This window comes from Methylophaga muralis, from assembly GCF_001720165.1.
Lineage (GTDB): Bacteria > Pseudomonadota > Gammaproteobacteria > Nitrosococcales > Methylophagaceae > Methylophaga > Methylophaga muralis.
In genome coordinates this window covers 1-57,671 of the sequence record NZ_MCRI01000012.1, presented here as the reverse complement: position 1 = coordinate 57,671, position 57,671 = coordinate 1, and the positions used below count along the sequence as shown (strand labels likewise).

General features: G+C 45.7%; 57 protein-coding genes and 1 pseudogene (1 of these 58 running past the window's edge). 31 read left to right on the top strand and 27 right to left on the bottom strand.

Translation table 11 applies throughout. From position 1 onward, the window contains the following. The 4 genes from A9E74_RS06945 to A9E74_RS06930 form a co-directional block, all read left to right on the top strand. Positions 1 to 448, top strand: the final stretch of a protein-coding gene (locus A9E74_RS06945) for an alpha-L-glutamate ligase-like protein (protein ID WP_069295914.1). The gene continues 557 nt to the left of window position 1, outside the view; only the last 448 of its 1,005 coding nucleotides appear in the window; its start codon lies off the left edge, out of view; the stop codon is at positions 446 to 448. Positions 449 to 465: 17 nt separating this feature from the next. Next, positions 466 to 1,188, top strand: a complete 723-nt coding sequence (locus tag A9E74_RS06940) for an SIMPL domain-containing protein (protein ID WP_069295913.1) — start codon at positions 466 to 468, stop codon at positions 1,186 to 1,188. Next, positions 1,188 to 2,246, top strand: a complete 1,059-nt coding sequence (locus tag A9E74_RS06935) for a PA0069 family radical SAM protein (RefSeq protein ID WP_069295912.1) — start codon at positions 1,188 to 1,190, stop codon at positions 2,244 to 2,246. The genes A9E74_RS06940 and A9E74_RS06935 overlap by 1 nt, the downstream gene beginning before the upstream one ends. Positions 2,247 to 2,428: 182 nt before the next feature. After that, entirely contained in the window at positions 2,429 to 4,063 is a 1,635-nt protein-coding gene (locus A9E74_RS06930; protein ID WP_069295911.1) for a methyl-accepting chemotaxis protein, read from the top strand. A gap of 51 nt (positions 4,064 to 4,114) precedes the next feature. Here A9E74_RS06930 and A9E74_RS06925 read toward each other — a convergent pair whose 3' ends face one another. Further along, on the bottom strand, positions 4,115 to 5,128 hold the full coding sequence (locus tag A9E74_RS06925) for a Gfo/Idh/MocA family protein (protein WP_069295910.1): 1,014 nt from the start codon (positions 5,126 to 5,128) through the stop codon (positions 4,115 to 4,117). A 150-nt stretch (positions 5,129 to 5,278) separates the two neighbouring features. Here A9E74_RS06925 and A9E74_RS06920 point away from each other — a divergent pair, with 150 nt between their 5' ends. Continuing rightward, the gene (locus tag A9E74_RS06920; protein WP_069295909.1) at positions 5,279 to 5,791 is read left to right on the top strand and encodes a peroxiredoxin; all 513 of its coding nucleotides are present in this window, start codon (positions 5,279 to 5,281) and stop codon (positions 5,789 to 5,791) included. Between the two features lie 66 nt (positions 5,792 to 5,857). Here the strand turns inward: A9E74_RS06920 and rpiA are convergent, their stop codons facing one another. Then, positions 5,858 to 6,559: a ribose-5-phosphate isomerase RpiA gene (gene rpiA / locus A9E74_RS06915; protein ID WP_069295908.1), complete on the bottom strand. Its 702-nt coding sequence runs from the start codon at positions 6,557 to 6,559 to the stop codon at positions 5,858 to 5,860. Positions 6,560 to 6,644: 85 nt separating this feature from the next. Between rpiA and A9E74_RS06910 the strand changes: the two genes are divergently transcribed. The 21 genes and pseudogenes from A9E74_RS06910 to A9E74_RS06810 all read left to right on the top strand — a co-directional run bounded on the left by A9E74_RS06910 (position 6,645) and on the right by A9E74_RS06810 (position 24,998). Next, positions 6,645 to 7,532: a fructosamine kinase family protein gene (locus A9E74_RS06910; protein ID WP_069295907.1), complete on the top strand. Its 888-nt coding sequence runs from the start codon at positions 6,645 to 6,647 to the stop codon at positions 7,530 to 7,532. A gap of 6 nt (positions 7,533 to 7,538) precedes the next feature. Then, positions 7,539 to 8,009: a low molecular weight protein-tyrosine-phosphatase gene (locus A9E74_RS06905; protein ID WP_069295906.1), complete on the top strand. Its 471-nt coding sequence runs from the start codon at positions 7,539 to 7,541 to the stop codon at positions 8,007 to 8,009. A 68-nt stretch (positions 8,010 to 8,077) separates the two neighbouring features. Beyond that, complete coding sequence (gene nhaD / locus A9E74_RS06900) at positions 8,078 to 9,550, top strand: sodium:proton antiporter NhaD (protein ID WP_069295905.1); 1,473 nt, start codon at positions 8,078 to 8,080, stop codon at positions 9,548 to 9,550. A 75-nt stretch (positions 9,551 to 9,625) separates the two neighbouring features. Continuing rightward, positions 9,626 to 10,693, top strand: a complete 1,068-nt coding sequence (locus A9E74_RS06895; protein ID WP_069295904.1) for a 3-deoxy-7-phosphoheptulonate synthase — start codon at positions 9,626 to 9,628, stop codon at positions 10,691 to 10,693. A 210-nt stretch (positions 10,694 to 10,903) separates the two neighbouring features. Beyond that, on the top strand, positions 10,904 to 11,485 hold the full coding sequence (gene rsxA, locus A9E74_RS06890; protein ID WP_069295903.1) for an electron transport complex subunit RsxA: 582 nt from the start codon (positions 10,904 to 10,906) through the stop codon (positions 11,483 to 11,485). Between the two features lie 2 nt (positions 11,486 to 11,487). Further along, positions 11,488 to 12,048, top strand: coding sequence for an electron transport complex subunit RsxB (gene rsxB, locus A9E74_RS06885; protein WP_069295902.1), 561 nt, complete (start codon positions 11,488 to 11,490; stop codon positions 12,046 to 12,048). Further along, positions 12,045 to 13,574 carry an electron transport complex subunit RsxC gene (gene rsxC / locus A9E74_RS06880; protein WP_069295901.1) on the top strand — a complete coding sequence of 510 codons (1,530 nt, stop codon included), beginning with the start codon at positions 12,045 to 12,047 and terminating at the stop codon, positions 13,572 to 13,574. The genes rsxB and rsxC overlap by 4 nt, the downstream gene beginning before the upstream one ends. Beyond that, positions 13,574 to 14,603, top strand: a pseudogene (gene rsxD, locus A9E74_RS06875) (electron transport complex subunit RsxD). The gene rsxC and the pseudogene rsxD overlap by 1 nt, the downstream one beginning before the upstream one ends. Beyond that, positions 14,600 to 15,238, top strand: a complete 639-nt coding sequence (gene rsxG / locus A9E74_RS06870) for an electron transport complex subunit RsxG (RefSeq protein WP_069295900.1) — start codon at positions 14,600 to 14,602, stop codon at positions 15,236 to 15,238. The pseudogene rsxD and the gene rsxG overlap by 4 nt, the downstream one beginning before the upstream one ends. After that, on the top strand, positions 15,235 to 15,924 hold the full coding sequence (locus A9E74_RS06865; RefSeq protein WP_069295899.1) for an electron transport complex subunit E: 690 nt from the start codon (positions 15,235 to 15,237) through the stop codon (positions 15,922 to 15,924). Before rsxG ends, A9E74_RS06865 begins: the two co-directional genes overlap by 4 nt. 2 nt (positions 15,925 to 15,926) lie before the next feature. After that, complete coding sequence (nth, locus tag A9E74_RS06860) at positions 15,927 to 16,577, top strand: endonuclease III (RefSeq protein ID WP_069295898.1); 651 nt, start codon at positions 15,927 to 15,929, stop codon at positions 16,575 to 16,577. After that, the gene (locus tag A9E74_RS06855) at positions 16,577 to 17,011 is read left to right on the top strand and encodes a DUF1841 family protein (protein WP_069295897.1); all 435 of its coding nucleotides are present in this window, start codon (positions 16,577 to 16,579) and stop codon (positions 17,009 to 17,011) included. The genes nth and A9E74_RS06855 overlap by 1 nt, the downstream gene beginning before the upstream one ends. Positions 17,012 to 17,013: 2 nt before the next feature. Continuing rightward, positions 17,014 to 18,018, top strand: coding sequence for a zinc-binding alcohol dehydrogenase family protein (locus tag A9E74_RS06850; protein WP_069295896.1), 1,005 nt, complete (start codon positions 17,014 to 17,016; stop codon positions 18,016 to 18,018). Between the two features lie 57 nt (positions 18,019 to 18,075). After that, positions 18,076 to 18,567, top strand: a complete 492-nt coding sequence (locus A9E74_RS06845) for a c-type cytochrome (protein ID WP_069295895.1) — start codon at positions 18,076 to 18,078, stop codon at positions 18,565 to 18,567. Positions 18,568 to 18,708: 141 nt separating this feature from the next. Next, a complete protein-coding gene (locus A9E74_RS06840) occupies positions 18,709 to 21,528 on the top strand; it encodes a monovalent cation/H+ antiporter subunit A (RefSeq protein ID WP_069295894.1) in 2,820 nt (939 codons plus the stop codon). Continuing rightward, entirely contained in the window at positions 21,528 to 21,917 is a 390-nt protein-coding gene (locus A9E74_RS06835) for a Na+/H+ antiporter subunit C (RefSeq protein ID WP_069295893.1), read from the top strand. Before A9E74_RS06840 ends, A9E74_RS06835 begins: the two co-directional genes overlap by 1 nt. Then, positions 21,914 to 23,440 (top strand): monovalent cation/H+ antiporter subunit D, encoded by a 1,527-nt coding sequence (locus tag A9E74_RS06830; RefSeq protein WP_069295892.1) that lies wholly within the window; start codon positions 21,914 to 21,916, stop codon positions 23,438 to 23,440. The genes A9E74_RS06835 and A9E74_RS06830 overlap by 4 nt, the downstream gene beginning before the upstream one ends. After that, positions 23,437 to 23,934: a Na+/H+ antiporter subunit E gene (locus tag A9E74_RS06825; protein WP_084002985.1), complete on the top strand. Its 498-nt coding sequence runs from the start codon at positions 23,437 to 23,439 to the stop codon at positions 23,932 to 23,934. The genes A9E74_RS06830 and A9E74_RS06825 overlap by 4 nt, the downstream gene beginning before the upstream one ends. After that, on the top strand, positions 23,928 to 24,197 hold the full coding sequence (locus A9E74_RS06820) for a K+/H+ antiporter subunit F (protein ID WP_069295891.1): 270 nt from the start codon (positions 23,928 to 23,930) through the stop codon (positions 24,195 to 24,197). Before A9E74_RS06825 ends, A9E74_RS06820 begins: the two co-directional genes overlap by 7 nt. An 8-nt stretch (positions 24,198 to 24,205) precedes the next feature. Next, positions 24,206 to 24,523: a Na+/H+ antiporter subunit G gene (locus tag A9E74_RS06815; protein ID WP_069295890.1), complete on the top strand. Its 318-nt coding sequence runs from the start codon at positions 24,206 to 24,208 to the stop codon at positions 24,521 to 24,523. A gap of 1 nt (position 24,524) precedes the next feature. Continuing rightward, positions 24,525 to 24,998, top strand: coding sequence for a YaiI/YqxD family protein (locus A9E74_RS06810; protein WP_069295889.1), 474 nt, complete (start codon positions 24,525 to 24,527; stop codon positions 24,996 to 24,998). 39 nt (positions 24,999 to 25,037) lie between these two features. Here the strand turns inward: A9E74_RS06810 and A9E74_RS06805 are convergent, their stop codons facing one another. Next, positions 25,038 to 25,643, bottom strand: coding sequence for a 3-keto-disaccharide hydrolase (locus A9E74_RS06805; protein ID WP_069295888.1), 606 nt, complete (start codon positions 25,641 to 25,643; stop codon positions 25,038 to 25,040). A gap of 98 nt (positions 25,644 to 25,741) precedes the next feature. Here A9E74_RS06805 and A9E74_RS14030 point away from each other — a divergent pair, with 98 nt between their 5' ends. Beyond that, complete coding sequence (locus tag A9E74_RS14030; RefSeq protein ID WP_084002984.1) at positions 25,742 to 25,999, top strand: type II toxin-antitoxin system YoeB family toxin; 258 nt, start codon at positions 25,742 to 25,744, stop codon at positions 25,997 to 25,999. 46 nt (positions 26,000 to 26,045) lie between these two features. On the opposite strand, the gene A9E74_RS06800 is transcribed toward A9E74_RS14030, so the two are convergent. The 7 genes from A9E74_RS06800 to A9E74_RS06770 all read right to left on the bottom strand — a co-directional run bounded on the left by A9E74_RS06800 (position 26,046) and on the right by A9E74_RS06770 (position 32,893). Next, positions 26,046 to 26,426: a type II toxin-antitoxin system VapC family toxin gene (locus A9E74_RS06800; RefSeq protein WP_069295887.1), complete on the bottom strand. Its 381-nt coding sequence runs from the start codon at positions 26,424 to 26,426 to the stop codon at positions 26,046 to 26,048. After that, positions 26,423 to 26,629, bottom strand: a complete 207-nt coding sequence (locus A9E74_RS06795; RefSeq protein WP_069295934.1) for an AbrB/MazE/SpoVT family DNA-binding domain-containing protein — start codon at positions 26,627 to 26,629, stop codon at positions 26,423 to 26,425. Before A9E74_RS06795 ends, A9E74_RS06800 begins: the two co-directional genes overlap by 4 nt. A gap of 150 nt (positions 26,630 to 26,779) precedes the next feature. Then, positions 26,780 to 28,480 (bottom strand): methyl-accepting chemotaxis protein, encoded by a 1,701-nt coding sequence (locus tag A9E74_RS06790; protein WP_069295886.1) that lies wholly within the window; start codon positions 28,478 to 28,480, stop codon positions 26,780 to 26,782. Positions 28,481 to 28,794: 314 nt separating this feature from the next. Further along, positions 28,795 to 30,048 (bottom strand): ammonium transporter, encoded by a 1,254-nt coding sequence (locus A9E74_RS06785; RefSeq protein ID WP_069295885.1) that lies wholly within the window; start codon positions 30,046 to 30,048, stop codon positions 28,795 to 28,797. A gap of 9 nt (positions 30,049 to 30,057) precedes the next feature. Continuing rightward, positions 30,058 to 30,396: a P-II family nitrogen regulator gene (locus tag A9E74_RS06780; RefSeq protein WP_069295884.1), complete on the bottom strand. Its 339-nt coding sequence runs from the start codon at positions 30,394 to 30,396 to the stop codon at positions 30,058 to 30,060. 255 nt (positions 30,397 to 30,651) lie between these two features. Beyond that, positions 30,652 to 31,308 (bottom strand): two-component system response regulator NarL, encoded by a 657-nt coding sequence (gene narL, locus A9E74_RS06775; protein ID WP_069295883.1) that lies wholly within the window; start codon positions 31,306 to 31,308, stop codon positions 30,652 to 30,654. A 4-nt stretch (positions 31,309 to 31,312) separates the two neighbouring features. Continuing rightward, complete coding sequence (locus A9E74_RS06770; protein ID WP_084002983.1) at positions 31,313 to 32,893, bottom strand: histidine kinase; 1,581 nt, start codon at positions 32,891 to 32,893, stop codon at positions 31,313 to 31,315. A gap of 19 nt (positions 32,894 to 32,912) precedes the next feature. Here A9E74_RS06770 and A9E74_RS06765 point away from each other — a divergent pair, with 19 nt between their 5' ends. Beyond that, the gene (locus A9E74_RS06765) at positions 32,913 to 34,331 is read left to right on the top strand and encodes a PAS domain-containing protein (protein WP_069295881.1); all 1,419 of its coding nucleotides are present in this window, start codon (positions 32,913 to 32,915) and stop codon (positions 34,329 to 34,331) included. Here the strand turns inward: A9E74_RS06765 and A9E74_RS06760 are convergent, their stop codons facing one another. From A9E74_RS06760 to A9E74_RS06705, 13 genes are all read right to left on the bottom strand, one after another. Further along, positions 34,332 to 35,372, bottom strand: coding sequence for a heme-dependent oxidative N-demethylase family protein (locus A9E74_RS06760; protein WP_069295880.1), 1,041 nt, complete (start codon positions 35,370 to 35,372; stop codon positions 34,332 to 34,334). It lies immediately after the preceding gene. Positions 35,373 to 35,383: 11 nt separating this feature from the next. Next, positions 35,384 to 35,995 (bottom strand): PDR/VanB family oxidoreductase, encoded by a 612-nt coding sequence (locus A9E74_RS14715; RefSeq protein WP_425412310.1) that lies wholly within the window; start codon positions 35,993 to 35,995, stop codon positions 35,384 to 35,386. Beyond that, entirely contained in the window at positions 35,944 to 36,336 is a 393-nt protein-coding gene (locus A9E74_RS14710) for an FAD-binding oxidoreductase (RefSeq protein WP_245652088.1), read from the bottom strand. Before A9E74_RS14710 ends, A9E74_RS14715 begins: the two co-directional genes overlap by 52 nt. Continuing rightward, a complete protein-coding gene (locus tag A9E74_RS06750) occupies positions 36,333 to 36,935 on the bottom strand; it encodes a dimethylamine monooxygenase subunit DmmA family protein (RefSeq protein ID WP_069295879.1) in 603 nt (200 codons plus the stop codon). The genes A9E74_RS14710 and A9E74_RS06750 overlap by 4 nt, the downstream gene beginning before the upstream one ends. Before the next feature lie 28 nt (positions 36,936 to 36,963). Beyond that, positions 36,964 to 38,073 (bottom strand): aminomethyl transferase family protein, encoded by a 1,110-nt coding sequence (locus A9E74_RS06745; RefSeq protein ID WP_069295878.1) that lies wholly within the window; start codon positions 38,071 to 38,073, stop codon positions 36,964 to 36,966. Positions 38,074 to 38,344: 271 nt separating this feature from the next. Next, positions 38,345 to 39,676: an FMN-binding glutamate synthase family protein gene (locus tag A9E74_RS06740; protein ID WP_069295877.1), complete on the bottom strand. Its 1,332-nt coding sequence runs from the start codon at positions 39,674 to 39,676 to the stop codon at positions 38,345 to 38,347. Positions 39,677 to 39,700: 24 nt separating this feature from the next. Continuing rightward, on the bottom strand, positions 39,701 to 40,384 hold the full coding sequence (locus tag A9E74_RS06735; RefSeq protein ID WP_069295876.1) for a GltB/FmdC/FwdC-like GXGXG domain-containing protein: 684 nt from the start codon (positions 40,382 to 40,384) through the stop codon (positions 39,701 to 39,703). A 24-nt stretch (positions 40,385 to 40,408) separates the two neighbouring features. After that, positions 40,409 to 41,314 (bottom strand): class II glutamine amidotransferase, encoded by a 906-nt coding sequence (locus tag A9E74_RS06730; protein WP_069295875.1) that lies wholly within the window; start codon positions 41,312 to 41,314, stop codon positions 40,409 to 40,411. Between the two features lie 36 nt (positions 41,315 to 41,350). Then, entirely contained in the window at positions 41,351 to 42,688 is a 1,338-nt protein-coding gene (gene glnT / locus A9E74_RS06725; protein ID WP_069295874.1) for a type III glutamate--ammonia ligase, read from the bottom strand. Next, positions 42,685 to 43,380 carry a hypothetical protein gene (locus A9E74_RS06720; protein WP_069295873.1) on the bottom strand — a complete coding sequence of 232 codons (696 nt, stop codon included), beginning with the start codon at positions 43,378 to 43,380 and terminating at the stop codon, positions 42,685 to 42,687. Before A9E74_RS06720 ends, glnT begins: the two co-directional genes overlap by 4 nt. A gap of 12 nt (positions 43,381 to 43,392) precedes the next feature. Further along, on the bottom strand, positions 43,393 to 46,287 hold the full coding sequence (locus A9E74_RS06715; RefSeq protein ID WP_069295872.1) for a 2Fe-2S iron-sulfur cluster-binding protein: 2,895 nt from the start codon (positions 46,285 to 46,287) through the stop codon (positions 43,393 to 43,395). Next, entirely contained in the window at positions 46,284 to 46,550 is a 267-nt protein-coding gene (locus tag A9E74_RS06710; RefSeq protein ID WP_069295871.1) for a sarcosine oxidase subunit delta, read from the bottom strand. The genes A9E74_RS06715 and A9E74_RS06710 overlap by 4 nt, the downstream gene beginning before the upstream one ends. A 14-nt stretch (positions 46,551 to 46,564) precedes the next feature. Continuing rightward, entirely contained in the window at positions 46,565 to 47,806 is a 1,242-nt protein-coding gene (locus A9E74_RS06705) for an FAD-dependent oxidoreductase (protein ID WP_069295870.1), read from the bottom strand. Between the two features lie 235 nt (positions 47,807 to 48,041). Between A9E74_RS06705 and A9E74_RS06700 the strand changes: the two genes are divergently transcribed. Next, complete coding sequence (locus A9E74_RS06700) at positions 48,042 to 48,677, top strand: helix-turn-helix domain-containing protein (RefSeq protein WP_245652087.1); 636 nt, start codon at positions 48,042 to 48,044, stop codon at positions 48,675 to 48,677. Positions 48,678 to 48,726: 49 nt separating this feature from the next. Here A9E74_RS06700 and oadA read toward each other — a convergent pair whose 3' ends face one another. After that, positions 48,727 to 50,517 carry a sodium-extruding oxaloacetate decarboxylase subunit alpha gene (gene oadA / locus A9E74_RS06695; protein WP_069295869.1) on the bottom strand — a complete coding sequence of 597 codons (1,791 nt, stop codon included), beginning with the start codon at positions 50,515 to 50,517 and terminating at the stop codon, positions 48,727 to 48,729. Positions 50,518 to 50,539: 22 nt separating this feature from the next. Beyond that, positions 50,540 to 51,955: an acetyl-CoA carboxylase biotin carboxylase subunit gene (locus A9E74_RS06690; protein ID WP_069295868.1), complete on the bottom strand. Its 1,416-nt coding sequence runs from the start codon at positions 51,953 to 51,955 to the stop codon at positions 50,540 to 50,542. A 167-nt stretch (positions 51,956 to 52,122) separates the two neighbouring features. Between A9E74_RS06690 and A9E74_RS06685 the strand changes: the two genes are divergently transcribed. Then, complete coding sequence (locus tag A9E74_RS06685; RefSeq protein WP_069295932.1) at positions 52,123 to 53,016, top strand: LysR family transcriptional regulator; 894 nt, start codon at positions 52,123 to 52,125, stop codon at positions 53,014 to 53,016. A gap of 138 nt (positions 53,017 to 53,154) precedes the next feature. After that, positions 53,155 to 53,682, top strand: coding sequence for a cytochrome b (locus A9E74_RS06680; RefSeq protein WP_069295867.1), 528 nt, complete (start codon positions 53,155 to 53,157; stop codon positions 53,680 to 53,682). A 67-nt stretch (positions 53,683 to 53,749) separates the two neighbouring features. Here the strand turns inward: A9E74_RS06680 and A9E74_RS06675 are convergent, their stop codons facing one another. After that, a complete protein-coding gene (locus A9E74_RS06675; protein ID WP_069295866.1) occupies positions 53,750 to 56,128 on the bottom strand; it encodes a tetratricopeptide repeat protein in 2,379 nt (792 codons plus the stop codon). A 14-nt stretch (positions 56,129 to 56,142) separates the two neighbouring features. Next, positions 56,143 to 57,671: VPLPA-CTERM-specific exosortase XrtD (gene xrtD / locus A9E74_RS06670; RefSeq protein WP_342670167.1), on the bottom strand; the 1,529-nt coding region annotated here is incomplete at its 5' end.

Genomic DNA, 57,671 nt, shown 5'->3' with positions numbered 1-57,671 from the left:
CCCAGTAATGGCAATGATGCGTTTATCAACTGCCGCCTCCAATGGTAAAGCCAATCTGCATCAAGGTGCTGTTGGTGTTGGTCTGGATATCGGTGATGGACATGCGTTGCGTGCAGTACAATTTGATAAACCGATTCTGTTACATCCTGATACCGGTTTAAATATGATGTCGTTGAAAGTACCGCACTGGGAAGAAGTATTAAATCTAGCGGTATCATGTTATGAAATGTCTGGCTTAGGCTACTTAGGTACTGATATTGTTTTGGATCGTTTTAAAGGTCCGATGTTATTGGAACTGAATGCCCGTCCCGGCCTCACCATCCAGATTGCCAATGGTAAAGGCTTATTACCTCGACTGCGGCAGATTGAAGGGCTGAGTCATAAGAAAAGAATGAGCATTGAAGATCGCGTCGCTTACGCAAGAGAACATTTTACTGATCATCGTTGATTCAACAGGAGTCCGGAATGATAGCTAATCAAAGTAAATCAACTGCATTGATTTTGGGTGGGGCATTATTTCTGGGCTTAACCTTACTGGGCTTTCAGCTCGGCAAGGCGTTAATTGATTTCAAGCAGCTGGAACGCAGCGTAACGGTAAAAGGTTTATCTGAGCGTGATTATCCAGCGGATGTGGTGATTTGGCCGATTCAATTCACTGAAGCCAACAATGATCTGCCAGAGTTGTATCAAGCGATTGAAAATAATGGCAAGAAAGTTCGTGAATTTCTGCAGCAGCGTGGCATTCAGCAAGATGAGATCACTTTTAATGCTCCAGCTATTACCGATAAGTCAGCCCAGCAATATGGTGGTGGACCCAGAGCAGAATTTCGCTATACCGCTACACAAACCGTAACCGTCTATTCCCAAAATATCGAAGCAGTTCGTCAGGCAATGCCTGCTGTGGCCGAATTAGGTAAACAAGGTCTGGTGTTGACCGGTGAAAACTATATGGCACAGACCGAATATCTGTTTACCCGACTCAATGAAGTCAAACCGGAAATGATCGAAGAAGCTACTGAAAATGCCCGTGAAGTAGCCGAGAAATTTGCCCAGGATTCTGACAGTGATTTAGGCAAAATTCGCAAAGCGTCTCAAGGCCAGTTCAGCATTACCGCTCGCGACAACAATAACCCGCATATCAAACAGGTTCGAGTAGTTTCGACAGTGGAATATTATTTGTCTGATTAATGCAGCCTAAACAGCCTTCAATCAAAGGACGAGGAACAGCTCAACGGATCGATGCAAGATACAACCATCATCAACGCCAAATGGTTGATGATGGTTGGTTCCAAGAACCAGAAAACCCGCCCAAAACTACGGTGGAGATTGAACACCCGAAAACCATCATTACCCGCAATCAATCGCCTGATTTACCTTTTAGCCAATCCATAAATGCCTATCGTGGCTGCGAACATGGTTGTATTTATTGTTATGCCCGTCCATCCCATGCCTATTTAGGCCTCTCCCCCGGACTGGATTTTGAAACAAAACTAACGGCTAAACCTGACGCTGCCAAGTTGCTCAAAAAAGAGTTATCAGCAAAGAATTATAAATGCTCACCCATTTCCCTGGGTGCAAATACTGATCCTTACCAGCCAGTCGAACGCGACTTTCAAATCACCCGACAGATTCTGCAGGTTTTGAATGAAACCCGTCATCCCTGTCATATCGTGACCAAGTCGGCCATGGTGGAACGAGATATTGATATTCTGCAAAAGATGGCCTCGAATAATTTAGTGCAGGTTCATCTTTCTATAACCACACTTGATCCTGCTTTATCACGAATAATGGAACCCAGAGCCAGTGCCCCGAAACGTCGTTTGCAAACCATTGAAACATTAAGCGCTGCAGGTATTCCGGTAACGGTTTTAATTGCGCCGGTTATTCCGGTATTAACTGATTACGAGTTGGAAAATATTGTGAAAGCCGTCATCGAGGCAGGCTCATTGGACGTTAATTACATCTTGCTCAGATTACCGTTGGAAGTCAGCCCATTATTCGAAACATGGCTGCAGACTCATCGACCGGATCAGGCTCAGCATATTTTGAATCGAATTCATGATTTACGCGGCGGTAAAAATAACGATCCGCGTTTTGGTCATCGACTTCGCGGTGAAGGTATTTTTGCTGATTTACTAGCCCAACGTTTCCACAATATCTGCAAAAAATTAAACATCAAATCCACTCTTCCTGCATTACGCTGTGACTTATTTCAAACACCAAATAGTCAAATGAGCTTGTTTTAATCCCTATCTGCTGAGCCTAATCGCCCCCCCTCCTGACTAATGATAGCTAATACTCATTTCTTATAAGTTAAAGAAATTTCCTGATTTTGTTTTTTTAAACAGGCATACATAATATTGCTTTGACATAAAACTCACATGTAATACGCAATGATGCGTTTGCATTCAATAACCAGGAAATTTCAGTGACTATCAAAAACAGGCTTCAACTTGGCTTCGGCATCGTATTAAGTTTGATGGTGTTGATTGCCATAATTGGCATAAACGAAGTCAGTAAAATTGACCGGACTATGAGTAAAATCAACGAGGTTGATAGTGTCAAACAACGTGCAGCCATTAACTTTCGTGGCAGTGTCCATGACCGCGCCATTTCCATTCGAGATGTAGTGTTAAGTGAAAACAGTGCCGAGCGCCAGCAGCATCTCCAGGATATCAAACGCTTAGAACAATTCTATGCAGAATCAGCTGTAAACCTTGAAGCGATGGCCAATAATCCACAACAATTTGCCACTCAGGAAAACACACTGTTAAACAATATCAAATCGATTGAGCAACAAACTTTGGCTCACACCGCTGAGACCATTAACTTAATCAATCAAGGCAGAAACACAGAAGCCCGCGATTACCTGATGGTCAATACTTCTCCTGCTTACACACAATGGTTAGCTGCCGTAAATCAATTTATCGATTTTCAGGAAGTCACTATCAGCAATCAAGTTGATTACATTCGTCAGCAAACTGGTGGGTTTATGGCATTGATGATCACCGTGACGCTAATTGCCATCGTCATTGCCATTTTTGTGAGCTATCGGTTGATTGGTCGTTTGTATTCCACCATTGGTGGTGAGCCGGATTCCGCTGCAGAATTAATCAGTGCATTTGCATCTGGTGACTTGACTCAACAAGCTCACACCAAATTTCCTAAAAGTATTGTGGGTGCATTAAGCGCCATGTCGAACGAACTGTCACATATCATGAAGGCGATTAGTTTATCCGCAGGTCAGGTTTCGGATGCGGCCAAGGTAATGAATCAAACTTCAGCAAATAATCAAAGTTTAGTTATCGATCAGAAACAACAAACGCTTGATGGCGCTAATGCCATTAGTGAGATTTCTACTTCGGTTCAAGAAATTGCCCGCCTGACCAGTGAGGCTGCAATGCAGGCTCAAACAGCAGATAAAGAAACTATTAACGGTAATCAGGAAGTTAGCAAAACGATTGCCAGTATTGCTGAGTTGGCGGCTAAAGTTGAAGAAGCAGCACGTGTTATTGATGAATTGTCTGAAGACAGCAAAAAAATTGGTAGCGTTGTTCAGGTCATTGCTGATATTACCGAACAAACCAATCTACTGGCGTTAAATGCAGCTATTGAAGCCGCCCGTGCCGGCGAGCATGGTCGAGGTTTTGCAGTTGTTGCCGATGAGGTTCGTGGCCTGGCCAGCCGCACCAAAGAGTCAACATTAAATATTAAAGACTTAATCGAAAAAACCCAAAGCAGAACCATCATCGCGGTAAAAGTGATGGAAGAAGGTAAAAATAAAGCGCATCAATGTGTTACTCAGGCGGAGCATGCCGGTGAATCATTAGCAGTAATCAGCCGTTCAGTAACCGCGATTAATGATATGAATGCGCAAATCGCCAGTGTCGCCGAACAGCAATCGGCAGTAGCCGAAGAAATTAATAATAACTTCCGCCGGATAACTGCCGTATCAGACAAGGCTGAAGCCGGTTCCCAATCAATTTCAACCTTAAGTTTTGAACTCAATCAGTTGGCGGATGTACTGCAACAATCGATCAGTAAATTTAAAACAGCGAGTTAAAACTTAGCCTCAACATAAATTAAGCCGCTCCATTTGAGCGGCTTAATTTGTTTAAAGCTGTACGGTTTTACCTTCTTTCACTGACTGCAACGCTGCCACAATAGCTTGGCAGTTAGCCCGTGCATCTTCCAGGCTGAGTAACGGATCGGTGTTGTTCATTACACAAGCTGAAAAATGTTCAATTTCATTCACAAATTGATCGGCTGCTGGCACTTCAACCGTTTCCTGTTGCCCTGCTTCGGTCCACCAGGAAAGCTTGGCCGTTTCGTCTGCCGGTTGCCAGGTTGTATGACAGGTTATGCCACCCAAGGTGCCGATGATTTCGTAGACACTGCGTCGGGCATGTTCAAAACTCATTTCGAATTGGGCAAACCGGCCATTACCGTAGTCGAAAACACCTGTCAGGCTTAAATCCGCACCATGTTCATTTATGTTGGCAACAGCGGTAACGGCTTTAGGTTCTTCATCAAACCATAATCTGGCTGTATGTATGGCATAAGGTCCGATATCCCACATTGCTCCACCGCCATTTTCAATGGGGCGGTTAACCCGATATAGACGAGCTGGTTTCATTGGAAAGGCAAAACGGGTACTGACCGTTCTGACATCACCGATTACACCAGATTCAATAATCTCCCGTACCGCGTCATGTTGTGGGTGAAAGCGATACATAAAGCCTTCCATTACTTTTACGCCCTTCTCTTTTGCGGCTTGGGTAATGGCATCAATATCTTTAACCGTTAAGGCCATCGGTTTTTCAATGAGCAAATGTTTACCATGGGCAATGGCTTTTAATGCCCATTCAGCATGCTCTTCATTCGCCATCGGCAAATGGATTACATCAATATCTGGATGACTTAATAAAGCCTCGGGATCATCCAGAGCAAGAATATCGTTATTCTCAGGCGCCAGTTTTGCCAATGCCTCAGCTGCAGCGCCTTTTCGACGGCTGGCGACGGCAACCAGCTTTGCATTATTGGCTTCAATGATGGCAGGGATTAATTTTTCGGTGACGCGCGCTGCTCCGAGGATCCCCCAGTTCAGGATAGTTTTTTCTGCGGTCATTTTTTACTCCATTTAAATCATTATGTGCTTCATCATAACGATTTAAATGGATTGCACCAAACTTGAAAGTCCCTTTAATAATCAGTGTTTTTATCTCGAGACAGATGGCTTATCCTACTCAATAATCTTATTCATCAATGAGGACGAGTTATGACGATTGAAGTTGGACAACAGATACCTGATGGCAAATTAACCGAATGTGTGGAATTCGATCCTGAAAATGGCTGCCCGATGAACCCGTCGCCGATGGATGTGCGTGAGATGGCAAAAGGCAAAACCATTGTATTGTTCACGGTACCGGGAGCATTCACTCCGCTTTGTTCTTCGCAACATTTACCTGGTTATGTCGAACATGCAGATGCCATTAAAGCCGCTGGTGCCGATGAAATTTGGTGTTTAGCAGTCAATGATGCGTTTGTTATGGCCGCTTGGGGCCGTGAGCAAAAAGCCAATGGCAAAGTCCGTATGATGGCTGATGGCAGCGCCGAATACACCAAAGCATTAGGTTTGGATCGTGATTTAACCGGTGGTGGCATGGGCGTTCGTTCGTTCCGGGCCGCAATGATTATTACCGATGGTGAAGTGAAATATATCGGCGTGGAAGCTTCGGGTGAGTTTGCTAAATCTAAAGCCGAAACCATTCTGGAAGAATTAAAAAAATAACGGTCGCAAGTTAACCGGTTTAAACAAAGGGCAGTGTTTGACACTGCCTTTTTGTTTAATGTTTTCTCAACGCTGTAGCAGCTTCACTCCATCAGACGAGCCAATAAATACCGCTTTGACAATATCCGCAAAAATACCGTGCTCAACTACACCCGGCATAACGGTTAGCAAGGCATTAATCTGCGCAGTTTCAAGATCAGTAAATTGCATATCCAGAATTAAATTTCCAGCAGCACTATAGGCCACATTATCACCCGCGGCATTCAGCCTAAGACTGCCTTTAGCCTGCAGTTTTGCCAGTCGATTTAGCACCAGCTGCGCGGCACTTGGCATCACTTCGATAGGTATGGCGTTTTTCTCACCAATTCGTGAAACCATTTTGCTGTCATCAACCAGCACATAAAAAGCAGTGGCATGACTGGCCAGTAACTTTTCACAGACCAGATCCTGCCCTCGTCCTTTTAACAGCTGCATATCAGTGGTGACTTCATCCGCACCATCCACATACATATCCAGATGCGATAAATGCTCGATGGAAATGACCTGAAGTCCAGCCTGCTGAGCCTTAACTCGACTGATGACCGAACTGGCCACAACCTGAATCTCCAATTGCTGTTCATGCTGTCGGCGAGCCAGTTCATCGATAAACAGGTTGGCAGTTGAACCGGTACCCAAGCCGACAATCATGCCGTTGTCGACGATTTCGGCAGCTTTAATGGCCACCTGTTGTTTGGGACTTGGCGGGCTCGCTTCAGTATGTGTGGACATTGACAAACTCCTTGCATGTTTTGGCAAAATTGTCGTTTCAGCTTAGCATGGTTAAATTAGCTGCTCACCTTTCGTGGAGACAAACATGGCTCAACTCACTGAAATAATCCAGGAAATTGAACGTGTAACTGGAGTCAACTGCCAGCCACATCAACTGTCTTCGGTAGGCGGCGGTTGCATAAACACCGCCTATCAGTTGAAAACACCTGATACTCAGTTCTTTATTAAAGTAAATAGTCCGAAGCTGTCAGATATGTTTGTTGCTGAAGCCCAAGGCTTGCAAGAGATGGCAGAACTCAACGCTGTTCGCGTGCCGAAAGTCATTTGCTATGGCACCGGCGATGGACATAGTTATCTGGTATTGGAATATATTCCTCTTGGCAGCATGCGCGGCTCAGCCAATGCCAAGCTCGGCGAACAACTGGCTTTGTTACATCAACAGCCACAAGCGTATTTTGGCTGGCATATGGATAACACCATCGGCAGTACGCCGCAGATAAACGATCGTTCTGCCAACTGGGTGCAGTTCTGGCAACAACAGCGTCTTGGAAAGCAACTTGAATTCGCTGCCACAAATGGCTTTAGAGGCAGTCTGCAGAAAAATGGTGAACGGTTAATTGAACTACTGCCAGCCTTTTTCACAGATTATCAGCCACAAGCTTCTTTATTACACGGCGACTTATGGGGTGGCAATGCTGCTGCAGATGAGCATGGTAATCCGGTGATCTTTGATCCCGCCTGTTACTACGGAGATGCTGAAACCGATTTGGCCATGACTGAATTATTTGGTGGCTTTGGCAGTGACTTTCATGCCGGTTACCGGAGTATCAGAGCAGTCGATTCCGGTTATCGCACTCGCAAAACGCTCTATAACCTTTATCATATTATTAATCATCTTAATCTGTTTGGTGGCGGCTACCTCGGTCAGGCCGATGCCATGATTTCGCAACTATTGGCCGAGCTACGGAGTTAGTTAAGAATGAGTCAAATCAAAGTGTTATTCGTCTGCATGGGCAATATCTGCCGTTCACCTACCGCAGAAGGTGTGTTTATCAGTTTATTGAAAGATAAAGGCAGCAGTGACAAGTTTCTGGTTGACTCTGCCGGCACACATGCTTATCACGTTGGCGAACCACCTGATGCCCGTGCTCAACAAACCGCTAAGCAACGTGGTGTAGATTTATCTTTTATCAGAGCTCGTAAATTTCGTTACGAAGACTTTGAGCATTTTGATTACATTCTGGCGATGGATCAGGACAATCTGGATATCCTCAAACAGGCTTGTCCAATTGAATATCAACATAAGGTCAGACTATTTCTTGACTATGCCGAAGGCCGTGATGAAACCGATGTGCCGGATCCCTACTACGGTGGGCAGAATGGCTTTAACCATGTATTTGATTTAGTCACTGATGCTGCTGAAGGTTTCTATCAAAAAGTTCTAAAATAAGGGTTGTTATTCCGGCGATGAGGGGTATCATCTAACAGCTTTTTTACCCCCCATCGCAGGAAGCTATCATGCCCGTTTCAGGCTTATCCAAGTCATTGTCTGGCTGGACAATCTTTGTCTTAATGTCACTGTTTTCTCCAGCGTTATTGGCAGCAGAAAATGCAGCTATGCTTGATCTGACAGGACATTGGGTTGGCTTTGCCGCATTAGCAATATTCTTTATTGCCTATGGATTGGTCATCGCCGAAGAGCAGATCCATATGCGCAAATCCAAGCCAGTCATTGTGGCTGCGGGTTTGATTTGGGTATTGATTGCAATGATTTACGCCCAGCAAACTGATCCGGTTTTCCATGAAACAGCTGGCATCATGATTCGCCACAACCTGCTGGAATATGCCGAACTGTTTTTATTCCTGCTGGCAGCAATGACCTATATCAACACCATGGGCGAACGGGGAATCTTTGATGCGATTCGTGCCTGGCTGGTCAATAAAGGCTTTTCATTAAGAACTATTTTCTGGCTAACCGGTTTGATGGCTTTTTTCATCTCACCGGTAGCCGATAACTTAACTACCGCATTATTGATGGCCACCGTGGTCATGGCTGTTGCCGGCAATAATCATAAATTTATTGCTGTCGCCTGTATCAATATCGTTGTGGCAGCTAATGCGGGCGGTGCTTTCAGTCCATTTGGTGATATCACCACGTTAATGGTCTGGCAAAAAGGTGTGTTGGCGTTTCATGAATTTTTTGCGCTGTTTGTACCATCGCTGGTCAACTGGCTGATTCCTGCGGTTTTATTATCACTGGCAATCAAAAATGTGGCCTCAATAGCAGTTCATGAATATGCCCCGCTCAAATCGGGAGCGATGGTAGTTGTAGGATTATTTATTCTTACCATTGCCATGGCTGCCAGCAGTCACCACTTTCTGCATTTGCCTCCTGTGCTTGGCATGATGACCGGTTTAGGTCTACTGAAACTGCATGGTTATTTCCTAAAAATGCGCGATAAACGTTTAATGGATAAACGTGAAAATGATGGCCAGACCGCGTTTAATATTAACGATGATACCCAGCAGAAAATGCCGTTCAATATTTTTGAGCAATTGCAACGCGCCGAATGGGACACACTGATGTTTTTCTACGGCATCATTTTATGTGTTGGCGGCCTTGGTACCATTGGCTATCTCAGTGTGGGTTCAGAGTTTTTATATGGTCAATTAGGTGCGACCACTGCCAATATCATGGTCGGTTTGATTTCCGCAGTTGTCGATAACATTCCTGTCATGTTTGCCGTGTTATCTATGATGCCTGACATGAGTCATGGTCAATGGTTACTTGCCACTTTAACCGCCGGAGTCGGCGGTTCACTGTTGTCGATAGGGTCAGCAGCTGGCGTAGCAGTAATGGGTCAAGCCCGTGGTATATATACCTTCGTCGCGCATTTGAAATGGGTTTGGGCTATCGCGCTTGGCTATATCGCCAGTATCTGGGTACATCTATGGTTGAATGCTGATTTATTTGCTGTCGCTCTACCCTGACAGCTTGAAATAGCGTAAAAGGCCCCGACGTATTACAATTGCCGATTATTTTTTTGAACACAAATCAGGTTGAAAATGCGTTACAACACAGATGATTTACGCATCGTTGGTATTCAGGAAGTTTTGCCACCAGCGCAATTGCATGAACAATTACCGATCTCGGATGCGGCATCTGAAACCGTGTTTAACGCTCGCACTGCGTGTCAGGATATTCTGCATCACCGTGATGATCGTTTGATCGTCATTATCGGCCCCTGCTCTATTCATGATCCCAATGCGGCACGTGACTATGCCAGTCGCTTGCAGCCGTTGATTCATGAGCTGGCTGATGATCTGCATATCATTATGCGCGTCTATTTTGAAAAGCCTCGTTCCGTTGTCGGTTGGAAAGGTCTGATTAATGATCCTTACCTCGATGGCAGTTTCAAAATCAACGACGGACTGAATATCGCCAGAAAATTGCTGTTGGATCTTGCTGAAATGGGTGTTCCTGCTGCAACAGAATATCTGGATCTTATTAGCCCTCAATACATTGCCGATCTGATCTCCTGGGGCGCAATCGGTGCGCGTACAACAGAAAGTCAGGCGCATCGTGAACTGGCCTCCGGCTTGTCTTGCCCGGTTGGGTTTAAAAATGCCACTGATGGTGGACTGCAAATTGCTGTGGATGCGTGCCTGTCAGCATCAAAACCACATCACTTCATGTCCCTGACCAAAGATGGCCATTCCGCTATTTTTTCTACTACTGGCAATCCAGATTGCCATGTCATTTTACGTGGTGGTAAAAAGCCTAATTACGATAAAAGCAGTATTGATGAAGCGGCGGCAGTGATTGGCCGCAGTGGGCAATCAGTGCGAATTATGGTCGATTGCAGTCATGCCAATAGTGGCAAAGATCACTTGCAACAGGAAGTGGTCGGACGCTTATTGGCTGAACAGATCGCAGCCGGTGATAAACGCATTATCGGCTTGATGCTGGAAAGTAATCTGGTTGGCGGCAGACAAAATGTGGAAGCGGACAAAGAACTGGTTTACGGCCAAAGTATTACCGATGCCTGCATGGCTTGGGATAATAGTGAGCCATTATTGCGTGAGTTAGCCGCGGCGGTCAGACAGCGTCGCAAGAATGCCGCTGCTGCTTGATAAAAAGCAAAGGAATTTTTGACTCTTTTACCAGTCAGATTGCGAACTCGTTGCTAAGACGCTAAGTCCTTCACCATCAAGCCTTAACCTCATACTGCAACGCTACATTAAAAGCGTTATTAAGCTATAATATTCGGTTCATAATTTGTATTTGAATCAGGGTAGAGCAGTAACTTATGCTAATTCCTGAGAAAATCAGTAGGTTATTACATGGCTGACTATGCCCTAATTTTGATAAGCACCATTCTGGTGAACAACATTGTGCTGGTGAAATTCCTCGGCCTATGTCCGTTCATGGGTGTTTCGCGCAAGCTGGAAACAGCAATGGGCATGGCGCTGGCAACCACATTTGTTTTGACCTTATCATCTATCAGTAGTTATTTGATCAATGAATACCTGCTGTCTCCGCTGGGTCTTGAATTTCTGCGTACCATCAGTTTTATTTTTGTTATTGCCGTTGTCGTTCAATTCACCGAAATGGTCGTGCATAAAACCAGCCCGCTGCTGTATCAGGTTTTAGGTATTTTCCTGCCGCTTATCACCACCAACTGTGCCGTTTTAGGTGTTGCTTTGTTGAATGTTCAGGAAAAACACGGTTTTCTGGAATCAGCTTTATATGGCTTTGGTGCCGCGGTCGGCTTTTCAATTGTATTAATCATTTTCGCTGCAATGCGTGAACGACTCGCTGCAGCTGATGTGCCCGTTCCGTTCCAAGGTGCAGCCATTGGGCTAATCACTGCCGGATTAATGTCGATGGCCTTTATGGGCTTTGCCGGTTTAGTGAAGGTTTAGCCATGTTGACAGCCATCATTGCTATCACGCTGCTCGCGTTGATTCTGGGACTTGTGCTCGGGTTTGCCTCAATACGTTTTAAAGTTCAAGGTGATCCGATTGTCGATCAAATCGATAAAATCCTGCCGCAAACTCAATGTGGTCAATGTAGCTTTGCCGGTTGCCGACCTTATGCAGAAGCGATCGCTGCAGGGGAAGTTGATATCAACCGTTGCCCTCCCGGTGGTGAAGCCACCATTCAGGCACTGGCTGATTTACTTGATGTCGAACCCAAACCACTGGACGAAGAATGTGGGGTAGAAAAACCGAAAATGCTGGCTGTGATTGATGAAGCTCGCTGTATCGGTTGTACTTTGTGCATTCAAGCCTGCCCTGTAGACGCCATTCTCGGCGCTGCCAAACATATGCACACGGTTATTGCTAATGAATGCACCGGCTGCGAATTATGTGTTGAACCATGTCCAGTAGATTGTATTGATATGGTCGAAACTCAACCGAACCCGCACACTTGGCGCTGGCCGGATCCTTCACATGTTGACCTGCAAAGGAGAACCGGATCATGAGTGCGCCGTTAGGTGATTTTCCAGGTGGATTGAAACTGCCCGGTCATAAAAAACGTTCCACTCAAGGGCCGATTCGTAAAACGCCAATAAGCAAACAACTGGTGTTGCCTTTGCAACAACATATCGGTGCAGCTGCAGTGCCAATTGTTGAGGTCGGTGATAAAGTCTTAAAAGGTCAACGAATCGCACGCGCCGAAGGCCATGTTTCTGTCTGTCTGCACGCTCCAAGTTCCGGTGTCATAACTGCCATTGGTGAACATGCCATTCCACATCCATCAGGTCTTTCTGCACCGTGTATTACCATTGAAACTGATGGCGAGGATCGCTGGATTGATCGGCAACAAATAAAAGATTTCCGTCAGCATTCTGCCCATGAATTACGGCAGATTATTCGGGATGCCGGTATTGTCGGTTTAGGTGGCGCTGGTTTTCCAAGCTTTATCAAGCTCAATCCAGGTGTGCATCACAGCGTTGAAACCTTACTGATTAACGGTGCAGAGTGCGAACCATATATCAGTTGTGATGACATGCTGATGCGTGAACGTGCAGACGGTATTCTTGATGGCGTAGAGATCATGTTGTTCGCCCTGCGAGCTTCACGCTGCATCCTGGCTATTGAAGACAACAAACCTGAGGCTATAGCAGCGATGCGTTATGCCCTCTCCGGCCGATCGCATTTATCTCAAACTGAAATAGTAGTAGTGCCAACCCGTTATCCAACGGGTGGTGAAAAACAATTGATCCAGGTTGTCACCAACAAACAGGTACCAACCAATAAATTGCCGATTGATATCGGTATCGTCTGCCATAACCCCGGAACAGCCTATGCAGTAGGCCGCGCTATTTTGCATGGTGAACCGTTAATTTCACGAGTGGTCACAGTCACCGGTACAGACGTCCCTCACGCTGGCAATTTTGAAACCTTATTTGGCACGCCAATCAAAGACTTATTGGTATTCTGTGAGACCCGACGTCAACCGGACGAACCGTTTATCCAGGGTGGTCCGATGATGGGTTACAGTCTGGCTGGTGATGATTTACCGATCACTAAAACGGCCAACTGTATTCTGGTCGGTGTTGATGATGTGGCCCCGCCAGCACAACCGTTACCGTGTATTCGTTGTGGTGATTGTGCCGATGTCTGTCCTGCCAGTTTGCTGCCACAGCAGTTGTATTGGTATTCCCGCGCCAAAGATTTTGATAAAACCCGTGATTACAACCTGTTTGATTGTATCGAATGCGGTTGCTGTGATTATGTGTGCCCGAGCAAAATACCGCTGGTTTCTTATTTCCGGTTTGCCAAAACTGAAATCATGAATCAGGAACGTGAGCGTCACAAATCTGACCTTGCCAGACAACGCCATGAAAGCCGTCTCGAACGTTTAGAACGTGAAGCGCAGGAAAAAGAAGAACGTCAACGTCAACGCAAAGCCGCCTTAGCTGCAACTAAAGCAGCAAAAGCCAAAGAAGAAGATTCGACCAACACAGCAGAAGCTGCCGATTCGGTTACTGAGGAAAAAGCCTGATGCCTATTTTTCGGCTGAGCCCGCCGTTTTTAGCAGGTGCTAATCGCGTCACCTTACAGATGCTGCAAGTTCTGCTGGCATTGATTCCGGCCGTGATTGCCATGACTTTTTATTTTGGTCCGGGTGTTTTGATTAATGTCACGCTAGCCGTTTCAGTGGCACTCATCACCGAAGCTTGATGCTGAAATTACGTCATCGTCCATTAAAACCATTTCTAAGTGATGGTAGTGCAGCGGTAACCGCGGTGTTACTGGCTTTGGCGATTCCTCCGTTGTCACCATGGTGGATGACGGTGATTGGTGTGACCTTTGCCATTGTTTTTGCTAAACATTTATATGGCGGTCTGGGTTATAACCCTTTTAATCCGGCGATGATTGGCTATGTGTTGTTATTGATTTCCTTTCCATTGGAAATGACCACCTGGTTGCCTGTGCAATCTTTGGCCGAGCAACCAATGGGTTGGATGAGCGCCTTGCAATTGATTTTCACCGGTCAGTTTAATGGTTTGGGTATAGATGCCTATTCCGGTGCGACGCCGCTCGATGCGATGAAAACACAAATCGTATTACTGCAACACCCTGAATTTATCAGCAGTCAGCCTATGTTTGGTATGGCTGGTGGCCTTGGCTGGGAGTGGATCAATATCTGGTTTGCTTTGGGCGGGATTTGGCTGATTTATCGTAAGGTTATCAGCTGGCATGTGCCGGTGGCGATGATTTTAGCGCTGCTGATTATTAGCAGTATTACCACCCTGATTGATCCGACTATTTCCGGTTCACCACTGTTTCATTTATTAAGTGGTGGCACCATGCTCGGCGCATTTTTTATTGCTACCGATCCTGTGTCGGGTTCGACCACATTGAAAGGTCGAATCGTGTTTGGTGCCGGAGTTGGCATTTTGACTTATGTAATTCGTATTTGGGGTGGTTATCCAGATGGTGTGGCGTTTGCGTGATCCTGATGAATATGTTGGTGCCTCTAATTGATTATTACACCCAGCCACGTGTCTATGGTGGAGCGGCACGATGAAAGCATTATGGAATCAACCGGCGTTTCGGGTTGGGCTGATGCTGGCTTTGTTTGCCATCGTGGCAACAACTTTAGTGGCGTTTACCGAAGAAAGTACCCGGGAACAGATTAAAGAAAATGAACGTCTGGCTTTATTGGATGCCATTAATGTATTGGTGCCCAAACAGGTCTATGACAACGATATTCTGAATGACACGATTGTGTTACCCGCTACCCCGCAATTAGGCACTACAGAGCCAACAATGGTGTACCGGGCACGCAAAAATAATGAACCAGTTGCTGCGGTATTAAGTAGTGTGGCACCGGATGGTTATAGCGGCAGTATCAATATTCTGATTGCTGTCTACACCGATGGCAGTCTGGCTGGAGTACGTGTAATCAGTCACAAAGAAACCCCCGGCTTGGGTGACAAAATAGATGTGCAACGTGATGACTGGATCCTGCAATTTGCTGGATTGTCATTAGACTCACCGGATAAATCGCGGTGGAAAGTTAAAAAAGATGGTGGTGATTTTGATCAATTTACCGGCGCAACCATTACCGCTCGCGCCGTAGTGAATGCCATCAAACGTACATTGGAATTTTTTGAAGCTAATCAGGATAAGTTGTTTATCCCGGCAGAGGAAAACACATGACAATCTATCAGCAGATTATTAAAGAAGGTCTGTGGAAAAATAATCCCGCCTTAGTGCAATTATTGGGTTTGTGTCCGTTGTTGGCTGTTACCAATACCATGATTAATGGGCTGGGACTTGGCCTGGCCACCATACTGACTCTGGTCGCTTCAAACGGTATTATTTCCATGTTGCGTCATCAAATTCCGGATGAAGCACGGTTGCCGGTGTTTGTTTTAATCATTGCGTCGATTGTTACCGCGATAGAATTGTCCATGAATGCCTGGTTCCATGAGCTGTATCTGATCCTTGGTATTTTCATTCCGTTAATCGTCACCAACTGTTCGATCATCGCCCGGGCAGAAGCCTTTGCAGCACGGAATCCAGTCGCACCCTCTTTACTCGATGGACTGATGATGGGGATTGGTTTTACTGCAGTGCTGGTATTGCTTGGTGGCATGCGCGAATTATTGGGTCAGGGCACCTTGTTTAGCCAGGCACACTTAATGTTTGGTGAAGCTGCTCGCGGTTTGGAAATCACTGTTATTGATGATTATCGTGGATTTCTGATTGCCATTTTGCCGCCCGGTGCATTTATCGGTCTGGGATTAATCGTGGCGTTGAAAAACGTGATTGATGCTCGAGTCAGTCGTCGCGCCGTTAAGGTCGAAGCAACAACGCTGGCAACTCAAACCACAACGGGCTAACAATGAATCAAACGCAGCGGCAACAATTTTTTAGCAGACTGCGCGATCAAAACCCAGCGCCCACCACAGAGCTGAATTATTCAACACCGTTTGAATTGCTGATTTCGGTGATTCTGTCAGCACAAGCCACCGATGTCGGCGTCAATAAAGCCACTGATAAACTTTATCCCGTAGCCAATACGCCGCAGGCGATTCTGGATTTGGGTGTGGATGGTCTGAAAAGCTATATCAAAACCATCGGCCTGTTTAATAGCAAAGCTGAAAACGTTATCAAAACCTGCCAGCTACTGATTGATAAACATAACGGCGAAGTTCCAGAAGATCGTGAAGCATTGGAAGCTTTACCCGGTGTCGGTCGCAAAACCGCCAATGTCATTCTCAACACCGTTTTCAAACATCCAGTCATGGCGGTTGATACCCATATCTTTCGTTTGTCAAATCGAACCGGACTGGCCAAAGGCAAAAATGTCCGTGAAGTGGAAGATCGCTTGATGAAAGTTATTCCGGCAGAATTCAAACTTGATGCCCATCACTGGTTGATTCTGCATGGTCGCTATGTTTGCACAGCAAGAAAACCACATTGCGATCAATGCATTGTGACTGATTTGTGTGATGAATTTCGTCGCAATCAGCGACAACGGATAACTGCCTGATGGCCGTTTTCAGTCAGAATCGTGATGCACTACGCCAACAATATCATGATGTTTGGCAAAAAATGCAATCCGCTCAAATACTCACTGCGTTAGAACAGATGATTGCTGATGTAATAACGCTTCACCCCGAATATCACTCCCTGCTCTCCTCACCTATTCAATCAGGCCAGGAATATTTTGTAGAAAACGGTCAGACCAATCCCTATCTGCATATGGGACTGCACATTGCGGTTCACGAACAACTCTCCATCAATCGTCCAGCTGGAATCGTGCAAGCCTATCAACAGTTATCGGCTAAAACAGGCGATGCACATACCACTGAACATTTAATGGTTGATTGCCTGGCTGAACAATTGTGGCTGGCCCAACAGCAGCAACAACCGCCATCAGAAACCGCCTACCTCAGATCAGTTCAACGTTTATCGGAGAAATAATCATGCAGGCATTAAAGTTTCAGAATGCTCAGACAATGGCGCAAATAATCAGCCAACCAACACCTAAAGCATCCGGCTATGACGTATTGGTTGCCGTGGAAGCTGTAGCGGTGAATCCGGTAGACCTGAAAGTTAAATCGACAATTCAGCCCGATTCAGAAGGCAAAATCATTGGTTTTGATGCCTCTGGCACCATCGTCGAAATTGGTGATCAATGCCAAGGCTTTCAGGTTGGAGATAAAGTCTTCTACGCTGGTGATATTGGCAGAGAGGGTTGTTATGCGACGCACCAACTGGTGGATTCACGGATTATTGCCAAAGCACCTAGCAATCTGGAAATGCATCAAGCGGCCGCTTTAGCGTTAACCAGCCTTACCGCATGGGAAAGTTTGTTTGATCGACTGAAAATTGATGCGGTCAAAGATGAGAATAAAACATTATTGATTATCGGTGGTGCTGGCGGTGTCGGTTCAATGGCCATTCAACTTGTCAAACAACTCACCAAACTGAACGTTGTCGCGACCGCTTCACGCCCAGAGAGCAAACAATGGTGTGAAACCTTAGGTGCTGATGCGGTTGTCAGTCATCAAGGCTCTTTAACCAGCAACTATCAACAAGCCAATCTGTCAGCCCCGGATTATATTTTGTGTCTCAATGACAGCGACTATTACTATCCGCAAATGGTTGAATTGATTGCACCGCAGGGGATGATTGCCCTGGTGGTCAATTTTCAGCAACCTGTCGATTTGAATCTGCTAAAAAATAAAAGTGCAGGATTGGTCTGGGAATTCATGTTTACCCGCCCTCGTATGCAAACCAATGATATTCAACAGCAGGGAAACATCCTAAAACAAGTCGCTGAGATGGTTGAATTAAATCAATTACGGCCTATTGCACAACGACATTTTGACAAGCTGACCCCCCAAACACTTGAACAAGCCCATGATTTGTTAAGCCAATCTCAAACATTAGGCAAAATAACGCTTGGGCCGTTGTCTGATGCGTAGCGCGGCTGAGCATATGCCCGTATAATTAGTGCCACTATTAAGAAGACTGAGGTAAACATGCAATCATCTAATTCACCTAAGTATTTGATCGGCAGTTTAATTGTTGTCGCAGTACTGTTTCTAATTGCCAATCTGATTTTGTCTAATATGCTGGCAATTGCCGACAATGTTGTCGAACCAGAACCCATGGATGCTGAAGCAATTGCCGAAAGATTAAAACCGGTTGCCAGAGAAAATATTGGTGAAGAACAAATTGCCGAAGCGCCTGTAGCAGATGAAACCGAAGATACAGCACAAGCTGGGGATAACAGTGTCGGTAAACAAGTCGTTACCCAAGTGTGTGCGGTTTGCCACGCATCTGGCATGATGAACTCACCCAAAATTGGCAATGCTGCTGATTGGGCTCCACGTATTGAACAAGGCATGGACACAGTATATAAACATGCAATTGAAGGCTTTAATATGATGCCAGCCCGCGGCGGTAATCCGAAACTAACGGATGAAGAAGTAAAAGCTGCTGTGGATTACATGATTTCATCAGCTGACTAAAAAAAGTAATTGCATGAACACGCTAAGCCGGTATATTCCGGCTTAGCTTTTGAGATAAATACCAAGACAATATTTTAGAGTTATTAAGCCTAATGCTGAAACGATTATCGTCTAGCATCGACAGGGATCACACCAGCCGCCATGAGCTTACTCAGTTTTAATCTCCCACTTGCCGCCTTATTGCCTTTTTTTGCAGCTCCTTTTGCTGCATGGGCCACCCGCTACAATAGATTAGCCTCAGCCTGGGTAGCCGGTATAACCACCTTACTGACTCTGGCGCTGCTATTCCCTTCCATGGCATTTGTCTTTGCCGGTGAAACGATTATTCAACAATGGTCCTGGCTACCATCTATTGGTTTCAACATCGCTTTTAGACTAGACGGTCTGGCACTGTTATTTGCGCTACTAATCTTACTGATTGGTCTGCTGGTAATTATCTATGCCCGTTATTACTTGTCTGCAAAAGATTCCATGGGCCGTTTTTACGCCTACATGCTGATGTTTATGGGTTCGATGCTGGGCATTGTTTTATCGGAAAATCTGCTTCAACTGGTGGTGTTCTGGGAACTCACCTCGATCACCTCATTCCTGCTTATCAGTTACTGGCAACATCGTCAGGATGCCCGTCAAGGTGCACGTATGGCACTTGCTGTGACCGGTGGCGGCGGATTAGCGTTACTGGGTGGCGTGTTACTGCTCGGTCATATTGTGGGTAGCTATCAGTTAACGGATGTATTAGCTTCTGGTGACTTGATCAAAGGGCATGACTTATATCTGCCGACATTAGTTTTGATTTTGCTTGGTGTATTTACCAAATCAGCTCAATTTCCATTTCATTTCTGGCTGCCCCATGCAATGGCGGCCCCCACTCCGGTTTCGGCTTATCTGCATTCCGCCACCATGGTTAAAGCTGGTATCTTTTTGTTAGCACGCTTTTTCCCAGCCTTATCCGGCACTCCGGAATGGGTTTGGCTGGTCAGTTCCGCCGGTCTGATCACCCTACTGCTTGGTGCTTACGTCGCTTTATTCAAACATGATTTAAAAGGTTTATTGGCTTACTCAACGTTAAGTCATTTGGGTCTTATCACACTGCTGTTTGGTTTTAGCAGTGAGCTGGCATTGGTTGCTGCAATTTTCCATATCATCAATCACGCGACTTTTAAGGGCTCGCTATTTATGGTTGCCGGTATTATCGACCATGAGTCTGGCACCCGTGATATGCGTAAGCTTAATGGTCTGTTCAAAATGATGCCGCACACGGCTGTACTGGCAATGATTGCTGCAGCAGCCATGGCAGGTGTTCCTTTATTGAACGGTTTCTTGAGTAAAGAGATGTTTTTTGAACAGGCGATTAGTGCTTCTGGAACACCGCTTGCTATCTGGACGATTCCAGCATTGGTCACACTCGCCGCCATCTTCTCAGTCGCCTATTCACTGCGCTTTATCCATGATGTGTTTTTCAATGGCGAGCCCATTGATCTACCTAAAACACCGCATGAGCCACCACGCTTTATGAAAATCCCAGTAGATATCCTGGTAGTGCTGTGTTTATTGGTCGGGATTGCCCCGATGTATTTAATCAGCCCTATTTTGACGGTGGCTGTGGCATCAAGTCTGCAAACCGCAGCGCCTGAATTCAGTCTGGCTATCTGGCACGGTTTTAATATTCCATTATTGATGAGTTTCATTGCCTTAGTTTTAGGTGTGGCGGTTTACACCATGCGCCATCGTTTATTCGCCTGGAATGAAAAAGGTCTGCATAGCCTTGATGGCAAAGCCGTTTTTGATTGGCTACTGTGGAAAACTATCCGTTTGTCGAAAAAAGTTACCGATGCCTTCGATCAAACCACCTTACAACCAGCAGTTACGTGGGTAATTGGTGGTGCATTGGTTCTCGGTATCGTTACCTTCTTCCAGTTCAACTCACCATTGATCGGCAATCGTGTGATGATGGAGGCCGATGTCATTACGTTATTAATGTCACTGATTCTCATAGTGGCCAGTTTGCTGACGGTCATACTCCACCATAAACGACTGGTCGCATTAATCGCTATTGGGGTAGTCGGTCTGATTGTGGCTTTGGGCTTTGTGAAGTTTTCGGCACCGGATTTGGCGTTGACACAGTTATCCGTTGAAGTCGTCACCATTGTTTTGTTGTTGCTGGCCTTGTTCTTTTTGCCGCAACACACACCGCAGGAACGCAGCTATATTCGCTTTACTCGTGATGGCGTTATTTCTGTCTCCGCTGCTGTTTCAGTATTCTTTTTAGCCATGGCGGTGTTGAGCCGCGACTACTCACCTATCTCTGGCTTCTTTATTGAAAATGCCAAACCGGGTGGTGGTGGTACCAATGTGGTCAATGTCATTCTGGTCGATTTCCGTGGTTTTGATACATTGGGTGAAATTGCAGTATTGGCATTAGCCGGTTTAGGTATATTTGCCATGCTGGAAGGCTTGAAACTTTTTGCACCAACAAAAGATGTCGATGGATTGGTTTGGAGTCATGATCCACATCCGCCTATTATGCAGACCCTGACACGTTTACTGTTCCCGCTAATGTTGATGGTGGCGGTGTTTATCTTCCTGCGTGGTCATAATCTGCCGGGCGGCGGGTTTATTGCTGGTTTGATTGCTTCGGTTGCTTTGATTTCACAATACTTAGCTAATGGTATTGATTGGACCAATGAGCGTTTACGAATCGATATGCATCGGGTGATCTGGATTGGCTTATTGATTGCCACATTGACTGGCGTGGTATCGATGTTTATTGGCTATCCGTTCCTGACAACCTCATTTACTTATCTGACTTGGCCTGTTGTCGGCAAATTTGAAGTGGCCAGTGCAATAGCCTTTGATTTAGGGGTATTCCTGGTGGTGGTGGGTGCCACGGTAATGATTCTGGTAGAGCTTGGCAAACTCAGTCATGCATCGCATCACATCAAAAAAGAGGAAGTGAACTAATGGAGTGGCTAATTGCCAGTGTCATTGCCGTTATGACCGGTTGTGGCGTGTATTTAACGCTGAGAGCCAGAACTTTTCCCGTCGTATTGGGGCTGACCATGCTTGCCTATGCGGTTAATGTCTTTTTGTTTGCCATGGGCCGTTTGCAGGTTGGCTTTCCTGCAGTTATTGATCCTGCTGCTGCTGGTTACACCGACCCTCTGCCCCAAGCATTAGTGTTAACCGCAATTGTTATTGCCTTTGGTATGACAGCGTTTCTAATCGTTCTAGCATTAAAAGCGCGTAGTGAACTGGGCAATGATCATGTTGATGGCCTGCATCGCTCTGATGATGAACGCAAAGCCAAGCGACACAATAACAAAACAGATTCCGAACGGAGCGCATCATGAGTCCGTTCACCATTTTGCCCATCTTGTTGCCATTAATTGGCGGCATCTTGATGCTGATGGCGCGTCCTGCAGGCATTCAAACACAACGCATCTTAAACCTGATATTAGTGAGCTTGCTGGTCGGTGTCAGTCTGGTTAGTTTCAATCTAGCAAGCAGCGATGTACAGCAAGTAGTTTTGCTCGGTAACTGGCAAGCACCATTTGGTATTGTCATCGTGCTGGATCGCTTATCAGCGATGATGTTGCTGTTAACCTCGTTACTCGCATTGGCTGCGTTGTGGTACGCCATACGCACCGATACCGATAAACAGGGGCAACATTTCCATGTGTTGTTCCAAATGCAGCTGTTTGGTCTTAACGGCGCATTTATGACCGGTGATGTGTTCAACCTGTTTGTGTTTTTTGAAGTTCTGCTACTCGCCTCATACGGTTTATTACTCCATGGTGGCGGTCGTCTGCGTACTCGCGCCGGTCTGCATTATGTGGTGATCAATCTTGTAGGTTCGACGCTGTTCCTGTTTGCCGTCGGCACGCTTTACGGCATCCTCGGTACACTGAATATTGCGGATATGGCTATTGCAGTAAAAACCGTGTCACCAGAAGATCAAGGTATTGTCGCTACAGCAGCTGTGTTATTGCTGGTGGTATTTGGTATTAAAGCAGCAATGTTTCCTTTGTATTTGTGGTTACCCGGTGCGTACGCCTATACCTCGGCACCAGTTGCTGCGCTATTCGCCATCATGACCAAAGTTGGTCTGTATTCAATTATCCGGGTGCATGGCACCATCTTTAGCGAACAAGCAGGTGATCTGGCCTTTGTTCATGTTCAATGGGTTTTACTGCTTGGCTTAATCACTTTGGCATTGGCTGCATTAGGTGTATTAGCCGCTCGGGCATTACGCCGTCAGGTGGCGTATTTGATTTTAGCGTCAGTAGCGACCTTGATGATTGCTATTGGTGTTAACAATGAATTAGCACTGACAGCCACTTTTTACTATCTAATACATTCCACCCTGCTGGGCGCGGCAATGTTTTTAGTCGCTGATGTCATCCTCAAAGGGCGTGGCACATATGCGGATTCACTGACCAAAGCGATTCCTATTGATCGTCCGATCATTGTGGGATCAGTTTTTATGGTGCTCGCTATTGCCTTGACTGGTATGCCGCCGTTGTCAGGCTTTTTCGGTAAGGTAATGATTCTGAACTCAGCACTCAGTCATCCATGGTTCGCGGCTATTTTAGGCGTGGTATTGGTTGCCGGTTTACTGATGATCGTGGCAGTTTGCCGTTCGGGCTCATTGATGTTTTACAGCGTGAAAAAAGATAAATCGGAACAATCAACACCGTTAAATAAATCCGCATTTGTGGCAGTCATCATGTTGATGCTGGTCAGCCCGTTAATGGTGATATTTGCCAAACCATTAAATGAGATGAGTAGCCAAATCGCTGCCCAGTTATACGATCAACAGGCTTATATTGATGCCGTATTAACGACGCTTCCTCATGGAGAAAACGGCAAATGATGTTTCGGCGTATCTTTCCCCATCCGTTACTGACCCTGATTTTATGGGCGATCTGGTTATTACTGAATAACAGCATAGATCCGGGACATATCGTACTGGGTGGCGCTTTAGCAGTCTTTATTCCGTGGCTGACTTCCAGCTATTGGCCCGAGCAAATTAACATTCGTCGACCCTGGAAACTGGTGCATTATATCCTCTACGTTTTATGGGATATTTTGATTGCCAATGTCATTGTTGCAAAATTAATCCTCGGCCCACAAAAGAAACTCAATCCGGGTTTTCTGCATTATGAATTGCAATTAACCAGCCCGGTTGGCATCAGCTTGTTAGCGAATACCATTTCATTAACACCCGGCACAGTCAGCTGTGATTTGACCGAAGACCGCCGTTATTTATTGATCCATGCTTTACACATTGATGACGTGGCAGAAATCAAAGCTGAAATTTACCGCAAATTCGAGAAGCCATTGCTGGAGATCTTTGTCGTATGCTGAATCTGGCCCTATCAATTGCTTTTGTCATGGTCGCCATCGCGATCCTGCTGAGTTTTATCCGGCTGATTATCGGCCCCAGTGTGCCGGACCGAATCCTGGCGCTGGACACTTTATATATCAACACCATTGCCCTGCTGATTTTGCTGGGAATCAACCTGCAAAGTGCGCTGTATTTTGAAGCGGCATTGTTAATCGCTGTAATGGGCTTTATGGGCACGCTGGCGCTAAGCAAATATTTGCTGCGCGGCGACATAATGGAATAGAGGCAATTATGCTTGAGTGGACCTTAGCAATTTTGATTTTACTGGGCGCGTTTTTTACGCTGGTCGGTTCAATTGGCTTATTTAAACTACCCGATTTCTATATGCGTTTACACGGCCCAACTAAAGCCAGTACTTTGGGTGTAGGCGCCATTCTGGTCGCCTCCGCTATTCATTTCAGCCTTAAAACTGATGGTGTTAGCCTGCATGAAATTCTGGTCACACTGTTCTTGTTTATCACCGCGCCGGTTAGTGCACATCTGATGGCCAAAGCCGCGATTCATATTAAAGTCAAACAGGTGGATCGTACCCGCCAGTTGGAAAAATAAATTGACCGAAGTTGAACCACGCAAACCCCAAATCTGGGTCGATGCTGATGCCTGTCCGGTGGTGATAAAAGAAATTCTTTATCGTGCTGCCACTCGGAGCGAAACACATACCACCTTTATTGCTAACCACAGTTTACGACTGCCACCCTCACCATTTCTCAAGTTCCAGCAAGTGCAATCTGGTTTTGATGTGGCTGATAATGAAATAGTCGAACGCCTGCAAAAAGGTGATTTAGTGATTACGGCAGATATCCCGCTCGCTGCCGAAGCCATTGAAAAAGGTGCATTAGCATTGAATCCCAGAGGCGAACTCTATACCACCGACACCATCAGCGCTCGTCTCACCATGCGTAACTTTATGGAAACTATGCGTAGCAGCGGTGAACATATGGGCGGCCCCGCCACTTTTAATCAGCGTGACAGACAAGCGTTTGGTAATCAACTGGATAAGTGGCTACAAAAAGCTAAACGTTAAGTTGAAATTTCGCTCAAGTTATTTTCCAGCAGCGTGAAGTTACAAAGGCTTAATCGCCACCTTTCGGAACTTGATCTCACCTGCGGCGTGTTGCAAAGTAATTGGCCCTTCGGTAAATAAGCCGTTATTCAGCTCTGAAACCGTCTCGTCATTGAGAACTACAATGATGTCCCGACCCTTAGCAGTAATTTCAAAAGTGTTCCATTGACCACCGGCCTTGGGCATCGGATCTACTTCGGCGAAAAGCACAATCCCACCGGTGCCGTAGCTCTGGTCTGGGCGCTGGTCAAAAATATTGACCTCATAGCAAGACCGTAACGTAATTGCCGAAGGATCTTGGCAACGAAGAAAAACCCCGCTATTGGCATCATCACTTGACCAAAATTCAACATATAGCTGGAAATCCTTATAGCTGTTTTTGGTAACCAGGTGTGCGGCATCTTCACTCGTGAGTTTGTCAGCAACGATCACACCGTCCTCTACCCGCCAGTTGCTCTCACCTAACTGGTTCCATTCACTACCAATAGTCTTACCGTCAAACAATGAAACCCAGCCAGATTCAGCCTTTCCTGTGGCCCATACACCAGCAGTTGCAACTGAAAGACCTACAGCAAAAACCGCTGTGAGTTTCGATAGTCGTTGCATTGTGATTTTCTCCTTTAAATGGACGATATCTTAGTCGTTGGTTTGTATAAGTAAGGTTTTATGACAATGATTTTTAGAAGAGCTTCAGGCAAAAATAAATGCCCTTATGTATAACCATTCTGAATCGTCAGCATTACCAAAGTATTAACAGCGAATTGTTATTTTCGTTCTGTCTTTTAAGTGGTAAACCTGAACTGTTAAGACATAGACATAGTATTTCGGGATATTGGTCGAGGTGTATTAGCGATGAACACCGTTTAGTTTACAAATTGTCCGATGAAAGTCTGTTAATAGCTCAATTATGGTATCAGTCGAGTAATAATTTCGCTTTAGCGTCTCAGAACAAAAGGCTTTAAAGTAAGGCGAAGCCGCAATGAAAACACATCGCAGTCCCTGTGATTGTTATGTGCTTTTCTTGGATATGTACCTGACATTCTCCAATCCCTCAAAATCATTATCCTGGGTCCACAACACTGCAGCGTGCTTTTGAGCGGTGGCGAAGATAATGCTGTCAGCCAAAGGCAGCTTATGGAGCACACCATATTTTGCGGCATCCATTGCTAAATCAGAATCTAGAGGGATAACTTTGCCTTGCTTCATGTGCGCGGTGACGATCAAAGCTGCTTCTTCACCACGTTGGCGCAATACGTTCTTAAAAACTTCTGTGATCGTAATACTAGGTACGAGTAACTCTGGTAGTTTTTCGATTGCCTCGGAAAACACTGTAGCGTTGTCGTCGCCGGCGAAGTACGACAACCAGGCCGATGAATCAACAACATTCATATCCGATCTTCTTCCCTGACAACAGTGGTATCAATACCTTTAAGAAAGCCTTGCATTTCCTTCATGGGCTTGAGTGGAATCACCTCGATTCGGCCCTGATAGGACATGATCTGGACTTTCTGCCCCGACACAATGCCCATTGATTCACGAATTTCTTTAGGAATTACAATCTGATACTTCGGAGAAACGGTTACTTCAGTCATGACACCACCCATCGATAAGGAACTGGTATTACGATACCGTTATCGATGAACGAAATCAAGACACACAGCAGCTTACTCACCAAAAAAAGGCGAGTGAAGCCCATGATTTTAAAGCCGGCTTTTTTTGGAACATCAAGGTGATGAAAATACTCAAGAAACCTTAAATTGTCTGACCATTCTTTCCAGAGCCTCACTTAGCTCTGCTATACGATGGCTGGCTTGTGCAACTTGCTCAGCACCTAAAGCTGTGTCTTCTGAAACGTTTTGAATATTCAAAACATTATTATGAATTTCGTTAACGACATGGCTTTGCTCTTCGGCAGATCTGGCAATCAGGGTGTTCATATCAGTAATTGAATTAACTGATTGACTGATTGCATTTAGCGAATCGGTGGCATTCACCGCTTTTGAAACCAAGCCCTCGATACTGTTTCGATTTTGCTCCATGGAGGTGACCGCATGGTCTGAACCTTGTTGTAGTGAAGAAATCAGGCCTTCAATTTGTTTGGTTGAATCTTGGGTTTTTTGGGCAAGTGAACGGACTTCATCGGCTACCACGGCAAAACCTCTGCCCTGTTCGCCTGCACGGGCAGCTTCAATAGCCGCATTGAGTGCCAGTAGATTCGTTTGCTCAGCAATGTTTTTGATCACTACCAGCACCGTGCCGATATTTTCGCTGCCTGCTTTTAAATCTCTGATGACGGTGGTTGATGAATTAATTTCTGAAGCCAGTTGATTGATTGAACCTACAATTTCCTCAACGACTTTACGGCCTTTGTCAGAATCCTTGCCACCATTTATCGCTGCTGTGGAGGCTTTTTCAGCATTAATCGCCACCTCTTGAACAGTTGCTGTCATTTCGGTGATGGCTGATGCAACCTGGTTGGTTTCATTTTGCTGCTTCGCAACATTCTGGTTGGTTGCACTAGTAACAATTGATGTTTGTTCGGCAGCGGTTGAAAGCTCTTCAGAAGCTGAAGCAATTCCAACGACCAGAGTTTGCAGTTTTTCAACAAAATTGTTGAAGGTTTTGCCCATTGCACCGACTTCATCAGTGCTATCAAAATGCATCCGTCTGGTGAGGTCATTATCTTTCGCCATCGCACTTAGCGTGTTCATTACCTCTTTAATCGGCGTCACGATATTGCTGATGATGACTTTTGAAATCAGCAGACCAATGATAAGTGCAGCAGCAGCCAGACCGATTAGGCTGTACAAGCTTGCAGCTTGGACTTGCTGGACACCAGCAATCGTTCGCTGACTAATGTTGCCGATAGTGGCTTGCATGCTCTCAAGTGTGAGAAACAAATCTGCCTCAATTTCCTTTAAAGTTTGTTGCTCAGCTGCCGAGAGGTAACCGCCACCTGACATGCTTCCACCGCGTTGAATGACTTTAATCGCGCTATCAACATAGTTTTGATAATTTTCCTGCTGCTCCACGATTTTGGCCGTACTTTGTTCCAGGCTGGCGACGTCTGATAATAATTCAGCTTGCAAAGTTTTATTTTCAGCATCCTCCAGGATCGCCAGAATTTCCTGAAGTCCTAGAGCGTTTTTAATCGTAATATTTTCAATAACTTCAATATGGCCTTTAATCACACTGCGAGAAGCGCCTGATCGGGCATCAGCCAACAGTTCTTGTAAGGCTATGGTTTTTTTCAGTTGCAGTTGACTGGTTTGTGTAACGCGACTTTCCAATGGGATGGCCATTTCATACATCACATTAAATTCAGCAGAAATATCGTTCATTTTAACGATGGCCAATGCTGCAATAAGAATCTGCATCAGACCTAGTACGATAACTATGCTGAAGATTTTCTTGCCGATGGGAAGGTTATTAATAAACTGCATTTAAACTCCATGAAAAGGGCTTTATAACGAAAGTGAATATTAATGTTTGTAGCGGTTGCAAGCGGATTAAGCTTAATTTTTTTTCGATACTTTTTTCAAAAAAACACCATTCTTCATCTAATGTTGGCCCAGAAGATCAAAAAGCAAAAAATTGTACATTCATCGACCTTTTATAATTTTATTTATTGATAATTTTTTGAAGTGGTTTTTAAAAACCTAGTCATCCGAAAAACAACTGAACGTTGTCAACATAACAAACGAAAAAACGCCGGCTTAAAACCGGCGTTTTTGTTCAAGCGTTAACACTGCTCGTTTTATTTATCAGAAGTAAACTCCGGATAAGCATTCATACCACATTCGTGGATATCCATACCTTCCATTTCTTCCTCTTCACTAACACGTAACTTGGCGAATTTATTGATAATCGACAGTACGATATAAGAAGCGATAAACATCCACGCAAAGGTCACCACGGTACCAATTGTCTGACCCGCTATCGTTGCATCCGGGTTGCTGAACAGTACGGCAAAGATCCCCCAGATACCCGCTGACCCATGGACCGAGATAGCACCGACCGGATCATCAAGCTGCATTTTATCCAGCAAGATGACCGAGAACACCAGCACCACACCACCGACTGCACCGACAATTAAAGCCAGGCCTGGGCTTGGCAATAATGGTTCGGCGGTAATCGCCACTAGACCAGCTAATGCACCACTGATCGTCATGGTTAAGTCAGTTTTGCCAAACAGGAATCTGGCCAGCAATGAAGCCGCGACCATACCGGCTGCAGCCGCCATATTGGTGTTCACAAAGATTTTTGCAACGGCGTTAGCTTCTTCGATATTGGCGATTTTTAATTCTGAACCGCCATTGAAACCGAACCAGCCAAACCAAAGGATAAACATACCTAATGTTGCCATCGGTAAATTGGCACCTGGAATCGCATGAACTTCACCGTTTTTGCCATATTTGCCTTTACGTGGGCCAATGATGATAACGGCAGCTAACGCGGCGGCTGCACCGGCCATATGTACAACAACGGAACCGGCAAAGTCTTGGAAGCCCAGTTGATCCAGGAAACCACCACCCCATTTCCAGTAACCTTCTACCGGATAGATAAAGCCAACCATAAATACAGCAAAGATCAGGAACGGCCACAGACGCATACGTTCAGCAACGGCACCAGAAACAATCGACATAGTCGCTGCAGCAAACACCGCCTGGAAGATAAAATCAGCCATAGCTGAGTAATATGGAGCGCCTTCACCACCTGCTAAAACAGATTCGGTGCTGTTATCTTCACCAAGGAAGAAATCAATACCCGGAATCCACGAGTTAACAGGGTCAGCTGGGTACATAATGTTATAACCAACAACGAAATACACCAGGCAGGCAATACCATAGAGCAATACATTTTTATTAAGGATTTCGACAGTATTCTTACTGCGTACCAACCCTGATTCCAACATGGCAAAACCAGCTGCCATCAACATAACCAGCGCTGTACACATCAGAAAATAAAATGTGTCTAGCGCATAACTCACTTCTATTACAAGCGTATCCATTGTGAACTCCTAAATAGCAGCTTCGCCGGTTTCACCCGTTCTAATGCGAACGATTGATTCCAGCGGTGAAACGAAAATTTTGCCGTCACCAATTTTTCCGGTTTTGGCACTGGCTGTAATGGCGTCAATGGCTTTGGTCACATCCTCATCACTCACCACCAATTCAAGTTTTAATTTTGGTTGAAAATTAACCGTATATTCCGCCCCCCGGTACATTTCGCTATGGCCTTTTTGTCTTCCATAGCCTTTTACTTCGGTCACCGTAAGACCGGATACACCCACGTTATGAATGGCTTCTCGAACCAGTTCCAGAGCATGCGGGCGAACAATCGCCGTTATCATTTTCATTACTCGCTCCTGTTGATTTAAATGAAATAAATTTTCCCCCGACGAAACAATGAAATTTCTATGCCAAGATGAATAATTTATTAAAAACAGGTGGTTGGGATTTTTTGGCCCGCTAAAAACAGGAAAATATTCCCGATTTCCGCACCTCTACGGTTCGGGCGCACCAAAATGGTTCAATGATGATAAAACAGGCAAGCGCTAAACCAGCGAAACCCATCACTACTTTGGTTGAATGAGGAGTGTTTACTAAACAGCTTATTTGGAATTGTTTTGCTGAAACTTCCAGACTGCTGCCTCGAGACGGCTAGTCAAATTAAGTTTTCTAAGCAGGTTTTTGATATGCACTTTGACCGTTGAATCCGTGATTCCTAGCTCACGGGCAATGGTCTTGTTATTCATTCCAGCGGCGATGCAATCGAGTATTTGATTTTCCCGCTCCGTTAAATTGGCCGAATCGTTTGAGTTTTTGCTTTCAGGAAATAATGCTGCACGCGTCAGAATATCGGTGAGACGGTCCTGAATTATCGTCATGCCTTTGGTGGCTTTGATCAGGCTGTCACGCAACTGCTCTGGTTCCATATCTTTCAACAGATAACCATCGGCCCCAGCACGTAATGCTTCAAGTAAATCTTCTTCTGCATCTGATACGGTCAGCATCACGCAACTTGCTTGTATATCGGTGGCTTTGAGTCGGCGTAGCGTTTCCAAGCCATCCATACCTTTCATATGTAAATCCAGCAGGATCACATCCGGTAATAACTGCTGCGCCAAACTAATACCCTGCTCACCCGAGTCGGCTTCACCCACCACTTCAAAGCCCGGATCATCAGAAATCATCTGTCCTACGCCTTTACGGAACAAAGGGTGGTCATCAATCAGTAAAACGCGGATTAGGCTCTGTTTATCTTTCATCAGCTTATTGTGCCAGTTTGGGTTTAAATAAGAGTTGTACTCGGGTGCCGCCCCAACGACGACTCATCACTTCAATTTTGCCGCCGAGATTCTGGGCGCGCTCTTTCATAATAGTTTGTCCATGATGGTCATAGGTTTCAGTGCCGGGTTTAAATCCTACCCCATCATCGTCTAGCGTCAGTTCAATTTCACCATTGTCGCGAAGGCTTAATAAGATGCTGACATTGTCTGCACCAGCATGGCGCACGATGTTGGATAACGCTTCTCTCAACACATGCAACACATGAAACTCTTCATTGACCGTTAAACGGCAGTTCACCAGGCGATTATCCAGTTTTATCTGCAAGGATGAGCGCTGGGTAAATTCATCAATCGTCGCTTGCACTGCATAACCCAGGCCACGTAAATCCATATGCGCCCGAAAGGTCGACAATAACTCGCGTAATTCACGGTAAGCATTGTCCAATCCTTCGCGTAGTTCTTTAATAACGGCAGTTTGTTTCTGTAGGTCGGTGGTGGATTGCAAGCGTGAAACCTGAATTTTCATAAACGAAAGCGATTGCGCCAGTGAGTCATGTAATTCACGAGCAATCGCGGCACGTTCTTCCAAAATCGCCAGCCGCCGCCCTTCCGAGTCATAATTTTGATAACGATAACTAATTGCCAGCAAGCCGGTTAGGGTTTCCAATAAGGTGATCTCAGCAGCATCAAGTAATCTGGAGACCGGCATTTCCACCAGCAGAATGCCCAACTTGTCATGTTGCAAGGCAAATCCCAGCGCCGTGACATTCACAGTTTCTTTTTCCTGATTTTGCCACTCACCACTGAACATGCCGCCTGCCAGTAAGGTTTCGAGATGTTCTTCGCTCAGTTCAACCGGCGCATGATGTGAAAACAAAATCTGTTCGGTTTTGACCACGGTAGTTTGTGTCATGATTAATGCCACATTTTGCAGATCCAATGCCCGTTCCAGCGAATACAGCATACGGATCTGATTGGCTTCATTGGGTATTTCCTGCTGTACCTGCTCCACCCATTCTGCGAGAAAAGCCTGAGCAGTGATCAGCCGTTTTAATTGTGTTCCGGTACGCCGTGCCCAAGCCATTTCGGCTTGATAACCGCTTTGCTGCTTTTGCAGTTGTTCAATGGTATTTTCTAAACGGGTGATTTCATCTATGGTGGGGTGTCCGTTATCAGGTGTTGTAGATGGTGATAATGCAACGAGTCTAATCAAAAATAGCTGCCTCATATTCGCCATCAGATACGCCGTTAACAGCAAGAATACGATAAACACCGCGACCTGTAGCGCCAGCAGCCAATTGATTTTCTGCTCATTATCCTGCAGTTTTTGCATACTGGACGAATCCAGCAACGTCGCTGGACTCTCACTCTGAATGGCTTGTTGTTGAAGTTGTTCGATTGTTTGATACTGATTTTTTACACTGCTTGATTGCAACAGCGATAACATCAATATCAACCAGCAGCTGAGTAACATGCCACTCAGCAGAAAAATCCAACGTTGATACAACGATCTATGACGCCAAAGCTGGCGCAAACGTTGAAAATATCCGTTATTGTCCGACATGGCTTACTGAGACACGACTATGAAACATCGAATACCCGAGCAGAACTTCACGCCATTGTTATTATTTTTCATGTGGTTTGGCAGCCTCGGTGTTCTGTTTGGGTTATTGATTGTCTGGCAAAACAGTTTCAGCATCGATTCAACATTTCTCATATTATTCAGCGTCACGCTTATATTAAGTCTGACTGTGCTAATAAACAGTATTAAACCACTTGTTGGCAAGGCCATCAGCCGAAAAACCACATCTTCAGCCGATATTTCACATCAGTGGTCTACATATCTGCCATCTACAATGACTAGCCCGGCTGCCATTGTCGATGGCCTTACGCTTAAATATGCCAATCCGGCATTTTTACAATTGATCGGCATGTCAGAAATGCAGGATCTGATTATCGATATGCCACTTAATAATCTGATCCATCCTTCACACCATGCTCGCTTGGATACTATTTTCAGCAGCGAAAATAATGAATCATTGCCGGTCAGTAATATACGACTGCTGTGTTTTGATGGCAGCACGTTGCCGGCCGAACTCACAATCACCTCGTTGCAAATTGCCGGTTATCCTTTGGTTCAGCAATTACAAATCACCCCCAGTGATTTACAAGCTTCGGTAAATGCACCCACCGATCAGCAGCATTCCAACTTGTTGCTTGAACGACTTGAACAAACCATCTTTCATTTAAACACCGAAATGCAACTCATTCTGTTAACGCCTTTCTGGCTCAAGTTACTTGATTACACTGTTGAAGAGTCGTTAAACAAGCCGCTTATTGATTTTATTCACCCCGAAGATCAGGCACTGGCACAGGCCAGGCTTAATGGTTTGGCTGATGGCAAACGCCAGCGCACCCAACTAAATATTCGTATGCTCACCAAAAACGGCCTGTTGCAATGGGTAGATTTACGCGCCAACACTACTTCTTTATTACGAGGCGAACACAGCAGCATTATCGGCACGCTGACCGATATCAGTCGGCAGAAGCAGACCGAAGCCGCATTACGGGCCAACGCCAGATCCACGACCGATATGATCATGAACAATATTTCGGTGATGGTGTATCGCTGTAAAAATGATCGCTTCTGGAGCCTGGAATATGTCAGCAGTGGTTGCCATGAGCTGATTGAATACCAGCCTTACGAAGTCGTTAATTCGCAGCCGCACGGCTATATGAACTTGATGCATCCAGACGACAAACAACGCGCCTGGGATTATGTGCAAGGGCAGTTATTCCGTCAGCAATCGTTTCAGCTGATTTATCGGCTGGTGACTCGCTCTGGCAAAATCAAATGGGTCTTCGAACAAGGTAAAGGTGTATTTTCCAATGCCAATGAACTGCTGGCGCTGGAAGGTGTGGTCACCGAAATCCAGGCCAGCAGTGTTGAACAATTACAGCAAGGTTTGCAGCATATTGAATCACTCAATACCGCGAGTTAACTACTCCGGTTGAGTGCCTTTAGGCAAAACTTCACCATCGTCTTGCGGTTTCAACCATTCCAGAACATACGGCAAATAACTGTTCAGGCCTTTGTATTCCGCCAGATCCGGATGCAAACTGTTCAATACACGATACAGTCGTTTAATCCACCGCGGATACATTGCCAAATCTTCCAGACTGACCATATAAGTGCGGATGCTAAAGGCAATAGCATTACTGCGTGGCAGTCTGAATAAAGCTTGTAATTCCACCCGTAAATAGACTTTCTCTGCGACATTTTCAGCGGTGACCGAGACATTATCCGGTCCCCATAAATGCCATTTTTCAGAAGATGTATCTAATCGTGGATTAACACACATCCGCCAGTTAGTGCGTCTGACAGGGCTGCCATATTGCAGATGCAAAAGATATTTCAGTGCCCGATCAAAAATCCCCATTTCAGGTGCATGCGGAACCGGTGCATGCCATTCCTTGAACGACATTCCGGCATCAAATGCCACCGACCAGTCAGCCTGTCCAGTAACAATACCTAAATCAGCAAACAGATCATCATCGCGTTGATCCATAATCACCCAGTCGCCCTGTACCTGACGGCTGATAAATTCAAACGGCTCCATCGGCAACGTTGAGGTATCACCAAACACAAATTGTTGATCAATACCCAACGGTTTGTTCACCCAATGCCAGTTGTCACCATCCTGTGTCAGTTGAAACGATTCCGGATAGTCTTTTGCAAGGTTAGTCATTACCAGCTCAACCATATCCCACTGCGCATCCATCATATGTGGCAGTGCGACATAACGGCCATGATCATCTTCCAGCACAATGCGCCGTTCTTCGCATTCGGTCAGATAATGTTCATCAATATCAATGGCATATTCAGTCACGGCTCCTGGTGGACCGGCATCATGCGGCTCGATATTGACGCTGTACATATATTCGTCTTCATCAAACGGAAATGGAAAACGTCGGACCGATTCAGGTGAATTACTGAAGGTATAATCGTCACGTAAAGTTTCTTGTTTAAAAGCCATATTCATAGTGGTATTCCTCAAAGATTCACAACCATGCGCGAGCAATGTGCCCGTGAAACGCAGGGCATGATTTTGTTTGCACTGATTTTTTCAGCATCGGATAAATAGACGTCCTGATGGATCAGTTCACCATCACAGTCCACTACCTCTAATTCACAACGACCACATGCCCCGCCACGACATAAATACGGTGCATCAATACCCGCTTCTTCTAATGCTTCCAGCATGCTCATTTCACTGGGGACCACCACTTCGGTTTCCGACAGTTTTAATGAAACGATAAACGGCTCACCCGTTGCCGGGGCCAGGAATTTCTCGCTATGCAAGGCGTTTTCCGGCCAGCCCATTTCCTTGGCCATTAATAACAAGGAATTCACCATGGCATTTGGTCCGCAGACATAAACGTGTGAACCCAATGGTTGTTGAATTAATAACTCGGTGAAGTTGATTCGTTGGCCTTCGTCGTCGACATAAAAATGCACTTTGTCGCCACAGAGCTTTTTCAATTGATCACGGAATGCTGCCTGATCGGCACTGCGATACGCATAGTGCAACTCATAGGCATAACCGAGACGATTCAAATCGCTGATTTGTGACATGAACGGGGTAATGCCAATACCACCGGCCACCAGAATATGTTTTTTGGCCAATTTGTTAATGGAAAACAAATTGTTGGTGGGGTGATTTGCAGCCGTGAACCGGGTTTGACGTGTTCGTGCATAAACACCGAACCACCGCGAGACTTCTCTTGTTTACGCACTGCAATGGTATAACGACCATTATCACTGGTTGGTCCCATTAGCGAATAGGCATTACGGTGAACACGACCATCAATATTCATCGCAACGACAACATGACTGCCGCCGGAGAAATACGGTAATTTGCCGCCGTCTTCTAACTCAAAAGTAAACTGTTTAACTAAATCGGTGATAGGTTCCACCGCGGTGACGATGACATTTAACTGACTCATGGATAAATTTCCTCTGCTGCTGGAATGTCACCGGGTACTTCCGCGTCAATCATAAAGCCCATATAGGCGCCCATCAGCCGAGAAAAATGTTCTCTGACAATCAGGTGACGACCGCAGCCAGTGCAGACATGAATATTGTGATGAACATCTTCATTGGTAGTTTTGCAATGTACGCAATACAGGCGTCTGCCCAAACTGCCGCAAAGCTCCTTGAACACATTCTTGTCATCAACACCTGCTTCGCGTAACACCCCGGCAACTGACCAGATAAAGCCTTCGGTACCGGCCACATAAAACTGTGTCCCCATATAGCAACTGTCTAATGTGGTTTTCAGTGCTTCCAGTAATTCGGCTTGAGAATCACTGAGACTAATTGGCTCGTTAACCACTTTTTGCACGGTGACAGCATATTTTTCAGCCTGTGGATCAGCAGCGAGATACAGCACTGAAAGCGGTTCACGAGGCAGTTTTTGTTGAAACAATTTCAACAAGGCTTTACCACCCTCGCCTTCAGCAATCACCACATGATGCATAGCATGCTCTTGCCAGACTAACGTCCCATAGATGGGTTTACTCTTGATTGAATAGCCTTTTTCCATATTCAAACCTCCACATCAATGCGTTTGTTTACTTAACAGGATGCGTGCGTAAACGCATGGGATCATAAAATGGCGTTTTCACTATGGTGGCGTTAATCGGTGTATCGGCGGCAATCACCACTTTAGTACCGATATGCGAATAAGCCGGTTTGATATGTGCCAACGATAAGGATTGCATCAGATAACGGCTGAAACTCGGGCTGGTAATGACCCCGACTTCTTTATCATCAATCAGGATTTTGGCGCCCACCGGCACAGCACCGGGATAATCACAAGAAAGACCAACTTGTTTGACCCGTTCACGACCTTTCAAAGCCAACACCGCTTGTTTGCCGATGTAATCACCCGGTTTATCCAGATCGACGCACCAGTCCATGCCCACTTCCCACGGGGTGGTATCGCCTTCAGGCATATCAAATGGAAAGAACAATAATGCTGCTTCAACACGGGTCAGATCCAATGAGTCCCACGAGCAAGCAATCACGCCAAAAGGCTGACCTTTATCCAGAATGCTGTCCCACAAATAAATCGCATCAGCAGATGAACAATAAACTTCATAACCCTGCTCACCAGAATATCCACCGCGAGACAGCGTGACACTGCGGCCAAACAAAGTAGTTTCAACGTGTTTGAAATAGGCCAATTCCGCCAAATCAAAATCCAGTTCAGGATTCAATACGTCAATTGCTCTTGGGCCTTGCAATGACAGAATATGCACATCCATATCCTGTTCGACCAGAACATCTTCGCCTTCCGCCAGCTTAGCCAGAGTTTGTTGAGTGATGCCGCCGCCATGGGATAAACGGTATTTATCCTTGGCATCGCAAATCACCATAATGTCATCGACCAGCGCACCGGCCTCATTTACTTCACCAGCCAGGCGAGCACTGCCAGGTTCAAGTTTGGTGACATCAATGGTGACCAGTTGATCCAGAATTTTCAGTGCAGCGGGACCGGTGACATTAACAATATTCAGTCCGGACACATCATAGAGGCCAGCCCGGGTACGAACTGCGACGACTTCATCATGGGGATCGGTGTGATAAGACCAGGGAATCGGCATGTCATTCCAGGTATCTCCATCCAGCGTTGAACCCAGTTCACGGTGGCGCACATTGAGTATCGAATTTCTGCTCATCTGACTTTCATCCTGCTTGTTTAATGATGGTTAACAAAATTAACTGAAAGTCAGTATTGGCAACATTCTCAAGAGGGATTACTACCAAGGGGGTAGCTGTTTTGGCAGAGTTATATGCGGGGGTTATCAGTGTTGATGAGATACAAAAAAAAGGGGGCAGAGACAACCTTTAATTCACCAAACCTGAACAGAGGGGGGTAAAAACTCTTCAGGTCTGACTAATCAAAGGCAGCATCTGCCCTTTTCGGTCTAACGGTAAAGTAATCCGTTGCTAATAATTATTGGCGCCAGGGATCCAGTTGGTACCGGCTAATGGAACCCTTGCCATGGCAGCGGATTCAACCGTCAGTGCAACCAAATCTTCCGGTTCCAAATGACGCATATCGTTTTTACCGCAGGCACGTGCCAGGGTTTGCGCTTCCATGGTCAGCACTCGCAGATAGTTGGCCAGACGACGGCCACCTTCAACCGGATCCAGACGTTTACTGAGCTCAGGATCCTGGGTGGAAATACCAGCCGGATCTTTGCCTTCATGATAATCATCATAAAAACCGGCCGCTGAACCAATCGCTTTAAACTCTTCATCGTATTTAGGATCGTTACATCCCAACGCGATCAATGCCGCTGTACCGATTGCCACTGCATCCGCACCTAATGCCATGCACTTGGCGACATCAGCACCGTTACGAATACCACCGGAAACAATCAACTGCACTTTGCGGTGCATGCCCATTTCCTGCAATGCCTGAACCGCTTGAGGAATCGCCGCCATGGTCGGAATACCGACATGTTCGATAAACACTTCCTGTGTTGCCGCGGTTCCGCCCTGCATACCATCAACAACAATGACATCGGCGCCGGCTTTCACCGCCAGCTTCACATCATAATAAGTGCGTGTCGCACCGACCTTGATATAGATAGGCACTTGCCAGTCAGTGATTTCACGTAGTTCCAAGATTTTGATAGCTAAATCATCCGGACCGGTCCAGTCTGGATGACGACAGGCACTGCGTTGATCGACACCCATCGGCAAAGTACGCATTTTGGCAACACGTTCGGTGATCTTCTGCCCCAACAACATACCACCACCGCCCGGCTTGGCACCCTGCCCCAATACAACCTCAATGGCGTCGGCTTTGCGTAAATCATCCGGATTCATACCGTAGCGTGATGGCAAGTATTGATAAACCAGTTTGGTAGATTGACCACGTTCTTCCGGCGTCATACCACCGTCACCGGTTGTAGTAGATGTACCAACAGCAGACGCACCACGGCCCAAAGCTTCTTTAGCATTGGCCGATAAAGCGCCAAAGCTCATACCGGCAATGGTGACCGGGGTTTCAATCACGATCGGTTTTTTGGCAAAACGGGTACCTAATGTGACCTGGGTATTACATTTTTCACGATAACCTTCCAACGGGTAACGCGACATACTTGCACCCAGAAATAACAAATCATCGAAATGCGGTAACTTGCGTTTGGCACCCCAGCCACGAATGTCGTAGATACCGGTATCGGCTGCCCGGCGAATCTCGGCCATAGTCGAGCGATCAAAGGTTGCTGACTCACGGAGTTCGGTAATGTATTTCGTTTTTTCACTCATAATAAATTCCTCGTAAAATCAGCTTTAATACGCCGAAGCGTTATCGACTTTAAAGTTGTATAACTGGCGTGCAGAGCCATAACGTTTAAAAGCATGAGGGTCTTCATCCACCCCGGCACGCTTCAGCACTTCGCTCAGTTCCTCGATATGCTCATCGCGCATTTCTTTGGCAATACAATCTGCACCCAACGATTTCACTTCGCCTTTAACATAGATGTGGACTTCATAAAGCGAATCGCCCAAGGCATCACCGGCATCCCCACAAACCACGAGGGTTCCAGCCTGTCCCATAAAGCAGCTCATATGACCAACATTACCGGTCACGACAATGTCCGAACCTTTCATGGAAATGCCACAACGTGAACCAGCATCGCCTTCGATGACCAACAGCCCACCAATTGAGGTAGCCCCGGCAGAAGAGGAGGCATTTCCTTTTACACGAACACTGCCTGACATCATGTTCTCTGCCACACCTTGGCCGGCACTGCCGTGAACCACGATATCGGCTTCTTTATTCATGCCACCGCAGTAATAACCGGCATGGCCCTTAATATCGACTTTGAGCTTCTGATCAAGTCCTACGGCCAGGTTGTGCTGTCCTTTGGGATTAAGCACTTCCCATTCAGTTTCGGTGCACTGTTTAGCTTGATCGTGTAACGCCTGGTTTAAGTCACGCACCGTTTGTGTTGCTAAATCTACTGTTCTCATTGTGTTCCCCTTACTGTTCGCCGATCACTTATCACCACGTTCCCAGACGTAAATCGTCGCGGGTTCAGGTTCCCATACCTTGGCATTCTCAATACCAGGTAAAGTGGTCAGCGCTTGATATTCAGATGCCATGGCAACGTAGTCATCGGTTTCAGCAATCACCGCTGGTTTGCAGGCAATCGGATCACGCACCACGGCAAAGCCATTTTTTGTGCCGATGGTGAAGGTGTAAAAACCATCCAGATCCTGCAGTGCATGCTCCAAAGCCTGATTCAGACTGTCACCCTGTTGCAGGCGATAGGTCATATAGCCCGCTGCGACTTCAGTGTCATTGTCCGTATCAAAGTGAATGCCTTCGCGTTTTAATTCAGCACGCAGACGGTTGTGGTTGGATAACGAACCGTTATGTACCAGACACAAATCCATGCCGGTTGAGAACGGATGGCTACCGGCCATCGTGACAGCAGATTCTGTTGCCATACGGGTATGGCCGATAATGTGACTGCCTTTCATCTGACCCAGTTTGAACATCTCAACGATGTTTTCTGGCAGACCGACTTCTTTCAAAATCTCAATGGATTTACCGGCACTCATCACCATGACGTCATGAGCATTCTCATGCAAATAGGCGATGGCATCGTCGGCATCAGCCATCAGCTTCAATACGGCGACTTTGCTGTTTTGAAACCAGTCGACTTTGGTCGAAAATGCGGTTTCCAGACGTTTAGCCAGCCCAGCCCAATCATAATTTTCATCTTCATGACGCAGCGTTAATTTGACAGAGTCATCCGCTACTTCATCACCATAAATCGCAAAACCAGCACTATCAGGACCGCGCTCAGTCATCGCGATCAGCATGGGAACAAACAATTGTCCCAGTTGGCTTTCCAGCGACTCGTTTTTTAAATATAGGCCGACTATTCCACACATAATTAATACCTCTTCAATAACTGCTTGATAAACCGATTAGAAAAACTCGGCGTAGCGTTTGCGTTCCCAATCGGATACATGACGTGAATATTCAATCCACTCCATGCGTTTTACTTTGATAAATTCATCGACGATTTCTGAGCCCATTTTTTCTCTGAGCACACTGTTGGCGGCCAAAGCATCCAATGCTTCGTTGAGGTTTTGTGGTAACACCCCGATGCCTTTTTCTTTCAATTCAGCTTCACTTAAATCGTATAAATTGATGTTGTGTGGCGCGCCTGGATCCAATTCGCGTTCAACACCGTCCATACCGGCAGCAATCAATGCGGCATGCACTAAATATGGATTACAGCTGGAATCCGGTAAGCGGAATTCAAGACGGCCATACGGAATACGCACCATCGCCGAACGGTTGTTATCGCCGTAACAGATATAAGCTGGTGCCCAAGTCGCACCGGAAGCGGCTCCGCCAACTACCAGACGTTTGTAGGAATTCACAATCGGCGCAGCAAAGGCACATAAAGAATCCGCGTGATGCAGCAAGCCACCGATAAAGTGATAAGCCATTTTTGACAGGCCCATGCCATTGACATCGCTGTCATCGTTAAAAAGGTTTTTGCCATCTTTGTCAGTGATCGACAGATGGAAGTGCATGCCATTACCGGTACGATCGGAGAATGGTTTTGGCATAAACGAACAAACCATATCCATACCGTTGGCAATTTCACCTGCCGCCATGCGTACAAAGGTAAAGCGGTCAGCCGAGGTCAACGCATCGCTGTAGGTATAGTTGATTTCAAACTGGCCGTTAGCATCTTCATGGTCGATTTGATAAACATCAAAATCCACCTGTTGCAGTGAATCGACCAGTGATTCGAGAAAGTTTCTTGAACGGGATAAACCTTTGTAGTCGTAGCAAGGTTTATCCAGCAAATCGCTCTCATCGACAGGTAGTAACGCGCCATCTGGACCACGATTAAATAAGGAAAATTCCGGTTCCAGACCGGTATTTAAGGTCCAGCCGTTATCCGCCAGCATGCTCAGTTGTTTTTTCAACACCACACGGCTGTCGTAAGGATGTGGTTTACCATTAACATGACCATCGCAGACAATGCGGGCATAACCCGGCTGCCACGGCACAATCGATAAAGTGCTCAAATCACCACGAGCCAGAAAGTCAGGGCCATGTGGTTCCATGCCCAAACCCCACACTGCAAACCCGGCAAAGCCTGCGCCTTTTTCCACGACATCTTGCAGACAACTGGCCGGCACAGATTTGGTTTTGGCGACCCCGTGAATGTCTACAAACTGGGCCAGCACATATTTGATGTTATTGGTTTCGAGAAACTGTTTTGCTTCTGCTAACGATTTCATAAGCCTTTCCTTAATGTTGAGATCTGCAATCGGTTAAATCTTTGGATAAAAGTGATGCAATCCCACGCTCCGCCGCCTGCCTGTTCAATAATGCTCAGCAAGGTCTTCCACAGATAAGGTCCGTAAGTTCCATCACACCAGAGTCGATAGATGCGCTCTCCATTAAGCGTTTGGCTCAGCAACGTTGCTGACACCCCTGCAATGACTGTCATGACCAGGTGGTTTTCTGTTGCCAGTTCGGCCACCAGATCGATTTCACAAATTTCTGCAAATAATGGTTGGATATGGTTTCCGGTCAATATGAAAGCCGCGTCGTTGCGACTGACTTTGTGCACGCCCTCTGCAGATGAGAGCTCACTGACCGATGGTTTAACGTTGGTAGTTTGGTCTTCAATTAAAAATTCACTGTTACCCAGTCGCATCACCAGACGATCTGCTTCGAAAAGCCATTGATTCGCATCGGCTGGCAAAGCAATGCCTTGTTGTTGCAAGTAACTGGCGGCTTGTTTTCCTTTTATGCTGACTCGTTCAAACGCACTGACATCGCAGATAGCCAAGACTTCAACACGTTGTGATTCAATAGCTTCATCAGCAAACCTTACTGCCGTCAGCATGCCGTTAACCTCAGCCATTTGCGGGTTTTGGCTAGCCTGAGCGAAGGCGATTGGGCTTTTTAATAGGGTCGATTTCATCAGTAAGCTTTCCTATGCACTTTTGGCCAGTTCAGTGGGTGACTGAATCACGGTGGCGGCAATCAAATCCCCGGCATCATTACGAATCTCAAACCGGCTGCCGGTTTGGCGTTTTTCCGGTGGCACAAAGGCAATACCAATCACTCTCTTCAAATAAGGGCTGTAGGCAATACTGGTAATACGTCCTGCGATATCGCCGTTATCAATCACCAAGTTGCATTCGTTGGGTAGGTCACCAGCAAAATCGCTATCCAACACAAAATTCACCAGCGTTTTATTCAGTGGTTTTTTGGCGATAATTTTTAAGCTGCGTTGACCGGTAAAAAAGGCTTTATCCATGGCGATCAATGGCTCAGCATGTGCTTCAAACGGATTGGTTAATCCATCAGTGTCATGCCCAATCAGATGATGTCCCATTTCCAGTCTGAGCAAACGCTGAGCATCGGTGCCATAAGCCATCAGGCCAAATAACGCACCGGCTTGCATCAATTGATTCCAGACGTATAAACCTGCAGCGGCTGGCAGATGAATCTCAAAAGCCTGTTCAGCGACGAAGGCCACACGCAGCAACAGACATTCAACATCTGCCACCTTGGTTTCCACCACACTCCCCGTTGGGAAAGCGTTAGCAGATAAATCCACTGTAGTTAATTGTGACAAAATATCTGCCGACGCCGGACCTGCAATGGTCATGGCTGCTTTAACCCCAGTCAGATTGGCTAACGACACCGACAAACCGCTGATTTGTACTTCACGTTGTAACTGGCGATATACCATTGCGGAATTGGTGGTGCTGGTGGTCAGATAAAAACGATCTTCTGCCAGTCGGCAAGCCAGACCGTCATCGACCATCACCCCCGCTTCATCGAGCAGCATGGCGATGCGGTATTGACCAACTTTCTGCTTGGCGAATTTGCCGGTGTAAACCCGTTCAAGAAACGCTGCCGCGTCTGGACCATAGACTTCGATCTTGCCCAAGGTGCTGTTATCAATCATTCCGGCTTTAGTGCGAACGGCCATGGCTTCCTGTTGCATTGCCTGTTGTGCCGTCAGCTGACTTCCCGCTGGCAGATAATAGGACGGACGCATCCACAAACCGGCAGCGGTCATTATTCCGCCATTTTCAATGTGCCATTCATGGATCGCGGTATAACGATGTGGATGAAATCCACGACCGCCCAAGTGGCCTATTGGCGTTGGATGAAAAAAGGGTCTGGCAGTTGTCGTGCCGATTTTCTCTACCGGCAAATCACGAATCCGCGCCAGGATGCGAATCGCATTCATATTGGAATGTTTGCCCTGGCTCGGGCCCATGCCAACTGTGGTGAAACGTTTCATCAACTCAATGTTGTCAAAACCTTCTTTGGCGGCATTGATAAAGTCTTTAACCTGAATGTCTTCATCAAAATCGACAAAGTTTTTGCCTTTCGGATGATTGACCACCGGATAAGCATGGCTAGGTGAAATGCCCTGATGTTGTTTTACTTCAACAGTGGCAACCGATTTACCCAAATAATTCAACGCTTCAGCAGCGGCACGTTGTCCATCCAACTGACGTTGGTCTAGTTCAAATATGCCATTGACCTTACCGGCAGCAAACACGCCTTCCGGCAGTTCTGCTGGCACAAACTGTTGCACCGTATTATCAAAGCGCATTTTGGTGCCCGCTTGATATAACAATGCAGCAGCAGGCGCCCAACCGGCACTCATTGCCACGCCATCACATTTAAGACGGATTTTATTTTTGGTATCAGCTTCTGCCATCAACTCGTCGTAAGGACAGATAACCACTTCCGAAACACCCAGTTTTTGTTTGGAAGCAATGACTTCATAAACGCAGCTGGCTTTATGCACAGCGACCTGTTTGCTTTTAAGCTCAGTCACCAATGGCGAGCTACTGCCTTCGCGGCGCATATCAATCACTGCCAGCACATCCACACCGGCCGCCAGTAAATCCAATGCTGTGCGATAACCGTAATCGTTGGCTGTAACTACCACACCTTTATCAAATGGTTTGACGGCATAACGATAGATTAAGCGCTGTGCAGCAGAACCCATCATCACCCCGGGTAAATCATTATTACGAAATACTGGCGGTTGTTCGAAAGCACCACTGGCCACAATCAGTGCTTTGGCACGAACTTTAGTGATACCAGTAGTTTCGACGATCGGTACTAGATGATCGGCGTAATAACCTGCGGCATAGGCGTTGGTGATTAGGCGAATTTTGCTATAGCTTTCAACAGCACTGAGTAATGTTGTTAATTGGCTAACTGAATCAGTAGCCATGTCATAAGTCAGGCTGCCACCAGCTTTGGCATTTTCATCAACAATAATGACTGACAAACCTTGCTCAGCCACACTGATTGCAGCTGACAGTCCGGCAATACCAGCACCAATGATCAACACATCGCAATGTGCATGCTGTTTAGGTTTAGGAATTCTCGGGTAATTAAAGTTCACCTCACCCAAACCAGCCGCTTTACGGATCTTGTCTTCCCAAAATGGGAAAAACCGGCGTGGCGTATGAAATGCTTTGTAATAAAAGCCGACTGGTAATAACGGCGAAATTTTATCGATAAACTGGCTTCTGTCTTTTATTACACCGCCAGTGGTATTCACCGCTGTCAGCTGCATATCGGCTTGCACCGGCCATACATCAGCACGGATATTGGTATCTATACCATCGGTCATCAACGCGTTTACGTCATGATTTGCCAGCGTCAGAATGCCGCGGGCCCGGTGATATTTGAAACTGCGTCCTAAAACCTTGATGCCATTGGCCCATAGAGCACTACTAATGGTGTCGCCTTCAAAGGCAGTAACTTGCTGGCCTTCGTAGCTGAAGCTAAAAGGCTTATCGCGCTGGATCCATTCAGTCGATTGCGTCGTTAATCTTGAACTCATACAGCAACCTCCCGTTTAGGGAACAGATAGGTGCGGCTGACTTTGTCGGTAATCGTATTACGTTCTGCTATAAACCAAGTGCCACTGGGCATGTGATACCACCATTCTTTTTTATAACCAGGCGCGCCACTGCGGTAATGCACATAGGCTGCCCACTGTTGATCGGTGCAACTATCTGGATCAGGCATGGTGCGAAATTCACCGCCATAGCTGAATTCGCTCAGAGGTCTGATTCCATTAACAGGACATTGCAGTAATTTCATTGCGATACTCTCGTTTAATGGCCGACTGAAGCGGCACCTTTTTCACCGGTCAATTCGTAGTCTTCGAAACGCGACAAACGAAATGACTTAATTAAATCTGGCGCCATATCCTTGGCAATGGTCTCTGCCATGGTTTTGCCACTGATTGGCGTGGCTTTGAAACCCCAGGTTCCCCAGCCGGCATCCAGATAGAAACCTTCTATCGGTGTTTTGCCCATGATGGGTGCGAAGTCTGGCGTTAAATCTGCCATCCCCGCCCATTGGCGAACCACTTTGACGTTGGAAAGAAACGGAAACATATCGGTGATATGCGAGGTCAGCCCTTCCACAAAATCCAGCGATGAACGTGTTGAGTGCATTTCATATGGATCTAAAGATGAGCCCATAACCAACTCGCCACGTGAAGACTGACTGACATAAACGTGCAGACTGCCTGATACCAAAATGGTATCGAGCCAAGGTTTCATTGGCTCAGTTACACAGGCTTGTAATGGATGAATGACGATTGGTGTTTGTAAATCCACCATCTGAGTAATACGTGGCGTGAAACCAGCTACCGCTGACAGGACTTTGTTAGTGCTGATATAACCATTATTGGTTTGAACGCCGCAGACCTTGCCGCCTTTGACGTCAATACGGGTAACTTCGGTATTCTGGAATATTTCTACCCCAAGCTGATCGGCACCGCGGGCATAACCCCATGCCACACCATCATGTCGAGCAACTGAACCCGGAGCGTGATAAAGCGCGCCTAAAATAGGGGCTTGACCGCTGCAGGAGATATCTAATTGCGGGCAGGCTTTGGAGATTTCTTCTGGGCCAACCACATAACTTTCGACACCAACATGTTTATTGACCTCAGCCCGCCAGCGCATGGTGCGCATTGCTGATTCGGTATGAGCCAGAGTGAAATGTCCACGATTGGAATAAAACAGATTCAGATCCAGCTCTTCGGACAAACCTTCGTAAATTTTTACGCTGGCGTCGTAAAACTTAACGCCTTCCGGAGTCAGATAGTTGGAACGGATAATCGTCGTGTTACGTCCAGTATTTCCGCCACCGATATAGCCTTTTTCTAATACCGCTACATTGGTAATGCCGTAATCTTTGGCCAGGTAATAAGCAGCCGCCAAGCCGTGTCCACCCCCGCCGATGATAACGACGTCATAGGTTTTCTTAGGCTCTACGCAGTCACGGAAAAAGCGTGGTGCCGGGTGTTCCCGACTAATTGCGTATTTCAACAAACGTAACGGCATGAATCATCCTCTTGCTGTTTTGCCATCCCATCTACTACCAAGGGAGTAGTTTTCTCTACCACCTTTTAAGTAAACTTTATTTCACCTCGTGAAACTTTAGCTCTATTTACGCATTTGTGTTTTTGACTGTCAATAGTTTTGTTAAACTTTGTTTCACTATATGAATCAAATAGCGCAGAACAAAATAAAATTTCGTGTATGATCAAGGCACTGTGTGGCGAACAAGGAAATCTATGTGAACGATAAAACTGAATTAACTGGAATGGAGTCCGCGCCGAAATTGCTGGATAAGCATCTTGGCAACACATTGCGGCACTTACGTTTAGAGAATGGACTTACCATTGCCGAAGTCGCCGAACGGGCTGCGTTAAGTCGTGGCATGTTGAGCAAAATTGAAAACGGCTTAACCTCCCCTAGTCTGGAAAAGCTCGAACATTTAGCCAATGCGCTAGGGGTCACACTGTCAAAACTATTTCATGATTACGACACGCCAAAAGGCGGTGCTCAATATGTCAAACATGGTGAAGGTATGGAAGTGGTCAGACGCGGCACTAAATGCGGCCACACTTATCATCTGCTGGCCTATGATCAAGGTCCGAAAAAGCTGTTTGAACCGTTTTTAATCACTTTGGAAGAACAAGGTGAAATCTTTGCACCGTTTGAACATCCCGGCACTGAATTTATTTACATGCTGGAAGGCCGATTGGAATACACCGTTGGCGATGAGCTCTATGTATTGGAACCGGGAGATTCTTTGACCTTTAATGCCGAGCAACCACATCGTCCAGAAAATATTCTGCAAATGCCGATTCGTTATCTAGCAATAATTTATTACGACAGTCTGGATAGTACGACGGACATTGAGTTATAAAAAAAACCGGGGACATGCCCCGGTTCTCAAGTTTTCTAGTCAACAGCTTTTAACCAATCTCAATTAACACTTCACCCGGCGTAACCCGATCACCTTTAGTGACATGAATCGCTTTGACCTCACCGGCAATATTGGCCAGTAACTCTGATTCCATTTTCATCGCTTCAATAATCATCGTTGATTGACCGGAATTTACTTTATCGCCAACGTTGACCAACACTTCAACGACATTGCCTGGTAGAGGTGTGGTGATATGACCAGGATCGCTAGCTTTTTTACGGCCTTGTTGAGCACCATCTGAAACGAATTCGCTGATGGTTTCGAATATAACTTCTTCCGGCATACCATCAACAGATATGTACATTTTGCGTTTACCGCCGCCAACATCACCGACACCAGTAATAGCAACATCATAAGTTTCACCATGAACATCGACTTTAAACTCAGTCGAAACGGTGCCTGGAGCTTTGCCTTTGCTCTCTGGAATCAACGGTTCTGGTTGCAAAGTGCCATCCAGACGTTGTTGCAGAAATTCACGACCAATGTCCGGGAACATGGCAAAGGTTAATACATCTTCTTCGCAAGTCGCCAAATCACCAATCTTGGCGCGCAATTTTTCCATTTCCGGTGCAATAGAATCTGCTGGACGAGATTCCATCACCGTTTCATTCCCAATAGCTTTACGTTGCAGTTCAACATTAATCGGTGCCGGAGGCTGGCCGTAACCACCCAACAGATAACGTTTTACTTCATTGGTGATGGTTTTATAACGCTCACCACTCAATACGTTATATACCGCCTGAGTACCGACGATTTGTGAGGTTGGCGTGACTAATGGTGGAAAGCCCAAATCTTCACGAACTCGAGGGATCTCAGCAAACACTTCACGAATACGATCTAAGGCATTCTGCTCTTTAAGCTGATTGGCCAGATTAGACATCATGCCACCGGGCACCTGATTGATTTGGACTGACACATCTTCGCGGGTGAATTCGCTTTCAAACTGATGATATTTTTTACGAACTTCACGGAAATAATCGGCAATTTCACCCAGTAAATTCAAATCCAGACCGGTATCCCATTCAGTGCCTTTTAACGCCGCGACCTGACTTTCAGTGGCCGGATGACTGGTGCCGCCAGCAAACGCTGATATCGCGGTATCAATCCGGTCAACACCCGCTTCAATGGCTTTTAACTGACACAGCGGTGCCAAACCTGAAGTGGAATGACTATGAATCACCAATGGCAAATCCACAGCTGATTTAATCGCTTTGACCAACTCATAGGTAGGATACGGTGCCAAGAGACCTGCCATATCTTTGATTGCAATGGAGTCGGCGCCCATATCACGAAGGGTTTTGGCCTGTTCGACAAATAACTCAGGCGTATGTACTGGGCTGGTGGTGTAGCTGATGGTGCCCTGTGCATGTTTACCAGCATCTTTCACCGCTTTTAAAGCGGTTTCCAAATTTCGCATATCATTTAATGCATCAAACACCCGGAACACATCAATACCATTTTCAGCGGCTTTGGCAACAAACGCCTGTACCACATCATCGGCATAATGCCGATAACCCAACAGGTTTTGTCCACGTAACAGCATTTGCAGACGCGTGTTAGGTAACATACCGCGCAATAACCGCAGGCGCTGCCAGGGATCTTCTTTCAGATAACGTACGCAGGCATCAAATGTCGCCCCGCCCCACACTTCCAATGACCAGTAACCAACTCGATCCAGCTTTTCACAGATCGGCAACATGTCATCAGTACGCATACGGGTGGCAATCAATGATTGATGTGCATCACGCAGCGTCACATCAGTAACTTGAATTTGTTTCATTACAATTCTCCGGCTAACTTGTTTACCAGCCTGCATGCGCGGCGATGGCGGTAGCCAATACCAGTGCCAATGCGGTGGGATGACGTTTATCTGAATAGGTCAGTAATTCGGGATGGGCAGCAACAAAGCTGGTATCAAATTTTCCTGCTCTGAAATCAGGATGTTTGAGGATTTGTTGGTAATAGCTGGCCGTAGTTTTAATGCCATGTAACCGCATATCATCCAGAGCACGACGGCCACGATCGACCGCATCTTCCCAATCCAAAGCCCAGACCACCAGCTTCAAACACATTGAGTCAAAATAAGGCGGAATTTCATAACCGGTATAAATCGCGGTATCGACTCGAACACCTGGGCCACCCGGTGCATAGTAATGGGTGATTCGACCAAAGCTGGGCAGGAAATCATTTTTCGGATCTTCGGCATTAATCCGGAACTGCAAAGCAAACCCACGGTAATGAATATCTTCCTGACGGTATCTTAAGGTTTCACCGGCCGCGATGCGTAATTGTTCGCGAACGATATCAATACCGGTGATCTGTTCGGTAATGGTGTGTTCAACCTGAATTCGGGTATTCATTTCCATGAAATACACCTGATTGCCGGTCAGCAGGAATTCAACGGTTCCGGCATTTTCATAACCCACCGCTTCAGTCGCTTTTACTGCCAGCCCACCGATATAGTTTCGCTGTTCCGGGGTGAGTTGTGGGCTTGGGGCGATTTCAATCAACTTCTGGTTACGCCGTTGAATGGAACAATCACGTTCGTATAGATGCACCACATTGCCATGACTGTCAGCCAATACCTGCACTTCGATATGCCGTGGGTTAACGATACATTTTTCCATAAACACTTCAGCGGAGCCAAAGGCTTTGGTCGCTTCGGAAATAACCCGGGGAAATTGTTGTTTGAGTTCAGCAGGCGTATCACAACGGCGAATGCCTCGACCGCCGCCACCGGAAGTGGCTTTGATCATGATGGGGTAACCAATCTCTTCGGCAACCGTTAATGCTTCTTCAATGTTTTCGAGGTTACCGTCTGAGCCAGGGGTAATGGGAACACCAGCTTTTCGCATACTATCGCGAGCAGCGGTTTTATCACCCATTTTTTCAATGACAGAGGCTTTAGGGCCAATAAAGATAATGCCGTTTTGTTCGCAAAGACGGGCGAACTTGGCATTTTCAGAGAGGAAACCATAACCGGGATGAATGGCATCACAGCCTGTTTCTACCGCCAAATTCACCAGACGAACTGGGTCTAGGTAACCTTCAAGCGGGTTTTCACCCAGGGAATAGGATTCATCGGCACGCTTAACATGCAAGGCATAGCGATCCGGTTCGGTATAAATAGCCACTGAACGAATACCCATTTCCGAGCAAGCTCGGACAATTCGTACAGCAATCTCACCACGATTAGCGATCAGGATTTTTTTTAACATAGCTCAGCCTCGGCCAAATTTGTGGGCAAAGCGTAAAACAAAATACTGATAAACAAAAATCAATTAAATATAATTCATCGATAAGTTAAAACTTATCAATCCCCCAATAGGTGCAAGATCATGGCGCTCAGCTTCAACAATTATTATCCCGGCTGTCTTTCAGACAAATGCAGGTATTTCAAGCGGTCTATCAATACAAAGGTTACCGCAAAGCCGCGGAACACCTTGGCCTGACGCAACCTGCGGTGAGCTCCCAAATGCGTCATTTGGAAAATGCTCTTGAGCAACCATTATTCGAATATATAGGCCGCCAACTGTATTGCACTGAAGCCGGTGAACGAGTGGCAAGTTTTATCGAAAGGCTATTCGGGCAGATGAGTGAGTTACAAACCGAATTGAATTTGTTGCGCGAAGCGCTTTCGGGTGATTTAAAGCTCTGTGTTGTTACTTCTGCTCAGTCGGTATTGCCCTTTTTATTGAGCAGTTTTCTCGAAGAGTTTCCAGCGGTTAATGTGCAGATTGAGGTGGTCAATCGGGCCCAGGCATTGGATCGATTAAAACTGAATGTGGATGATTTGGTGATAATGGCCATGGTACCGGAGGGGCGGTCGTTAAGCACATTGCCGTTTTTAGACAATGAGTTAATTCCAGTTTTAAACATTCACCATGCTTTAAATAGTCGGGAGATGATTTCCGAAAAACTTTTTTTTGCTGAACCGATGCTAATAAGAGAGAACGGTTCCGGTACACGATTTGCCTTAGAGCAACACTGTCAGCAACACCGACTACAGCTCAATCCGGTTATGGAATTTGGCTCAAATGAAGGTATCAAACATGCTGTGATGGCAGGCCTTGGCGTCGCTGTTTTGCCGAAATTAACGGTATTGGCTGAATTACAAACCGGTAAATTGAAAACCCTATCAATACAAGATTTTCCTATTCGTCGTACCTGGTGTCTGGTTCATCCAATGGGTAAATATCCATCTCGCGTTGCCCAGGCATTTATTGACCATGTTTATGCCAGACTTGAAAAAATTCATGCGCATTTTCGTGACGTTTAGACATCTCGTAATTGACAAGGAAGATCACCTCAATCACATTCTCTTAATAAACACTTAAAGTTGGTATTTATATACTTAAAATACGAGATAAGGTTCTCGTTCATATAAGAATATTCTGGGCACACAAAGGAGAGTGAAATGATTAATGACAACAGCGAACGCTATGGTTCTATCACGCGGTTTTTTCATTGGGTTATGGCAGTATTAGTGCTGCAGCAGTTTTTTAAATTCGCCGATCGTATTAATGAGGGAGAACATTGGTTGGGTGACACATTCGGACCCTGGCATGTTTCTATCGGTGCCGTAATCCTTATTCTGGCTGTTGTACGATTACTATGGGCGTTGAAACAAAAACCGCAACGACCAATTAATCCGGGATTTGACGGCGTGATTGCTAAAATCGCTCATCGGTTAATGTATTTCTCTATGCTTATCATGCCGTTTCTGGGAGCATTGTATATTCACGGTAAAGGTTATCCAGTAAAAGTGTTCGGCTATGAACTTATTGGCCAACCTGCTGATGAAGTTCCTTGGGCTCTTGCTCTCGGTGAATGGCACTCTCCTTTTGCATTTCTACTGATATTTCTGGTGATCGCCCATATTGCAGGGGCTTTGTATCATCACTTTATCCAGAAAGATACTGTATTAAAACGCATGATTGGTTAATACTAAAACCACAAAAAAAAGCCTTGCAGGATGAACCTGCAAGGCTTTCAGTTTGGTCAATTAAATCTTAAAGCTGGCTTAACTGTTCTCCAATTTTGCCAGCCAATTCTGCATCATTTTCTTCATTGGCCATTTGCTCGGCACGTTCAAATGACTGGCGAGCTTCTGCAGGCATTTTTAACGCGACGTATAAACGTCCCAGATGATAATGGAATAATGCTATAGCATCATTGCTTGAGGCCGCTCTTTCTAAAGCGGGTCTGGCATCTTCATAATTACCCAGTTTGTAATTCACCCAACCAAATGTGTCGGCAAAATAAGGCTGTTCAGAATCACGAAAACGGCTTGATAATACCAGCGCTCGTTGCAAATTCTCTGGTGATTCAAACTGATCGGAGAGCAAGCTGGAAAGATTGTTTGCAGCAACATCTATTGAAGGATCACGTGCAATAACTTCTTCATATAACCGACGTGCTTGTTCAAACTCTTTTTTGGACTCATGGGTAGAGGCTAACTGCATAGCTAACTGATTGTCTTCAGGTGTTTTTGCCAGCCCTTCTTCAAAAGCTGCGATTGCTGCATCCGGTTCACTATTCAGATAATGCAGGTTAGCTTTCAAACTGTATCCCGCTGTCCATTCATCATCATTTGCCAAAGCACGATCAATGGTGGCAATGGCTTCTGGTAAATTATCTTCCGTACGATAAAAGTCTGCCAACACCAGATAACCATTGGTCAACTCAGGGTACTGGGCAATATGATCATTCAGAAAAGTTACAATTTCTTCTTTCTGATCTTGTTGATAATAAATAGCCATCATTTGTTGCAATGCTCTAGTGAGATTTGGATCTATCTTCAGTGCAGCCTCATATTCAGCAATGGCTAAAGTATTATCATTCAAACCTTGATACATTTGGGCGGTCAACAAATGAGTTAATGCAGAGCTATCCGCTAAACCATCCAGCGCTTGCTGAGTTCCAGCCCAGTCACGTTTTAGAATCCGAATTTGGGCCAACGCCTGTAATAGGTTCTCGTTGCCGGCATTACCATCTAATGCTCTGACTAAAACCTGTTCGGTACGGTCTAAATCATTGCCTCGCATTAATACGCTAGCAACAGATAATGCGGCCTGTGCATTTGTCGGGTTAACCGATAATGCCTGACGGAAACTATTTTCAGCCAACTCAGAAGAGCCAGTTAATGCATAAGCTTGAGCTAATAACACCATTGCTTCATCAAGCTCAGCATTATTTCGGATCAAAACCCTTAAATTGCTGATAGCTGGATCTATTTGTTCGTTTCTCAATTGCAACTTAGCTTTTAATAATAATGCTTGTTCATGCTCAGAAGAGACAGCCAAAATATCATTTACCATAGTTTCAGCTTCTTCGAACTGGCCTTCCTGAGCTTTAATTCCAGCAATACTTGCTCTGGCACGCAAACCTATTTCGCTGGTTGGCTCAGAGGCAATAATTGCTTCCAGCTCAGAAATCATCAGATCTTGCTTACCTTGAATGCTGAGCATTTCAATTTTGGCAAAACGTAATTCCTGATTGTCTGGTTTAGCCGCAATAAACTCATCCAGTTTAGTCATCGCTAAGTCTGGGTCACGGCTATTAATCAAGGCAACTAATAACATGATGGTTTCTGCATCATCTGGATTATTGGCAACATAATCCTCAAGTACCTTTTTGGAATCGTCATAGCGATTCATTGAATCGTTAAGTAATTTAGCCAAAGAGACGGCAACCCAACTCTCATTTGGGTATTCTGGCAATAATTCGCGATATAGCGATTCCATAGCTGCGTAATCGTTGAGCTCCTGATAAACACTGAGCTTAATCATTTTTAATGGCATGGCATCCGGATGAATTGCTAAAGCTTCATCTGCAGCATCGAGAGCTTTACGAGTCTGACCACTATTTTTAAACAACATGACTCTAGCCGTCAGTGCTTCCATATGCTTTGGATCAATAGCAAGGACACGATTGATCTCTGATTCAGCCATGCCAAAATTTTCCTGCTTGATAAGCGTGGTCGCTTTCAACAAAATGGCATCGGTATTTTCTGGTTCCAAAGACAAAGCTTTTTCAGCTCTTTTCATGGCTTCATCTAACTGACCGGAAACCACGTGCAACTGACCAAGTTTGATAATTGCTGGAACATGGTTCGGATTTAAAGACTCAACTGTTACCAGGTTGGAGTACATGCCTTTCCATTTTTGGCCTTTTTCATCGATTAATGCCAACTGGTAATAACCTTCAGCTTCTAATGGATTAATTTGTAGGGCATTTCTGAATTCCAACCGAGCTTTGTCAAACTCGCCCTGCTCCATCAGATCTTTACCACTTTCAATGAAACGTGCTGATGAGTCCTCGGCTGAACCACACCCCGAAATCATTGCGACTACAACTGCAGCCAATACTGTACGTTTAAAGTTTTTCATATCCATATTCCTGACTATTCTGGGATGTAACGGTTTAATTCTGGTGATGTATGTTGCATTAATGACTGGATTCTAGCATCAGCGTTTTGATGGCTTTCTCCCGGTATAATAGGCGTTACATAACGAACCAAAGCACCATCCGTTCTGTTTTCCAATAACGCATCTTTAAATAGATACCACTTATTGGTGTATTCATTGGCAATCTGTCTGCCACGACCTTGGAACCAGTAATACACTAACTGTTCCTGATCACCATTTTTGATTATCACTCGGTTAATTGGCTGACCATCAACTTGTGTACGGTTGAACTCAGAAATTTCCCATCCCCCACCTGGTATACATACCCGCGGTGAATGTGGTGATTGGCCTTTACGTTGTGATTCATAATACGCCACATAAACGTTAACAATATTGCGATCGATACTAGTGTAGTTAGCAAATAGATAATCTGTCATACCCAGTTTATCGACAACCCGATCATCAAGCTTGTCATGCTGACCGATCCAATCAGGAAATTGCAGCGGAAAACTGATTAGATCTTCATGAGGAGGGGCTTCCTCGACACGACTATCGACAAACTTAGTTGAAATTAACGCAATCAAAAGAATTATGATGAAAACAAAAAACGGACCATACGTATAGGATTTATTAGAATCTCTAAACATATTGTTAGCAGAAGCATGATCTACCACGCCGAATAATTGTGATAATGACTTACGACTTGGAGCAATTTTTTCCAGTAATACGACTAACAAAAAAAGCATGGCAGCACAGGCCATGAAAATTATCCAGCCCTCGAAGTCGTGCAGAAAACCCTCCGCCATCGAGATGCCCCAATTGTCGACCATCACACCTATAACGCCGATACGGAAGCTGTTCATGAAGATGGTGATGGGGATAGTCATCAAAAAGACTGTGGCGCGTTTCCAAAATGCTGCCTGGTAAAAATATGCAGCGATAAAGCCAAGACTCATTAATGGGAACAAATAACGTAAACCACTACAGGCTTCTACTACCTGAAGCTGGTAAACACCCAAATCAATAATATTTCCTTCTAGAAATACCGGGATTTGGAACAACCGAATAACCTGAACTCCCAACCAAGAAGAAAACAATTGGAGTTTCGCTGTAAGAACAACTTCAACAACATAGGGTAACGGAATGGCAAACAGCAATAACAGTATTGGGGCTAGAGTATATTTTGTTGCTCGACCAACATATATCATTGATAAACCAAGCAACATCAAAACAAATGAGTATTGGATAAGCAGATATAAAGCGCTAATTTCACCGACAATAAAAATGATGACCGCAATAACACTGACAAGCACACCGGTCCACATTGGCGGCCCTTTTGTCGCGTTAATTAAATGTCGTTTTTCCCACAAGATAAAAATTGTCACCAATGGTATTAAAAAACCATGGCTATATTCTTCTTGATTACTCCAACGATTAACCGCTTCTGCTAAACCAGCCCAATATGCAATAATCGCAATGGTGAGCGCCAGGATAAACATCCCTGCCATCTTAATATTTAACAACC

Bases quoted from the DNA above. Each gene is read 5' to 3' on its own strand.
- A9E74_RS06935 (WP_069295912.1), top strand. From the start codon at position 1,188: ATGCAGCCTAAACAGCCTTCAATCAAAGGACGAGGAACAGCTCAACGG.
- A9E74_RS06730 (WP_069295875.1), bottom strand. From the start codon at position 41,314: ATGTGTGGAATAGTCGGCCTATATTTAAAAAACGAGTCGCTGGAAAGC.
- rsxB (WP_069295902.1), top strand. From the start codon at position 11,488: ATGTTGACAGCCATCATTGCTATCACGCTGCTCGCGTTGATTCTGGGA.
- A9E74_RS06715 (WP_069295872.1), bottom strand. From the start codon at position 46,287: ATGAGTTCAAGATTAACGACGCAATCGACTGAATGGATCCAGCGCGAT.
- rsxC (WP_069295901.1), top strand. From the start codon at position 12,045: ATGAGTGCGCCGTTAGGTGATTTTCCAGGTGGATTGAAACTGCCCGGT.
- A9E74_RS06910 (WP_069295907.1), top strand. From the start codon at position 6,645: ATGGCTCAACTCACTGAAATAATCCAGGAAATTGAACGTGTAACTGGA.
- A9E74_RS06865 (WP_069295899.1), top strand. From the start codon at position 15,235: ATGACAATCTATCAGCAGATTATTAAAGAAGGTCTGTGGAAAAATAAT.
- A9E74_RS06680 (WP_069295867.1), top strand. From the start codon at position 53,155: ATGATTAATGACAACAGCGAACGCTATGGTTCTATCACGCGGTTTTTT.
- A9E74_RS06790 (WP_069295886.1), bottom strand. From the start codon at position 28,480: ATGCAGTTTATTAATAACCTTCCCATCGGCAAGAAAATCTTCAGCATA.
- A9E74_RS06685 (WP_069295932.1), top strand. From the start codon at position 52,123: ATGCAGGTATTTCAAGCGGTCTATCAATACAAAGGTTACCGCAAAGCC.
- A9E74_RS06735 (WP_069295876.1), bottom strand. From the start codon at position 40,384: ATGAGAACAGTAGATTTAGCAACACAAACGGTGCGTGACTTAAACCAG.
- A9E74_RS06815 (WP_069295890.1), top strand. From the start codon at position 24,206: ATGCTTGAGTGGACCTTAGCAATTTTGATTTTACTGGGCGCGTTTTTT.
- A9E74_RS06830 (WP_069295892.1), top strand. From the start codon at position 21,914: ATGAGTCCGTTCACCATTTTGCCCATCTTGTTGCCATTAATTGGCGGC.
- A9E74_RS06850 (WP_069295896.1), top strand. From the start codon at position 17,014: ATGCAGGCATTAAAGTTTCAGAATGCTCAGACAATGGCGCAAATAATC.
- A9E74_RS06760 (WP_069295880.1), bottom strand. From the start codon at position 35,372: ATGAATATGGCTTTTAAACAAGAAACTTTACGTGACGATTATACCTTC.
- A9E74_RS06940 (WP_069295913.1), top strand. From the start codon at position 466: ATGATAGCTAATCAAAGTAAATCAACTGCATTGATTTTGGGTGGGGCA.
- glnT (WP_069295874.1), bottom strand. From the start codon at position 42,688: ATGAAATCGTTAGCAGAAGCAAAACAGTTTCTCGAAACCAATAACATC.
- A9E74_RS06740 (WP_069295877.1), bottom strand. From the start codon at position 39,676: ATGAGTGAAAAAACGAAATACATTACCGAACTCCGTGAGTCAGCAACC.
- A9E74_RS06855 (WP_069295897.1), top strand. From the start codon at position 16,577: ATGGCCGTTTTCAGTCAGAATCGTGATGCACTACGCCAACAATATCAT.
- A9E74_RS06675 (WP_069295866.1), bottom strand. From the start codon at position 56,128: ATGAAAAACTTTAAACGTACAGTATTGGCTGCAGTTGTAGTCGCAATG.
- A9E74_RS06765 (WP_069295881.1), top strand. From the start codon at position 32,913: ATGAAACATCGAATACCCGAGCAGAACTTCACGCCATTGTTATTATTT.
- A9E74_RS06770 (WP_084002983.1), bottom strand. From the start codon at position 32,893: ATGTCGGACAATAACGGATATTTTCAACGTTTGCGCCAGCTTTGGCGT.
- narL (WP_069295883.1), bottom strand. From the start codon at position 31,308: ATGAAAGATAAACAGAGCCTAATCCGCGTTTTACTGATTGATGACCAC.
- A9E74_RS14030 (WP_084002984.1), top strand. From the start codon at position 25,742: ATGCCCTTATGTATAACCATTCTGAATCGTCAGCATTACCAAAGTATT.
- A9E74_RS06825 (WP_084002985.1), top strand. From the start codon at position 23,437: ATGATGTTTCGGCGTATCTTTCCCCATCCGTTACTGACCCTGATTTTA.
- A9E74_RS06705 (WP_069295870.1), bottom strand. From the start codon at position 47,806: ATGCCGTTACGTTTGTTGAAATACGCAATTAGTCGGGAACACCCGGCA.
- A9E74_RS06805 (WP_069295888.1), bottom strand. From the start codon at position 25,643: ATGCAACGACTATCGAAACTCACAGCGGTTTTTGCTGTAGGTCTTTCA.
- nhaD (WP_069295905.1), top strand. From the start codon at position 8,078: ATGCCCGTTTCAGGCTTATCCAAGTCATTGTCTGGCTGGACAATCTTT.
- rpiA (WP_069295908.1), bottom strand. From the start codon at position 6,559: ATGTCCACACATACTGAAGCGAGCCCGCCAAGTCCCAAACAACAGGTG.
- A9E74_RS06720 (WP_069295873.1), bottom strand. From the start codon at position 43,380: ATGAAATCGACCCTATTAAAAAGCCCAATCGCCTTCGCTCAGGCTAGC.
- A9E74_RS06780 (WP_069295884.1), bottom strand. From the start codon at position 30,396: ATGAAAATGATAACGGCGATTGTTCGCCCGCATGCTCTGGAACTGGTT.
- nth (WP_069295898.1), top strand. From the start codon at position 15,927: ATGAATCAAACGCAGCGGCAACAATTTTTTAGCAGACTGCGCGATCAA.
- A9E74_RS06895 (WP_069295904.1), top strand. From the start codon at position 9,626: ATGCGTTACAACACAGATGATTTACGCATCGTTGGTATTCAGGAAGTT.
- A9E74_RS06840 (WP_069295894.1), top strand. From the start codon at position 18,709: ATGAGCTTACTCAGTTTTAATCTCCCACTTGCCGCCTTATTGCCTTTT.
- rsxG (WP_069295900.1), top strand. From the start codon at position 14,600: ATGAAAGCATTATGGAATCAACCGGCGTTTCGGGTTGGGCTGATGCTG.
- A9E74_RS06845 (WP_069295895.1), top strand. From the start codon at position 18,076: ATGCAATCATCTAATTCACCTAAGTATTTGATCGGCAGTTTAATTGTT.
- A9E74_RS06795 (WP_069295934.1), bottom strand. From the start codon at position 26,629: ATGACTGAAGTAACCGTTTCTCCGAAGTATCAGATTGTAATTCCTAAA.
- A9E74_RS06905 (WP_069295906.1), top strand. From the start codon at position 7,539: ATGAGTCAAATCAAAGTGTTATTCGTCTGCATGGGCAATATCTGCCGT.
- A9E74_RS06745 (WP_069295878.1), bottom strand. From the start codon at position 38,073: ATGAGCAGAAATTCGATACTCAATGTGCGCCACCGTGAACTGGGTTCA.
- A9E74_RS06920 (WP_069295909.1), top strand. From the start codon at position 5,279: ATGACGATTGAAGTTGGACAACAGATACCTGATGGCAAATTAACCGAA.
- A9E74_RS06835 (WP_069295893.1), top strand. From the start codon at position 21,528: ATGGAGTGGCTAATTGCCAGTGTCATTGCCGTTATGACCGGTTGTGGC.
- A9E74_RS06690 (WP_069295868.1), bottom strand. From the start codon at position 51,955: ATGTTAAAAAAAATCCTGATCGCTAATCGTGGTGAGATTGCTGTACGA.
- A9E74_RS06820 (WP_069295891.1), top strand. From the start codon at position 23,928: ATGCTGAATCTGGCCCTATCAATTGCTTTTGTCATGGTCGCCATCGCG.
- A9E74_RS06710 (WP_069295871.1), bottom strand. From the start codon at position 46,550: ATGAAATTACTGCAATGTCCTGTTAATGGAATCAGACCTCTGAGCGAA.
- A9E74_RS06785 (WP_069295885.1), bottom strand. From the start codon at position 30,048: ATGGATACGCTTGTAATAGAAGTGAGTTATGCGCTAGACACATTTTAT.
- A9E74_RS06750 (WP_069295879.1), bottom strand. From the start codon at position 36,935: ATGGAAAAAGGCTATTCAATCAAGAGTAAACCCATCTATGGGACGTTA.
- rsxA (WP_069295903.1), top strand. From the start codon at position 10,904: ATGGCTGACTATGCCCTAATTTTGATAAGCACCATTCTGGTGAACAAC.
- A9E74_RS14710 (WP_245652088.1), bottom strand. From the start codon at position 36,336: ATGAGTCAGTTAAATGTCATCGTCACCGCGGTGGAACCTATCACCGAT.
- A9E74_RS06925 (WP_069295910.1), bottom strand. From the start codon at position 5,128: ATGACCGCAGAAAAAACTATCCTGAACTGGGGGATCCTCGGAGCAGCG.
- oadA (WP_069295869.1), bottom strand. From the start codon at position 50,517: ATGAAACAAATTCAAGTTACTGATGTGACGCTGCGTGATGCACATCAA.
- A9E74_RS06800 (WP_069295887.1), bottom strand. From the start codon at position 26,426: ATGAATGTTGTTGATTCATCGGCCTGGTTGTCGTACTTCGCCGGCGAC.